At 44.6% G+C, this 57,671-nt stretch carries 52 protein-coding genes (1 of these 52 only partly in view); 38 read left to right on the forward strand and 14 right to left on the reverse strand.

The genetic code is table 11. From position 1 onward, the window contains the following. Positions 1-917, reverse strand: a 917-nt coding sequence (locus tag QUA77_RS08515; RefSeq protein ID WP_333449837.1) for a pre-peptidase C-terminal domain-containing protein, incomplete at its 3' end; no start/stop codon positions are given. 450 nt (positions 918-1,367) lie between these two features. On the opposite strand from QUA77_RS08515, the gene QUA77_RS08520 reads away from it, so the two are divergent. From QUA77_RS08520 to QUA77_RS08550, 8 genes are all read left to right on the forward strand, one after another. After that, complete coding sequence (locus tag QUA77_RS08520; RefSeq protein ID WP_333449838.1) at positions 1,368-1,619, forward strand: hypothetical protein; 252 nt, start codon at positions 1,368-1,370, stop codon at positions 1,617-1,619. A 993-nt stretch (positions 1,620-2,612) separates the two neighbouring features. Further along, a complete protein-coding gene (locus QUA77_RS29280) occupies positions 2,613-2,723 on the forward strand; it encodes a Tn3 family transposase (protein WP_445302066.1) in 111 nt (36 codons plus the stop codon). Positions 2,724-4,024: 1,301 nt separating this feature from the next. Next, positions 4,025-4,183 (forward strand): hypothetical protein, encoded by a 159-nt coding sequence (locus tag QUA77_RS08525; RefSeq protein WP_333449839.1) that lies wholly within the window; start codon positions 4,025-4,027, stop codon positions 4,181-4,183. 228 nt (positions 4,184-4,411) lie between these two features. Beyond that, on the forward strand, positions 4,412-4,813 hold the full coding sequence (locus QUA77_RS08530) for a plasmid mobilization protein (protein ID WP_333449840.1): 402 nt from the start codon (positions 4,412-4,414) through the stop codon (positions 4,811-4,813). A 65-nt stretch (positions 4,814-4,878) separates the two neighbouring features. Beyond that, a complete protein-coding gene (locus QUA77_RS08535) occupies positions 4,879-6,474 on the forward strand; it encodes a relaxase/mobilization nuclease domain-containing protein (protein ID WP_333449841.1) in 1,596 nt (531 codons plus the stop codon). 281 nt (positions 6,475-6,755) lie between these two features. Further along, the gene (locus QUA77_RS08540) at positions 6,756-7,106 is read left to right on the forward strand and encodes a hypothetical protein (protein ID WP_333449842.1); all 351 of its coding nucleotides are present in this window, start codon (positions 6,756-6,758) and stop codon (positions 7,104-7,106) included. 317 nt (positions 7,107-7,423) lie between these two features. Further along, positions 7,424-7,840: a XisH family protein gene (locus QUA77_RS08545; RefSeq protein WP_333109663.1), complete on the forward strand. Its 417-nt coding sequence runs from the start codon at positions 7,424-7,426 to the stop codon at positions 7,838-7,840. Further along, on the forward strand, positions 7,828-8,160 hold the full coding sequence (locus QUA77_RS08550) for a XisI protein (RefSeq protein ID WP_015179801.1): 333 nt from the start codon (positions 7,828-7,830) through the stop codon (positions 8,158-8,160). Before QUA77_RS08545 ends, QUA77_RS08550 begins: the two co-directional genes overlap by 13 nt. 149 nt (positions 8,161-8,309) lie before the next feature. Here QUA77_RS08550 and QUA77_RS08555 read toward each other — a convergent pair whose 3' ends face one another. From QUA77_RS08555 to QUA77_RS08565, 3 genes are all read right to left on the reverse strand, one after another. After that, positions 8,310-8,558, reverse strand: coding sequence for a hypothetical protein (locus tag QUA77_RS08555; protein WP_333449843.1), 249 nt, complete (start codon positions 8,556-8,558; stop codon positions 8,310-8,312). A 128-nt stretch (positions 8,559-8,686) separates the two neighbouring features. Beyond that, positions 8,687-9,013, reverse strand: a complete 327-nt coding sequence (locus QUA77_RS08560) for a hypothetical protein (RefSeq protein WP_333449844.1) — start codon at positions 9,011-9,013, stop codon at positions 8,687-8,689. A 74-nt stretch (positions 9,014-9,087) separates the two neighbouring features. Continuing rightward, entirely contained in the window at positions 9,088-10,161 is a 1,074-nt protein-coding gene (locus QUA77_RS08565) for a hypothetical protein (protein WP_333449845.1), read from the reverse strand. A 65-nt stretch (positions 10,162-10,226) separates the two neighbouring features. On the opposite strand from QUA77_RS08565, the gene QUA77_RS08570 reads away from it, so the two are divergent. Further along, on the forward strand, positions 10,227-10,400 hold the full coding sequence (locus tag QUA77_RS08570) for a hypothetical protein (RefSeq protein ID WP_333449846.1): 174 nt from the start codon (positions 10,227-10,229) through the stop codon (positions 10,398-10,400). A 2-nt stretch (positions 10,401-10,402) separates the two neighbouring features. Beyond that, positions 10,403-11,026, forward strand: coding sequence for a siphovirus Gp157 family protein (locus QUA77_RS08575; protein ID WP_333449847.1), 624 nt, complete (start codon positions 10,403-10,405; stop codon positions 11,024-11,026). Between the two features lie 246 nt (positions 11,027-11,272). On the opposite strand, the gene QUA77_RS08580 is transcribed toward QUA77_RS08575, so the two are convergent. After that, positions 11,273-11,512, reverse strand: a complete 240-nt coding sequence (locus tag QUA77_RS08580; RefSeq protein WP_333449848.1) for a hypothetical protein — start codon at positions 11,510-11,512, stop codon at positions 11,273-11,275. A 173-nt stretch (positions 11,513-11,685) separates the two neighbouring features. Here QUA77_RS08580 and QUA77_RS08585 point away from each other — a divergent pair, with 173 nt between their 5' ends. From QUA77_RS08585 to QUA77_RS08595, 3 genes are all read left to right on the forward strand, one after another. Beyond that, the gene (locus QUA77_RS08585; protein WP_333449849.1) at positions 11,686-15,291 is read left to right on the forward strand and encodes a hypothetical protein; all 3,606 of its coding nucleotides are present in this window, start codon (positions 11,686-11,688) and stop codon (positions 15,289-15,291) included. A gap of 421 nt (positions 15,292-15,712) precedes the next feature. Further along, a complete protein-coding gene (locus QUA77_RS08590) occupies positions 15,713-18,118 on the forward strand; it encodes a hypothetical protein (protein WP_333449850.1) in 2,406 nt (801 codons plus the stop codon). A 136-nt stretch (positions 18,119-18,254) separates the two neighbouring features. Next, positions 18,255-18,866, forward strand: a complete 612-nt coding sequence (locus QUA77_RS08595; RefSeq protein ID WP_333449851.1) for a hypothetical protein — start codon at positions 18,255-18,257, stop codon at positions 18,864-18,866. Positions 18,867-19,228: 362 nt separating this feature from the next. On the opposite strand, the gene QUA77_RS08600 is transcribed toward QUA77_RS08595, so the two are convergent. Beyond that, the gene (locus QUA77_RS08600; RefSeq protein WP_333449852.1) at positions 19,229-19,639 is read right to left on the reverse strand and encodes a four helix bundle protein; all 411 of its coding nucleotides are present in this window, start codon (positions 19,637-19,639) and stop codon (positions 19,229-19,231) included. A 178-nt stretch (positions 19,640-19,817) separates the two neighbouring features. On the opposite strand from QUA77_RS08600, the gene QUA77_RS08605 reads away from it, so the two are divergent. From QUA77_RS08605 to QUA77_RS08645, 9 genes are all read left to right on the forward strand, one after another. Then, positions 19,818-23,021, forward strand: coding sequence for a hypothetical protein (locus QUA77_RS08605; RefSeq protein ID WP_333449853.1), 3,204 nt, complete (start codon positions 19,818-19,820; stop codon positions 23,019-23,021). A gap of 14 nt (positions 23,022-23,035) precedes the next feature. Then, on the forward strand, positions 23,036-24,022 hold the full coding sequence (locus QUA77_RS08610) for a hypothetical protein (protein ID WP_333449854.1): 987 nt from the start codon (positions 23,036-23,038) through the stop codon (positions 24,020-24,022). A gap of 282 nt (positions 24,023-24,304) precedes the next feature. Beyond that, a complete protein-coding gene (locus QUA77_RS08615) occupies positions 24,305-25,390 on the forward strand; it encodes a hypothetical protein (RefSeq protein WP_333449855.1) in 1,086 nt (361 codons plus the stop codon). A gap of 130 nt (positions 25,391-25,520) precedes the next feature. After that, positions 25,521-26,231 (forward strand): hypothetical protein, encoded by a 711-nt coding sequence (locus QUA77_RS08620; RefSeq protein WP_333449856.1) that lies wholly within the window; start codon positions 25,521-25,523, stop codon positions 26,229-26,231. 169 nt (positions 26,232-26,400) lie between these two features. Continuing rightward, the gene (locus QUA77_RS08625; protein WP_333449857.1) at positions 26,401-28,428 is read left to right on the forward strand and encodes a hypothetical protein; all 2,028 of its coding nucleotides are present in this window, start codon (positions 26,401-26,403) and stop codon (positions 28,426-28,428) included. 232 nt (positions 28,429-28,660) lie between these two features. Next, complete coding sequence (locus tag QUA77_RS08630; RefSeq protein ID WP_333449858.1) at positions 28,661-29,464, forward strand: hypothetical protein; 804 nt, start codon at positions 28,661-28,663, stop codon at positions 29,462-29,464. Positions 29,465-29,902: 438 nt separating this feature from the next. Further along, positions 29,903-32,290 (forward strand): ATP-binding protein, encoded by a 2,388-nt coding sequence (locus tag QUA77_RS08635; RefSeq protein WP_333449859.1) that lies wholly within the window; start codon positions 29,903-29,905, stop codon positions 32,288-32,290. 535 nt (positions 32,291-32,825) lie between these two features. Next, entirely contained in the window at positions 32,826-33,656 is an 831-nt protein-coding gene (locus QUA77_RS08640) for a ParA family protein (protein WP_333449860.1), read from the forward strand. 120 nt (positions 33,657-33,776) lie between these two features. Beyond that, complete coding sequence (locus QUA77_RS08645) at positions 33,777-34,922, forward strand: ParB/RepB/Spo0J family partition protein (RefSeq protein WP_333180750.1); 1,146 nt, start codon at positions 33,777-33,779, stop codon at positions 34,920-34,922. A gap of 233 nt (positions 34,923-35,155) precedes the next feature. Here the strand turns inward: QUA77_RS08645 and QUA77_RS08650 are convergent, their stop codons facing one another. Further along, positions 35,156-35,338, reverse strand: coding sequence for a hypothetical protein (locus QUA77_RS08650; protein WP_333033763.1), 183 nt, complete (start codon positions 35,336-35,338; stop codon positions 35,156-35,158). Between the two features lie 20 nt (positions 35,339-35,358). Between QUA77_RS08650 and QUA77_RS08655 the strand changes: the two genes are divergently transcribed. After that, positions 35,359-37,116, forward strand: a complete 1,758-nt coding sequence (locus QUA77_RS08655; RefSeq protein WP_333380049.1) for a helix-turn-helix domain-containing protein — start codon at positions 35,359-35,361, stop codon at positions 37,114-37,116. Between the two features lie 421 nt (positions 37,117-37,537). Beyond that, a complete protein-coding gene (locus tag QUA77_RS08660) occupies positions 37,538-37,813 on the forward strand; it encodes a hypothetical protein (RefSeq protein WP_333449861.1) in 276 nt (91 codons plus the stop codon). 129 nt (positions 37,814-37,942) lie between these two features. On the opposite strand, the gene QUA77_RS08665 is transcribed toward QUA77_RS08660, so the two are convergent. Then, positions 37,943-38,233, reverse strand: coding sequence for a hypothetical protein (locus tag QUA77_RS08665; RefSeq protein ID WP_333449862.1), 291 nt, complete (start codon positions 38,231-38,233; stop codon positions 37,943-37,945). A gap of 18 nt (positions 38,234-38,251) precedes the next feature. On the opposite strand from QUA77_RS08665, the gene QUA77_RS08670 reads away from it, so the two are divergent. Beyond that, positions 38,252-39,958, forward strand: a complete 1,707-nt coding sequence (locus tag QUA77_RS08670; RefSeq protein WP_333449863.1) for a hypothetical protein — start codon at positions 38,252-38,254, stop codon at positions 39,956-39,958. 116 nt (positions 39,959-40,074) lie between these two features. After that, positions 40,075-41,430, forward strand: a complete 1,356-nt coding sequence (gene dnaB / locus QUA77_RS08675) for a replicative DNA helicase (RefSeq protein WP_333449864.1) — start codon at positions 40,075-40,077, stop codon at positions 41,428-41,430. A 35-nt stretch (positions 41,431-41,465) separates the two neighbouring features. Here the strand turns inward: dnaB and QUA77_RS08680 are convergent, their stop codons facing one another. Further along, a complete protein-coding gene (locus QUA77_RS08680; RefSeq protein ID WP_333449865.1) occupies positions 41,466-42,041 on the reverse strand; it encodes a site-specific integrase in 576 nt (191 codons plus the stop codon). 43 nt (positions 42,042-42,084) lie between these two features. Next, positions 42,085-42,267 carry a hypothetical protein gene (locus tag QUA77_RS08685; protein ID WP_015179663.1) on the reverse strand — a complete coding sequence of 61 codons (183 nt, stop codon included), beginning with the start codon at positions 42,265-42,267 and terminating at the stop codon, positions 42,085-42,087. A 425-nt stretch (positions 42,268-42,692) separates the two neighbouring features. Between QUA77_RS08685 and QUA77_RS08690 the strand changes: the two genes are divergently transcribed. The 6 genes from QUA77_RS08690 to QUA77_RS08715 all read left to right on the forward strand — a co-directional run bounded on the left by QUA77_RS08690 (position 42,693) and on the right by QUA77_RS08715 (position 45,576). Continuing rightward, positions 42,693-43,040 (forward strand): hypothetical protein, encoded by a 348-nt coding sequence (locus tag QUA77_RS08690; RefSeq protein WP_333180745.1) that lies wholly within the window; start codon positions 42,693-42,695, stop codon positions 43,038-43,040. Beyond that, a complete protein-coding gene (locus tag QUA77_RS08695) occupies positions 43,012-43,326 on the forward strand; it encodes a helix-turn-helix domain-containing protein (RefSeq protein ID WP_333180744.1) in 315 nt (104 codons plus the stop codon). Before QUA77_RS08690 ends, QUA77_RS08695 begins: the two co-directional genes overlap by 29 nt. Before the next feature lie 143 nt (positions 43,327-43,469). Then, positions 43,470-43,664, forward strand: coding sequence for a hypothetical protein (locus QUA77_RS08700; protein WP_041623899.1), 195 nt, complete (start codon positions 43,470-43,472; stop codon positions 43,662-43,664). 344 nt (positions 43,665-44,008) lie between these two features. Further along, positions 44,009-44,146, forward strand: coding sequence for a hypothetical protein (locus QUA77_RS08705; RefSeq protein ID WP_333449866.1), 138 nt, complete (start codon positions 44,009-44,011; stop codon positions 44,144-44,146). A 66-nt stretch (positions 44,147-44,212) separates the two neighbouring features. Then, a complete protein-coding gene (locus tag QUA77_RS08710; protein WP_333449867.1) occupies positions 44,213-45,454 on the forward strand; it encodes a hypothetical protein in 1,242 nt (413 codons plus the stop codon). Then, positions 45,451-45,576: a hypothetical protein gene (locus tag QUA77_RS08715; RefSeq protein ID WP_333449868.1), complete on the forward strand. Its 126-nt coding sequence runs from the start codon at positions 45,451-45,453 to the stop codon at positions 45,574-45,576. Before QUA77_RS08710 ends, QUA77_RS08715 begins: the two co-directional genes overlap by 4 nt. A gap of 499 nt (positions 45,577-46,075) precedes the next feature. Here the strand turns inward: QUA77_RS08715 and QUA77_RS08720 are convergent, their stop codons facing one another. From QUA77_RS08720 to QUA77_RS08730, 3 genes are all read right to left on the reverse strand, one after another. Continuing rightward, positions 46,076-46,405 carry a XisI protein gene (locus QUA77_RS08720; RefSeq protein ID WP_333180868.1) on the reverse strand — a complete coding sequence of 110 codons (330 nt, stop codon included), beginning with the start codon at positions 46,403-46,405 and terminating at the stop codon, positions 46,076-46,078. Continuing rightward, on the reverse strand, positions 46,393-46,809 hold the full coding sequence (locus QUA77_RS08725) for a XisH family protein (RefSeq protein ID WP_333449869.1): 417 nt from the start codon (positions 46,807-46,809) through the stop codon (positions 46,393-46,395). Before QUA77_RS08725 ends, QUA77_RS08720 begins: the two co-directional genes overlap by 13 nt. 71 nt (positions 46,810-46,880) lie before the next feature. Next, the gene (locus tag QUA77_RS08730; RefSeq protein ID WP_333449870.1) at positions 46,881-47,066 is read right to left on the reverse strand and encodes a hypothetical protein; all 186 of its coding nucleotides are present in this window, start codon (positions 47,064-47,066) and stop codon (positions 46,881-46,883) included. 408 nt (positions 47,067-47,474) lie between these two features. On the opposite strand from QUA77_RS08730, the gene QUA77_RS08735 reads away from it, so the two are divergent. From QUA77_RS08735 to holA, 5 genes are all read left to right on the forward strand, one after another. Further along, positions 47,475-47,705: a hypothetical protein gene (locus tag QUA77_RS08735; RefSeq protein WP_333449871.1), complete on the forward strand. Its 231-nt coding sequence runs from the start codon at positions 47,475-47,477 to the stop codon at positions 47,703-47,705. A gap of 99 nt (positions 47,706-47,804) precedes the next feature. After that, positions 47,805-49,232 carry a DEAD/DEAH box helicase gene (locus QUA77_RS08740; protein WP_333449872.1) on the forward strand — a complete coding sequence of 476 codons (1,428 nt, stop codon included), beginning with the start codon at positions 47,805-47,807 and terminating at the stop codon, positions 49,230-49,232. A 652-nt stretch (positions 49,233-49,884) separates the two neighbouring features. Further along, positions 49,885-51,387, forward strand: a complete 1,503-nt coding sequence (gene dnaN / locus QUA77_RS08745) for a DNA polymerase III subunit beta (protein ID WP_333449873.1) — start codon at positions 49,885-49,887, stop codon at positions 51,385-51,387. 748 nt (positions 51,388-52,135) lie between these two features. Further along, positions 52,136-53,569, forward strand: a complete 1,434-nt coding sequence (dnaX, locus tag QUA77_RS08750) for a DNA polymerase III subunit gamma/tau (protein ID WP_333449874.1) — start codon at positions 52,136-52,138, stop codon at positions 53,567-53,569. After that, entirely contained in the window at positions 53,566-54,522 is a 957-nt protein-coding gene (gene holA / locus QUA77_RS08755; protein ID WP_333449875.1) for a DNA polymerase III subunit delta, read from the forward strand. The genes dnaX and holA overlap by 4 nt, the downstream gene beginning before the upstream one ends. Before the next feature lie 423 nt (positions 54,523-54,945). On the opposite strand, the gene QUA77_RS08760 is transcribed toward holA, so the two are convergent. Continuing rightward, on the reverse strand, positions 54,946-55,548 hold the full coding sequence (locus QUA77_RS08760; protein ID WP_333180887.1) for a hypothetical protein: 603 nt from the start codon (positions 55,546-55,548) through the stop codon (positions 54,946-54,948). 555 nt (positions 55,549-56,103) lie between these two features. On the opposite strand from QUA77_RS08760, the gene QUA77_RS08765 reads away from it, so the two are divergent. Beyond that, positions 56,104-57,671: the 5' portion of a DEAD/DEAH box helicase gene (locus QUA77_RS08765; protein ID WP_333449876.1), read on the forward strand. 1,069 nt of this gene lie beyond the right edge of the window; the window shows 1,568 of its 2,637 coding nt (coding positions 1-1,568); its start codon is at positions 56,104-56,106; its stop codon lies beyond the right edge, outside the window.

Genomic DNA, 57,671 nt, shown 5'->3' on the forward strand with positions numbered 1-57,671 from the left:
GGTTTGTCTGGTTCGTCGGTAGTGGTTGATGTTACTTGAACCGCAGATTCAGTCGCTGCTACAGGTTTTTCCGGTTCCGATGTGAGAGTTGTTTCGGAGCCTGTAACAACTGGTTTGCCGGTAGTTGTTGATGTTGTTTCTGCGGCGGATTCAGTCGCTGCTACAGGTTTTTCCGGTTCAGATGTGAGAGCTGTTGCGGAGTCTGTAGCAACTGGTTTGTCTAGTTCAGCGCTAGGGGTTGATGTTGCTTCAACCGCAGATTCAGTCGCTGCTACAGGTTTTTCCGGTTCAGATGTGAGAGTTGTTTCGGAGTCTGTAGTGACTGGTTTGTCGGTAGTTGTTGATGTTGTTTCTACGGCGGATTCAGTCGCTGCTACAGGTTTTTCCGGTTCAGATGTGAGAGTTGTTTGGGGGCCTGTAACAACTGGTTTGTCGGTAGTTGTTGATGTTGTTTCTGCGGTCACAGTCTTGTCATCAACAGGAGTCCCTGTAATTACATCTTTGCTTGCAGTCGGTTTTTCCGAAGTTGCGGCGCTGTTTGAAGGAAGTGGAGAATCTGATGTTGCACCGATGAGGGTGTCTGCGTCGGATGATTTTTGAGTGCTAGTTGGTGCTAAATTCAGCGTGTATTTGATGTCGCCGCTGATTGGCAAAACTTTGAGTGTATAGTCTCCGGCTACTAGGCTGTCAGCGCTAATTATTTCTGCACTGGTTCCCGGGTTGGTTGAACTGTAAAGTGTTGCGCCGCTAGAGTTTAACAGAAATACGTCGGCATTCCCGTTCAAACTGTCGATCGCGAATTTGAAACTGCCCGGACTGTTGATGTTAAATTTGTAAAGGTCAAAGATATTTGTAGTATCAACACTACCTGTGTAGCTTGTGCTGTCAGTCAATGCCCCGATGTTAAGTTCAGTCATGTTACCCCGGAAAATAGTTGGTTGAATACGCCCTCAACTATCTATTGGGAACACCGTGAGGTTTTTATGCAAGTTGCGGTAAATCGTTACATAAGTTTATATTTGAGGGAGCGAACACCCAAAACTTGAAAGCTACCTTACATTACGTCGCTCACTGAGAAATAATACCTGATTATTTGGCTCTTCCGTGCTTAGTGTGCTAAATTTTTAGTTTTCTGGTCTCCTACATCATAGCTGGCTGGGATTTCAAGCCAATGGCCCCCAGTTGAGCAAGTTGCTCAAAAGCGCAAGCAGAGGTAAATAATCTTAAAACCTTACCTAGCAAAGCTTTGAGGATAAATTTAAGTTAACGCCAGCACACTCAGTATGAAACTTATGCGTAAAACTGCATCCGTATGACCTACCAGCCTTTTTAGTATTTTGTCACTGGACTATTTTATAAAAAAATGGATGGCTGTTTTTCCAAAAGAACAGATTTTAATCCTCAAAAGTGAAGAATTTTATAGCAACCGATCAGCCACAATGAAGCAAGTTCATCGTTTTTTGAACTTGCCAGACTATCAACTGACTGAGTATCGTAATTACAATCCAGGTTCGTATTTTCTCATCTCTGATAAATTACGTCAACAATTAGTGGAACTCTTCCACCCGTATAATCAGGAACTAGAGGAATATTTAGGTATGGAGTTTAACTGGGAGTGATTATATTTGGAGCAATAGTTGGCTCAATATCTCCTGCGATCGCCATCGCTCTTATGGGGTAGCGATCGTCGGCAACACCTACGGGATGCTCTTGTCTTTACCCCTGCCCCATAAATTAATATTGAGGTCTCAGACTTAATTGCAGCCAGCCTCCGATTGACCGTCGCCTTCTTCTAGCAAACCTTGCGGTGCATCCAGCTATCGCCGTCACTCCCTAAAAAACCAAGGACTCTCGTGGTCGGGGGGTAAATTTTTACCCGACTGTCAAACTCTGCTAGACAATAACATTTTACCCGATTAATTGTCAGAGTTAGCCACACAACAACATTTTACCCGACTGTCAAGCTTTGTGTGACAACAACATTTTGCCTTATTATCAAGGTCTCGTTTTCAGCCTCAACGGAGCGCAAAAACCAGACACCCCAGCCTCAACTTGATTGCTGGCATAACGGCTGCTATCCTACAAAAGCGCAAAGAGAAATTTTAGCTGCCTGCCACTTTCCTCCCACTTCGGAAACTTGATTTTTAATTCAATTTAGATCCCGCAACTTGACTATTAAATCAATTCAGATTTTGTTAAGAACGCTAAAAAATAGCTAATTTTTGCGTCAGCTAAAGTCAGGCATTTGCTGTACAAAATTAGGTGTTTACTGTACAAAAGAGCGTGAGAATACAGGTATTGGCAGGGACTGCACCATACCTGTTTTTATCCGAAAATATCCGGCTTGCCGCCTGCAATTTCATGTCAATTTACTGCTTTTTTGTGTCGAGCGTACATTTGCTTGTTGAGGCAGGTTATGGCTGTTCTCTGTCAGTAGCAAGCAATGTTTTTGCGATCGCAAACCCTGACTAATTCGTGTAGACAAAAAATAATGCACCCCCATGAATATTGAGCATACTGCTTACCCACAGTTCAAACCTTATTGATATGGAATAAGGAACGACTCGCGAGTGGCTACTGAAGCCCAAATGACTCAATAAGAGCGGTAAGGTATGGGACAGGCACGGCGAACTATTTTTTTGTGGGAATATATTAACGATCGCTCTTTACGCCAAGAGATTACTGCCTGTACTAATAAGGTGGAGAATTATAACCGCCATTGATAGCTAGGAGTCGAGCGACTACGGTAAACCGAGCGACTGCGTTAAATCGAGCGACTACTGTAAACCGAGTCAGGGGGTAAATTTTTATCCCAGTTTCAAGCTTTATCAGACAATAACAGTTTAGCCGATTGCAAAGCGCGGGCCCGACAACAACATTTCACCCGGCTGCCAAGGCTGACATAACGGCTGCTGTGTTGCCAATTTTCTCGCACTTGCTCAACTTGACTTAATTCAACTTAGATACTGTAACTTGACTATTAAATCAATTCACTTTTTGTTAAAAACGCTAAAAAATAGCTAATTGTTGTGGAGCGCTAAAGTCAGGCATTTGCAGTATAAAGTCAGGGGTTTGCAGTATAAAATCAGTGAGATTACAGGTATTTGCAGGGGCTGCACTTTACCTGTATTTACCTGCAAATATACGGCACTTGCCTGAATTTGTCGGTCAAATTGGTGCTTTTTTGTGCAGGGATTGCCCTTGCCTGTTGGGACTGGTTATGGCGGTTCTCAATCGGTAGCAAGCAATGGTTTTGCGATCGCAAACGGCGACTTTATATTTCAGATATAAAAATAATCCACCCCATGAATAGAGATTACTGCCTGTACTAATCAGGTGGAGAACTATAACGAGCATTGATAGTTGGGAGTCGATCGACTGCTATAAACCAAGCACGCAGTTCCCTCACGACTGCTGTAAACCAAGCGGTCGTTTCCTCACGGCTACTGTAAACCGAGTGTGTAGGAGGTCACGCAGCTTCGAGCACAAGATTGAATTAAAGCCGAGGGAGCGAATAATTCGCACTCCTTCATCCGACCTTCGTAATTATTCGGTTATTGGGCCTCTCACGAATTAGAATAACTTGCGGTCGAATAAAAGAAACAACTTTTCTTTATTTCAAACATCGGACGATCGAGGAAATGTTAATTACGAATGAAGAAGCGCTCGAAGGGCGGAGTATGCCTTGACTTTTACAGTTGCCAACACGATAGCTATCGACTGTAAATAGCGCTCGCTCGCAACACAGGCAAGGGCCGTATAAAGTCAGGCAAGTGCAGTATAAAATCAGTAAGATTACAGGCATTTGCAGGAACTGCACTCTACCTGTATTTACCCGAAAATATCCTGCAAATGCCTGCATTTTCCTGTCCCTTTACTGCTTTTTTGTGCAAGGACTGCCTTTGCTTGTTGAGGTTGGTTATGGCTGTTCTCTGTCAGTAGCAAGCAATGTTTTTGCGATCGCAAACCATGACTAATCTGTGCTGACGAAAAATAATGCACCCTCGTGAATGGGGAATCCTAGGTGTCAAGGGGCTTAATTTTTACCCGCACTTCGACTGTGCCGATTACTCACATTGCTCCTGCTGTTGTGGCGGCTTTTGTGGCAGCACAGGCATCAATTGCCACAACTTTCCCATCGCACTTGGGTAGCAATCGATCGCATTGCTCGCTCTCTTGTTAGCCAGCTATCACCGTCAGAGGTTTAATCGTCCTTCCACTGCGATCGCCTCTCAAGCTATATTTTATACAAACAAATTAAATAAACTGAGTTGGGTAGGGGTCAGTCTCTACTTTAATAAACCCTCTAATAGCCCTCTCCAATTGGAGGGGATAAAATCACCTGACTAGCGGTTTTTAATTACAGTTGTTAACTTGTATCTTGGGCAAAGGTTTTTACTGATTAAAAACTATGAAAACTTTATCGGAAGTCAAACCTAGAGAGCTGCTATCCAACCATATTCACATTCGCCTCACTGACTCAGACTACAATCAAATTAAAACCAGAGCAGAGCAAGTAAATTTAAGCATGAGCGACTTCATGCGCCGTGCAGCTTTGAGGAGAACCATGCCGCGCCCTCTAGCTGCATTTGACTTAAAAGCCTATCAAGTTTTATGCAAGATTGATGCCCAACTTAGAATTGCAGGAAACAACCTCAATCAGATTGCTCAAGCTTGCAATAGTGCTGTGGCATTGGGAGAACCAGTTCTTGTCAATACAGGACTCTTAGAAAGAGTACAGCAACTCATTCGAGAGAACGGGAAGGCAATTAAAACAATAGTTGCAAACCTCGCCAAATCTACAGTACGCTAACTATTAACAAGGCTCGGCTTTACCGCCTGAGCAATCGATTCTGTGCAACTGACGGCTTTTCGGTTATGATTGGCAAACAAATCAAAGGTACAGGCTTTCGCGGCTGTCTAAACTACGTGCTGGGCAAAAAAGACGCCGCTCTAATTGGCGGTACTATGTGCGGACAAACTCCTGAAGAACTCGCTGCTGAATTTGCGATCGCCCGACAACTAAGACCTAACCTGAAAGTAGCAGTTTTTCACGCCACTTTATCTGTCGCAAGCACCGAAAAACTAGAAGATTCTGAAGAAAATGACCAACGCTGGCTGGCGATCGCAGCCAACTACATGAAAGCGATGGAATTTGACAACAACCAATATGCAGTTGTCAAGCACAGCGATACAGAACACGACCACATCCACATCGTCGCCAGTCGCATTTGCCTAGATGGAGGTGTTGTTGACGATAGCTGGGATTATTACAAAAGCCAAGAAACTATTCGCCAGCTTGAACGGAACTACAGCCTGGAAACTGTTACACCCAGTTGGGAAACAGACAAGCGAGCTCAGACTACAGGAGAACACAGGCAATTAAAAAGCAAGGGGAACAAGAGTGTCAGGGTGCAATTACAAGACCTAATTGATGAAGTTTCCCAAAACCACCCAAGTATGCCAGAATTCGTTGAGCGGTTGCAGCAACAAGGCGTAGAGGTGCAAGTCGGATTGACTCGAACTGGCTTCAGTAAAGGCATTTCTTACAATTTAGATGAGGTAGCTTTAAGCGGCACTCAGTTGGGTAAAGCCTACACTTTTTCTGGATTGCAGAAGCATCGAGGCGTTAGCTATGACAAAGGGCGAGATAACGCCCTAATTGAGGCTTTAATGCAGCCACAAAACTTAGCTATCGCCCCCAGTGAGGCAGAGGAAAATGAGCTAGAGTCGTCACAATCCGAGTTAGTAGCAAGGGCGCCTGCAACAGCAAATGAGTTAGAGTTGTCACAATCCGAGCTAGCAGCAACCGCGCCTACAACTCCTGCAACAGCAAATAAATTAGAGTTACAACTGTCAATCCTGCCTGAGCCTAATGAAATTCAGTGGCAAAAAGTCCGATCGCATCTAGCTGTCGAGTACAGTTTACCTTTAGAATTGCTTAATTTATTGCACTCTCATTCTTGGTTGTATGCCGGCTCAGAAAAGGCTGTCTTTACAGGACGGACGCTTGACGGGGAAGCCCGGTTCGCTTTTGTTCTCGATGAAAGAGGCAACTTTACTACAACGCATCCCCTGTCATCTGAAGCTGCTTTCTGGGTAGCGACTACTGGAGAAATTGAGCGAGCTGTGATTGCCTGTAACCCAATCGAAGCCCTTTCAATTTTGCTGATTGAACAGGAAAATAGCCAGGATAACTCTGCAACAGCACCAGCCACAATTTACCTAGGAATTGAACGAGCTTCACAACTGCCTAGACAATTCTTACAAGAACTCGATAGCGTTATTATAGCGATCGCAGAAGATTATAGGCTCGCTCGAAATGCAAGCGAGCTGCTACCGAATGCAGAACTTGTTAATCCACAGTCAAGTTGGAATGATATCTGGATACAATTAATTGAGCAAGAACAGCAAACTCACAAACAAAATAACCAACAGTATAAACAGCGCATCCAAGATATTGAACTGGATTAGTTATGGTTCCCTAAAAAAGTGAGTAGTGTTTAATAAAAACGCTACTTAACAAATTTCCAGCTTACAACCTAAATTACTGATAGTGCTGCCACTAAGTATTACAAATTTCTGAATAGATTTATCAACTATTTTTTCTTAATCTGCTAAGTAAATTGAGACGGCGCTTGCTCATTGTTTTTTGTAAGCCGACCTTGATAAAAATAAATTATTTATACGTTTTTTTAATCCTACAAAAAAAATGAGCGCTGGCGCGCCAAAAATTAAAGTATCGGAGATAAAAAATGGAATTATCGCAAACCAACACCTACTACTTGAATAATTTAACCTTCGTCCACCAAACAGAAAACCAACTGTACATTATGGGAAGGCAAACAACACTGGTCTTAAATTTTCAACAAACAGGCTATCAAACGCTCGACAAAATAATCCACGTTCTGCGACTTTTGAGAGACAAAAAAGTCCAAGACCGAAAGTCAATTATCGAGCAAGAGCTGCTGGCCTTAAACTTTCAATTCCCTCTCGAAAGCAGCAACCGTAGCAACAACGACACCAACAATGGTAGCAGCAATGGTAGCAGCAATGGTAGCAGCAACGGCAGCCCCAAAAACTGCGAGCTAAAAATCGACTGGTAATTAAATGATGCCGGAGAGATAAGTTTGTTTCTCCGGCAGCCAATAGCAAACATTTTTCGCCACATCCAAAAAAGGCTTCCTCTCATAGCAGCATAGGTGTATCTCCTGCACTAAGAGCAAGCCGATATGTTCGAGTCGTCGGGCGCAACACTATGTCGGCTGCACAATCATATTTGGACGAAAGGCTTCTTCTGATCTAAAAAAGGCCGAGGGGCAAAGTTTTGTGGCGCTGCCCGAGAACATCGCTTTCAAATGAATAGCGTATATACTTGAAATAAAACTCTCGAAGATATTAAACACAACGAGTCAGTACAGCTATGTCTGCTAAAGATGTCTTTCACGAAGTCGTTAAAATCGCTCTCCAGAAAGATGGATGGCAGATTACTCACGATCCATACACTTTACAAGCAGGAACTCTCGAACTTTACATCGACTTGGGTGCCGAAAGGGTGGTTGCGGCCGAAAAAGACGGACAAAAAATTGCCGTTGAAATCAAAAGCTTTATTGGCCCATCCAAAATCTCCCAGTTTTACACAGCATTAGGACAATTCATTAGTTATCGAGCAGCTTTGCAACAACAAGAAACTGACCGCCTTTTATACCTAGCAGTACCCAGCAATGTCTACGAGAGTTTTTTTACAATGGGGTTTATTCAGTCTTTAATTCAACAAAACCAAATTCATTTAATTGTTTACGATATAGAGCAGGAGGCGATCGCACAATGGCAAATGTAGACCTTTATAGGCAGCACATCCAAAATCTGCTCTCCCAACACGCTAGTCTTGTTTGGGATGAGCGCATTCAGGCTCAAACTATCTTTGATACCGAGCGCGATCATTATCAATTAGTATATGTGGGCTGGCGCAATCAGCGGCGAATTTATGGCCCGGTTTTGCACCTGGATATTATGGACAATAAAATTTGGATTCAGCAGGATGGGACTGAGGTGGGTATTGCTAACGAACTCGTAGAATTAGGAGTTCCTAAACAAGACATTATACTTGGTTTTGACCCCCCTAATATGCGTCAATTAAGTGACTTTGCTATTGGATAAATTACGTTTAATGGTTAAAAAATTTAGCTGTTTTTAAGGTCACTTTTTTTAATACTTAACCGCTTTCGTCAGCGTGCATAATTTTTGCAACTGGTGTTAGATTTCGTACTTGAACTTAACACCCAGTTGCTTGTGCGTAATTCCTCTATCTATTGCTTTCGCCAATGCGCCTCAACTCCTCCTCCTCGAGATTCCAAACGCCCAGCATCCCTCTTCCGTCGCAATAGACGGCGAATCGAATCAATTCTCACTGTCGGACACCGTTCCTGCAATTCCCTAATAGAGAATTCTTGAGGCAAATTGTTAATCGCATCCAATAAATTCGCCGTTTTAGTTCCTTTTGCAGAAGTAACATATCCCACCCGCTGCTCAAACTCCCGATAAGCTGATAGCAGCATGACTCCCAAGAAATACTCCCACGCCTGGTAATAGAAGGAATGTGGGTATAACTATAGCGATCGCAAATGATTTGTAAACTGCACTCGGACATGGTGCCGACACTACCAGCATTCTGACTTGGTTGGATTTACGAATGAAATGCGATCGCTATAGTGTGAATTGTAGTTACCACGTCCCGATAACCCGCAATTTCTTGTTCTGAACGGTCGCGCGGCGTTGTTTTTTCTGTTACTAATTTTTTAATGCGTTCTAGCGGCACTGTAATACCTTCAATGCAGTTAGAAGATTCGGTACTCTGAATAACCGCAGCTTGGCGCAAAGTGCCTAAAACTTGTGGGGCTTGTTGCTTGAATAACTCCTGCTTTCCCTTGTATTCTCCAACTAAGCGAATTGTTTGTAGAAGTCTTTGGTTGAGCTGTTGACTTTCAATGAACCCCTCTTCAAATGATAGCATATCTATTTTATCTCCTTTGTATTAATTATAAACATTTATCGCAGTCAATAACTCGGATATTGCGTGCGCTCGCATCAAAACTTTGAAACCCGATTGCAAGCAGAACCGACGCCAAATCCAGATAAATAAGTAAGGCGATAGTTGCTTTTAGCCATAGCCCTTGCCTCTCTAGTTGTCCAAGGTTTGACGCTCAGCAAATCGGGTTCAGTTTCCAGTTGCTTTAAATAAGAGCGATCGCCCGTTACAAAGGCAATCGCAATCGCCAGAAACTTGCAACAGCTCAAAGGAGCCTGAACCACCTGCTTTTCAGTAAACCTAACCACAATCCAATTCCACTCTAAGAATAATTGATTGCGGCGCATATCGCTGTCAGCATCGCAGCAGTGAGTCGGCTTCTTAGATTTGCCAGCATAAGGTTCATCAATCTCGACATCAATTCCTATCCCAGATGGAGTGTGAATTACAGTAAAATCTGCTGAATAGCTCCTCTGAGATAACGGAATTTTAAACTCTGCTGCTTGGACAACTTCCTCGAAATATTGCTGTAAGTATTGCAAAAAGCGTTGTTCACTCACTCCTTGCCGAGCTTGAGATGTGCCATTAGGACTAACGCGAAGTGACATCAAATCCTTGAGCAATCGATTTCTGGAATCTAACTCAAGTTTTGCGCTTTTTAAAGCTGTCTGCAACCCTTCTTTTTCCACCTTAAAACTAGAAAATTCTTGCTGTTTATTCAATGATAAATTTTGATGGGATAATATATTTTGTTGGTTGTACTCAAGAATTTGCTGTTTATACCTGGATAGCAGTTTTTGACGGCAACCAAACACATAACTATAAGCAGCCGCAATTAAACATGAATAAGCAGCTACTACCAACAGCATTTCCCACCACAGCCAACCCCAAGAAATAGCTAACAGCGGAAGTACGATCGCACCATAGAGCCAAAACACCCAAATTAACCACAGCAACTTGACAGGTAACACCACAGGTGGTTGAGGCGGAGTCAGCAAAACAACAGGTTGCTCGAATTGTTGAGTTTCTTGAAGTTGGGATGAGGTGGCACAACTAGAAGTTGCCTCTGGCAAAGGATATTGATGGCAGAATTGCATTACCACTTTTGGGTAAAAAACTATAGGATAATTCATAACTTTAAATACGCCTTTTTTTAAGAGCGCGGTCGCGCTATTTTTAAGAAAGTTTTTTGAATTGTATGCCAAAAATCACCCAGTCAAACTCACAAAATTTAACTCATTCTCAACCAGTTAGCAAGATTCAAAAGGACAAACAAATCTCTCTTAAATCCGACGCGGCAACAATGGCTGCGCTTACTCAACTCGAAGAACGCCGCGATTATTATCACACCTGCATCAACGGAGGATACTAAGCATGAATTTAGCCACAGCAACGCTTGCTCAAAGTTCAATAACTGCGGCTCAACTTTGGCATCAACTAGAGTCAGCAGAAAGCTCAGAAGAAATTGACCAACTGCTGCAATCCCTTTGGCAAACCCAAGAAACCCAGGAACTCGCTGTTGATGCCCATGCCGACTTAGCCGACCAAATTGATGCCGAAATTGCAGGAATTACAGCCAGGATGCAGTATTTGATAGAACTGCATTCAAAAGCTCTCAACAAACTCCAGGGGTGGAGAGAGCGCTTAGACAAAACCGTGCTCTACTTCAACGAGTGCGGCGTGTTAACTTCCGAAATTATTGGCAAACACCGCCGCATTACTGTTAAGGAAAATCCGCCTACCTGTGAAGTTTTGATTGACCCATCTCAACTACCAGAACCCTATCGTCGAGTCGAAACCAAAACCGTAATTTCTGCCGACAAAAAGGCGATTTCAGACGCTTGGAAACAAGGAATGCCTGTAGATGGCACTAGGGTTTTCCGCAAGCGTAAAGTTGTCTACAGCTTGCTTCCTGGTAACAATTTGCACTCTCTTCAAGCCAACCAGACGCTTGAGAGTCGTTCTTCGGATAAAACGCAGTCCAAAAAACGGCGTTAGCCATCTTTTCAGGTGTCAGGAATGCCTTGATTTGACACCTGAATTCTAGCCTTTGTCAGGTAAATGAGGCATATACCAAGGCTTGAAAATCCTGACCTTCAGATAATCTTGTGTACCTCATATTTGTGATAAAAGCTATAGTAGACACCTCCGACTTAGACTTCCCTGAATTAGACATTTCCGAATTAGAATGTGAAACGCTTGTTTTGTTTGTAAGAGCGAAAACTTAATTTCGGTCGATATCTATTACAAATCAATCCAGTATTGAGGGTTTTCAACTTCTTCTTCGGTGACATTGAATAAGTTTGACGCTCTACCTTTAATAACCCCGTTAGCATCTAGGTTCAAACCTCCCAATTGCTGGCTGTTTTCACCTTCTGCAAAAGCAACGCGAGCAAGTGCATCGCTATCGCTATCAGAGAAATAATTCCGTTGGCTTTCCATAGCCGTAGTTGTGCGAACTACTTTCACTTTTTTTCTCCACATTGGGATTGTCATTTTGATTGTAACACGCTACTTCTTTCTTCTAAACCCTCCAATTGGAGGGGGTAAATATCACTCAGTAGCAGGAATTTGTGAAGGAACAACCTTGTCAAAATCTGGACTATTGCTGTGCGTAAGTCCTAACAATGTAAAAACTCGAATTCAGGAGCTAATCAATGAGTAGAAGAAAACTTACCCCAGAATATCGCTCCACAGAATGGGTAGCTGGGGAAGGACTAAAAATCCCAGTCTTTGATATGTCCTTGACTGACGGTAGAGCAAAGGGGCGGTACCAAGCTGAATCAGAAGTGCTGCGTAACTCCCTGCTTGAACTGCTTTTTGAACCTGAAGAATTAGCATCCCTAACCATCGTTAAACCAGACCCAAATGATAGCAGCTTCGACCCTCTCAAAAACATCGACTTCGGAGATGGTATTACCAGAAGAGTTGCTTTCAGCTCCGGCAAAAATGTGTACTTTGCAGACATTGAACTCTCAACCAAACTGTTGAGCGTATTCAAAACCCAACCCGACCACGCCTGTCGCTACGGCTCACTGCTAGTTAGCAGTTGCAACCAAGGAGCCAAATTGTTAGATAGCTCCCTTGACGGCGAAACCTTGCGAGTCAAAATTGTTGATTCTCAAAGCGATGACAAGAGTGAAAAAGCGAAAGCTCATAAGTGGCAAACCGGAGACTGTCACGGCAAAATTTCACCGGCACTAGCCCAACAATTGGGAGGTAATGACAACCGACCTTTTCAATTCAGATTTGCCTGGATGCAGGAATGGGAACAAGAAGACTGCCACACTCCAGAAATTAGCTTTCTTGCCAAAGGAACGCTGTTGCCTGATGCTAATTTAACCTCCGAGTTGGGTTATGATATCATCATGGATCGCTCCTCTATCAAAGGAGTTGCTAAAGAGCAATTAGCTGAACTTATCCCCTGTGGCGACTACGAATTTCCCAAAGCTATACTAGGAAATCGAGGCAACGCCAAAGTAACTGAATACGAAAATTCCTGGCAATTTTCGATTTGGTATTCCGAAGCAGCTATTGGGGCTGACATAGCCACACCGACCAAAATAGAAGCCCAAAAGCTAGCTGACTTGCAAAATAATCGGCTGCAACTTGCCAAATACTTAGTGGAGCAGCACGACAAAAAAGCTGCTTTTCAATCTAGCCTTCACGAAGACAGCAGCGGATTAGAAGACGAAACAGATGAAAAAGCCCAACGCAATGAATCCCGGCTAATTTCAATTTTGAGGAACGACAAACTCGGCCAACTCCTCGACTTTCCCAAAGTCGTCGATTTCATGCAAGAACAACTGGCTAAAAAGTGGAAAGATTTAGCAATTAAGGGAGCACTTCATCACGGTTCAGCAATGGCTCAACCTTGTGAAAACCTCAACCCAGGTACAATTGTTGCCCCTCACTTGCGACACGGCACAGAAGTTATCGTTACCCGATACCCAATTGTCAGTAAAGATAACATCCGCCGCTACACAGTAGACAACAAAAGTCAGCCTGAATTAACGCAGTACAAAGGGTGCGTTTTCATTCGCTCCGACCAAGCCATGCAGCATCACCAATGCGATTTTGACGGCGATCAATTAGTGATTACGCCTGCTTCCCGGATGCCGAATATCGCCTCTGAAACCAGGCACGCTAATCAAGAGAATGAGTACGATGCTGTTGAGAAGCGAGAGAAAGTTGACTACAATAAAGCTACCGATAGTGATGGCGATCGCAAGTATACCAAATTGCGGCAAATTGCCGTAGCGATCGCCCAAAATAAAATTGGCTGGGTGGCTACCTTAATCGGGAGAGTGCAATCGTCAGCAGCAGAACCGGGACAGCCAGAAAGTTTATTCAATCAACAGAAGCGGCAGCTTCTTGGAAAGCTATTTGATGCCCTGCAAATTGAAGTGGACAGTCCCAAAAGTGCTACTCGCACCGAAGACCACCACCCTACTTTGTTGTCCAAGGCTAAGCAGTGGTCAGAACAGCACCCAAGCTATTTATTTGATTACAAAGACGACCCCAGGCTTTACAAAACTGTGCCATTACCTATAGGAGACGGCACCGCTATCAATTGCATTGCTAAGGAGGCTGTTAACCCAGAGTGGGAACCGACTCGTCTAAAAAGCCGCCACCGCGACGAATTTCGCTACCTGTTCGAGTCTCCTTCGGACTTAGATGAGCGAGAAAAATGGGAGAAACATTATGTCAAGTGGGCGCAAGATATTAAGGAACGCTATCGAGAAAGGATGGGCGAAATTCACTTGGAGTGCAGCGACGATTCTAAGGCAATTAAAGAAGCAGTCAGCAAGTTATACGAGAGCTTAAGAGCCGATGTGACTGAAGCTTTTCCCAACGCTGAAGAAAGGTTTTCTGCTGCTAGTGCAATGTGGCACGTCGAAACCGCAAATCCCAACTTAGAAGTTCCTCGCAAAGCTTGTAAGGAACTTTCTCGCCAACTGTTGATTGAATTTAACCTTGAACCTGAGTACGAGCGACTGCACGAAGCAATGCCAAAAGACACTTACATTCTGAGCGTCCCTTTCGAGGAATTTGAACGGGACGGTAGCAATAAGACTGTCAGGGATAAGAAGCGACAGCCAGTTGGCAAAGACTTAGCTGGACATTGGAAAGAATTGTTAGACAGCAAAGGCATTAAATATGAAGCAACTTTGCATCCGAGCCTGCCAATGGTCAATTTTGCCTTAATTGAACCAAGCGAAAAACTGGTGGGAATTCTTGAGAATAAGTTTTGCGAAAATGCCAACGACATCGACAGTTTGGACTTAACCTACCGTGATGGTCTGGGCCGCACCAAAGATGTCAGTTCCCGCATTGTAGCTCCTGCTGATTATACTTGGCTTGAGTCCCAAAACCAAACACCTAAAGCAGCATTGGTTCTCAATTTGTTTACGGATGAAATTTGCCAGCAATTGCAAACCTTTCAGTTTGACAGAGCTGAACTGATTGGGCAAAAGTACAATGACTTGAAAGATGTTGACTTTAGCAGTCCTAAATGGAGGCACAAAACATTGACTTTTGAGGTGGGTTCTGTTAGCGGTAGCGGTTCGAGGCGCGACGGTAGCCCTATTGTCCTCCTTGACGGACAAGAATTAGCCATGTTCTCTGCTAATTCACCTAAATTGCCGATCGGCACTACCTTTGAGGCCACTATTGAACCATCGCCTAAAGGTAGTGCTCTAATCTTAAAGATCGACCCTAGTTCCGTGCGACTCATTGAATCAGTGGAGGAACTTGCAGAAGTCGCGCCAACTTCTTCTCAAGGGCGAGCGTCATCCGTATCCCCAACTCCTTGTCAAGGGCGAGCGCCATTCGTATCCCCAACCCCTCGTCAAGGGCGAGCGCAATCTGTATCCCCAACCCCTCGTCAAGGGCGATCGCTTGTATCGCCCACCCCTACCCAAAACAAACCGCCATCTCAACCCCAAGACATTGCTGCCAGCCCCGCCCACCTCTCACAATTGCTGAAAGATGCGATTTCTGAAGCATATAACCAAACTGGAGCAACTAAAATCCCTGTGGGAAACTGGACAGCTTTTATTAGCAATAATCGCAATAATCTTAGGTGTTTAGTCCGAGATGAAGCTGATAATCCGGTATTAGCTGCTGACTTGAAAACAGGTCAAATCATTAAAAAGCTTTCTGAAAACAGCAGCGCTCACTTTCTCAAATACCTCTTAAAAATCGATGCTGAATTAGCAGCCACATCCTCAAACAATAGAGTTGCCGACGCACAACTTTAACGTAATTTAGAAAGTCATATTAGGTTCGCTAACTATACCATAATTGCCATTCTATTACTTTGCTGTGGGGAATTTACAAATAGCCGCTCATGCGAATCATAGAAAAAGCGCAAACCTTTTCAATACCTGTTGTCTAAATATGTCTTGCTTGTGGGAGGTCAAAGTCGAATTACGCAAGAAAAGAGACCTTCGATTTTGACCTCCCTTGAGGACATTTGTACAACACACATTGAAGCCTGCGGTTTTATACGTATTTTGACGGACATGATATGACACTTCTTTTGCTTCCGCTTAATGAATGCCTTCCCCCTCCGATTGGAGGGGGTCACTTTAACTCCCCAAAACCGCACTTTAGAGTGAAGTCACTAGCCACACTACTCGAATTTCATGGGAAATATCCACTCACCCCGCTACAAAGATTATGGCTACAAAAACAGCATCCCGAAGCCGAAGCCAGGGAAACTACATCACCCCTAACACAGCCGAGGGCAAGAAAATCCTCAACTACCTAAGAAATCGCTGCGAGAAAGCTTTAGATTACTGCCTGGAAAACGGACTCACCAGCGTAGAAGATTTTGCCGATGCAATTGAAGAACTAACGGAAGCAGACGGCAAACCTGGCATTAGCGTGGAGGTCAAGCACAACGGACTCGTCCTCAGTTTGAGCGATCGACCTGAGTACGGCTCTACCACAGGAAAATACATGATGGAACACTTGGGAGAGCCGGACGACAACCGATTTACTAAAACAGGAATTGAAACATTACTCGATTCGCCTCGAACTAAAACAAGGTCTAAAAAAGACAATTTACTAGATGAATTGGATGATGAGCAACCCTCCCCCAAGTCTAAATCTAAAGCTGAAACTAAGTCTAAAAAAGACGATTTACTAGATGAATTAGAGGATGAGCAACCCTCGCGCCGATCGAATTTTCAAACGGCAAATCAGTCTCAAAAAGACAATTTGCTAGATGATTTGGAAGATGATAAACCATCGCAAAAATCGAAGTCTAAAGCCAATATCAAATCAAAAAAAAATGAAATAGAAAATTCGGAGGACGACGAGCCATCACCCAACTCTCAAACCAAAAGAAGACCCCGAAAAGATGACGTAGAGGAGTTAGAGTCGGAAGAACCACTGGTTAAATCTAAAGCCTTAAGCCGCTCTCCGACAGATGAGCTAAGTGAGTTAGATGAGTTTGAATTCAAAGAACCTCAACCTAAAGCTAAGCCTCAAACTAAAAGCCACCTTCAAAACTCTGAGCGAGAAGATTTGGAAGACGAAGAATTATCAGCTAAATCCCAAGCCAAAAGAAAACTTCAGACAGATGAAGCGGTAGAAGTTGCTGAATCCTTAGCACGCACACCTTCAAAAACCCGAACGAGCCAACAGCAACCTCAAAGCAAAAAATCAAACGACCAGAACATCGATAGTATCCTCGATGCTGCTGTACAAGTTAGTGGTAGAACAGCCATTTCTGGAAGTGAGGTAGAAGGTACCACTGTCAGCGGCCTGAGCGGTCAAGTTGCGGTTCTCGCTACTCTGATGGGGAAAAAAGCAGCTTCTCAAATTATAGAAGCTGCTCTTGGGGCCCGAAAAGAGCGCCAAGTTGCCGGTATTGTCAAAAGGCTCAAAGCTCAAAGCCAGCGAGCTGACTCGCTCTCGCAGCGGGTTACCAACTTGGCTGAAGCGGATTCAATTGCAGATGCAACGGTTGAATCCGAAGCTTTACCAATAGCTGAACCGAAGCCAGAACCGGAACAAAACATCTTACCTGAACCGGATGCCGAATTTGTCTCAACACCCGGTATGCTCTTAGCTAAAGCTGTTAGCAAAGTCCATGGAAAAGTTGATAAAATTTCTGGTCGTGTGAGAGACAACAATTCTGAAAAAACTGCTTCTATTAAGATTGACACAGAGGCGAGTTTTGAAGAACAGCTCGTACAAATAAATGAAGCACTCAACCGACTCGAAAAGCGACTCGATACCCTAGAAGAGCGAATAGAAGCTTTAGAGAACAAACTTTCTCTTCAAAGCGATACAGGCGTTCAAGCTGCGGATGCAAAAGTAGAATCGCCCGACAGCTCGACTCAAGCGCTCAGCGACCAATTCGTACAAAACGGAACAGAAATAGATGAAAAAATTTCATTAGAATCAACAATCCCAGCTAGCAGCAGCGCTAGCGCTACTGCTAAAAAAATCACTGTAACAGCCCAAAATCTTACTCAGGATTCCCAACTTGCAGCAACACTAGCAAAAATTTACAGCCTAGCTGAAGAAGAAGCAAATGCGGAAGGCATTGCATTAGAAGATGGGGTTGATTTGGGAGAAGCCAAACTTTATGTCACGAATATAGACTCCTCTACCGCTATCCGCTTAAAAACTAAGGAAGGCGAGGAAATGTTCTCAGCAGTACAGGATAAAACTGGGGAATGGAAAGTGACAAACGACTTCCTGAAACCTGAAGAAAAAGAAGAACTCGACCGCTTAAAGATTTTTCAACAGGCTCTCAACCAAGAACGCTTAGCTGAAATGGTAAAGAGAAGCAATCAAGATGAAGTGAGCTTTACCGATTCCCAAGGCTCGCGCCTCGACTTTGAAGTCGAATTCAGCGATAAATCCAAGTCGAAGGGTACTGTCAAAGGCTTTAACTCTCACAGTGAGATAGTTTTTGAGGCCAGCCTCCAAAAAGGTAATGTTGAGGTACTTTTGTGCGACATTCCACCAGAAGTAGTAGAAAATCTCCTATCCCAACAGCAACTTGCTCAAAACCAGAACTCCAACAAGCAGGAAGCTAAAAAAACTGAGGTAGAGATGGAAATTTGAAATAAGTTATTTCACTTGCACCCTCCAAATGGAGGGGGTCAGGGTCACTATATAAAATCACCGTATTTGGTGATTTTCCGGGCATTAGATGCAACTTAAATTGGCATTAAAGCACTAATTTTATCGAGAGAGTGACATGGCTACTTACTTAGACCAAACAAGAAGTGAACGAAATCGCAACTCATTATTACGCTGGTTAAAACAACAGAAAATTAAACGGGGCGACATTCCATTCCTCGGCATTTGCCTAGCCTCACTCATCTACTTCAGCATTCACGACCCGCTCTTAATTGCGACTTTAGGCTGCTCCAGCATTGTGTTTTTGAGTTTATGGCACATCACTAGAGCTATTCCCATTGTAGAGCGATACATTGGCTGCAAAATTCGCTTTTGGCACATTGCCACTGCCATTATCACCTCTACTGCACTTTGCTCCGTACTCGATTCCCCAGCTAACGCCCTCTTTCTCTCCGGCTTAGAAGAATTTATGCAAGAACTCGCAGAAGGAGCCTCTTCAGCAGGAGGCGAAGCTATTGATGCCGAAGTCATCGAACTGATTTTCAACTTAATTCGCGGAGCCTTTCTTTTGTTAGTAGCAGCCGCTTCTCTTTTCGCCTACAACCAAGCACAACAAGGTAATGACTGGAGACCAATTGTTACCCAAGTTGCCTTAGCCTTTGCCATTGTAATTGCCGTTGACGTAGTAACTTTTCTGTTCGTTGGCAATGGCGGAGGTGGAGGAGCTTAGGGAAGAAGGGGAAGGGAGAGTGGGAGAAGGGGAGAGTGGGGGAGTGGGAGAGGGGGAGAGTGGGAGAAGGGGAGATTAGAGGTGTGCAGTAAACAGCAAGCTATTTGAATTTTCAAGTCGATTGCAGTTGTTACATAATCCCTCATTTCTATTCAATTGGCTGAGTATTTCTATTCAATTGGCTGAGTATATGTTAGATGTTGAAGCCCTCTAGTTTGTATCGGGTTGTTGCGAGTTTTCAAACTTCTCCCCTTGTTCCGCTCTCCTCTTCTCCCACTCTCCCCCTCTCCCCCTCTTCCACTCTCCCCCACTCTCCCCCTCTCCCCCTCTCCCCCCCCTCCCCCACTCTCCCTCTCTTTCGTTCACCGACTCTTAGTATGGTTTTTTGACACTGGAAGGAGCCACATAGAAGGGTTATTAATCATGTTGACCAGTGTACCCAGTATTTGATTGTAATGTTGATACAGCTCTCTACCAACCTGAACATCCAAGTAATTGCATCTAACAGCGAATTCAATCCAGGTTTGAGTTTCAGCAGCTTCAGCTTCAGAATCACTTAATTTGGATACAAAAGCTCCTTCATAACGCCGTTTACGCCATGCCTCAGACAAATTGGCACAAACAGAACGCGAAGACCGACGAATTTGATCGGTCAATGAATATCGTTCCTCAACAGGAAACTTTTTAGAGAGTTCAAAAATCTGCATAGCCACATCTAATGCAAGTTGATACACTTCTAAATCTCGGTGGGATTGAATTGGTTTTCTGTTCATTTCAAACTCTAATTTCTTAACTCCACTTTCTATTATCCCCTCTCCCAATCACCCCCTCTCCCTCTCCCCCACTCTCCCCTCTCCCCCTCTCCCCCACTCTCCCTTCTCCCCCAATCACCCCCTCTCCCCCTCTCCCACTCTCCCACTCTCCCCCTCCTCTTTCCCTTCCCCTATTACCATGATCAAAGACCCAGATAAAGACTTTATTTCCGTCAACAAAATTCTCGGCAAACAAGCCAGCATCGGCATCATTCCAGCGGAACAGCTAATTCCCTGGATGCTAATCACTGTAATTTCCTACATCCTCACCAACGGCTTATTCAGCTTAGGAATGCCTTGGTTTTTCATCACTACTTTCTGGCTAATTGTAAGCTGGTGGCTCCTGACAGGTAACAAACCTCACCTTTTTGTAGACAGGTTTAGACCTCCGCCGGGGAACGAGTGGTACAACGGCAATCTTTTATACCTTTCTCCCGTTCCCCAACACCGACCAAACCCGATTCGCCACCGAATCAGCGATTCACAAGTCCGAGTCAAACTTAAACCCAAAGTTGCTCCCACTCAACAAGGAGGTAACAGCCGACTTATGCCCTTCCAAAACTACCAAAACCTCCTGTGTTTAGTCACTATCAAAAAGGATGGTCGAGAAGTTTCTGGTTACTTACTGAATGAAGGCAGTCAATACCAAATTGTATTCGGATTCGAGACGGCTGGCTTTCACAACATTCTGTACCGTCAGGAAGTAAACAACGCAGCTACTGCCTTAGAAGAAGGACTAAAAGACATTCCCCCAGGCGAAAAAATGACCTTTCATACCGGCTGCTACAGCAGCGATTGCCTTCGCCAGCAACAGTTAACTGAATTGGCTGACAACTGTCACCTCAAACCCATTTCTGTACTCGTTCGTAACGAACAGAAACGCATTCAAGAACTCAACTTAGCAGGCACCCGACAACTGTGGAACCAAACTATTTTCTGCACTTGGACATTCAACGCTCAATCTGGCTCCAAATCCAAGGACCCTCTGAGTAAATTCATCAATGGAATTATCAACACAGCCAATAGCATTGCTGCACAATTTACAGGCAACCAGCGCATCTACTCTGAACGCTTTTACAAACAACTGCTGCTCGATGCTTTCGAGCAAGGCTATATCCGGTGGGAACTCTTGCTAAACACCAAAATCGGACTGGAAATTCAACCCATGAATGCCCAAGCATTGTGGAGATGGTTGTGGCAAAAATTCAACTGCTCACCCGTACCCCCTATTCCCCAACTTCTCACCTTAAAAGAAACCGCGTCCGACTACAAACTAACCGAAACCCTCAACAGTCACAAACACGCCTGCACCATTTTAATTGAAGGTATGAGCGGCCGTTCGAGCTGCCCGGAACACAGAAAAGCTAGCTCACGCATTTTGCTTCCCGGCAGAAACGCAGAATGCGGCGTGCTAACAATGGAAGAGGGTCCCGGTGGCTGGCTCAATACCAGAGAGCAACTGCAATGGCTCTGGAAAATTATGAGCAACAGCCACGTCCGCGATACTGAAGCCGTTGTCGAAATTAGCGCCGCTCCCAACTTTATTATTCAAGACAACTTAGCAAGGCAAGCTAAACAATCTAAAAGTGCCAAAAAACGCGCTTTAGAAAAAGGTCAAGGTCGCGATGTAGGAGCAGAAGTCAAACAGGAAGAATCTTTTGAAGCCCAGAAAAAAATGTACAAAGGTGCAAGAGCAATTCACGCTGCTGTCACCTTCTTAGTCTACCGACCAACGCCGGAGCAACTAACACACGCTTGCCAAATGCTCTCCCACAGCTTCGGCTCTGCCAAGGTATTAAGAGAGCGCAACATTGCTTGGCAACTGTGGCTAGAAACTTTGCCAATTACTGTAAGCTGGCTGCTGCACAGCAGTTCGCTAATTAACGAACGCCGCCTCACCTTAGACACCGAAACTGTCCCCGGTATTTTGCCCTTAACTGCTGTAAGAGACATCGACTCAAAGGGAGTTGAATTCATCACCAAAGGTGGCAAACCCGTGTACGTTGACCTCATGCACAACCAAACCAGCCGCGCCGTTATAACAGGCGAGTCTGGTTCCGGTAAAAGTGTTTTGGGATGGCGATTTGCAGTCGATGCAATAGCCGCTAATATCCCAGTAGTCGGTATGGACATCTCAGCAGGAAGCGGCAGCACCTTTGAGACAGCAGTGAAACTGTTAGGCGACGACGGTGCGTACTACGACATCACCTCTGGCAGCTCGAATCTACTCGAAATACCCGATTTGAGGCGTTTTGACAGAGAAGAGCGATCGCGCCGACTAGACCAATGGAAAGAGTTTATCAGAAAAGCGCTGACTATTATCAGCATAGGCAAAGTCCGCGACCCAAAATTAGCGCAGCGAGTCGATGCCATTTTGCTGCTAACTCTGAAAAAATTTCTGGAAGACCCAGACATTATCGAGCGCTACAATACGGCATTTGAAAAAGGCTGGAAATCGACCGCGTGGCAAGAAATGCCAACCCTCACAAACCTCCTGAAATTCTGCACAAAAGAGCAACTAAACCTACAAAACTTTACCGACTTCGACCGCATTGCCATCAACCAAATTATCACTCAATGCAACGCATTACTAGCCTCACCTTTAGGGAAAGCAATTGGCAGACCGAGTACATTTTCACCCGAACCCGCTGTTAAGTTTTTTGCCCTTAGCGGTCTGGGCAACGAACAAGACCAGTATTTAATGGCCATTAACGCCCACGCTGCTTGCATCCGCAACGCACTTTCTCACCCTAAAAGCCTATTTATCGGAGACGAACTTTCGATTTTGTTTAAAAAAGATGGATTTGCTGAAGTAGTAGGCGAACTCTGTGCAGTGGGTAGAAAAAATGGCATTTCAGTGCTCTTGCTAGCCCAAGATATCGACAGTATTTGCGATTGTAGTGCGGGAACTATGATTATGCAAAACATGGTGTATCGAATTACCGGAAGATTGACATCAAACGGAGCCACTTCTTGGATAAAAAATTTGGGATATCCGGCTGAAATTATTAGCCAAAATGCCACAGAAGCTTTCCTTCCCCGAGCTGCCGACCTTTATTCCAATTGGCTAATTGAAAAAGGAGGTCGTTTCTGGCAAAGCCGATACTATCCAGGCGAAATGATATTAGCAAGTGTGGCTAACAATCAAGCTGAATTGATGGCCCGCGCCCGAGTGATGGCTCAATATCCCAATACGTTAAAAGGGCAATTGCTAGCACTCAAACAATTTGCCTCTGAATACGTACAAGCTGTTAAAGAAGGACGTTCATTAACCAATATTGGCAAGAATGCAGTCACTGATATCAATGGACACAAATTCCCTCAAGACCTTATTGCTAGCTAGACGGAGAAAAACCGATGAAATCACCGAAATTGCTTGTTAAACTTGCCCTCGGCATTCCTGCAATTTGGCTGAGCTTAATACTAAATTCTGTTGAAGCAAAAGCTCAAACCTCTGACAGCAATCCGACTGCAACACAGCTTCCCAGCTTAAACAATCCTAACAGCAGCACTTTCAACCGCTCCAACTTCACAGTTCCCAATCAACAAATAGAAAGCCAAATCCAACAATCAGCTAATAACTTCTTGAGCAACCCGCAAGAAATACGAGGTATAGAAAACACAATTAGCGGCATAACAGGCGAAATTTCAGATACCGTCTCCACCATCTCCGACAGCATCTCAGGCATCTGGGACAATTTGTTAAACAAAGTCGAAAAATTTAGCATTGAAATAGAATCAACCCTCTCTTCATTCCTGGGAGAACTGAAAGTTCCAGACCTAAAAGAAGCAGTTAAAAGCATAATGGACGGCAACACCTCCGAAAGCGAAGGGACAAAACTATCCGCTGTTTTAGAGAAGAGACCGCAAGATTCTTACAGCCTCAAAGAGAATACCGCAGAACTCGCAGAAAGAGAAAGTGCTGTAAGTGTTGCCAATAAAGCCACTCTCAGTAAAGAAGCTCAACAAAGGCAAGCTCAGATGAAAGAAGTTGTCCAACAAAACGTAGAGCTAACTAATCGCGAGAGCCAGAATTCAATGGAATTGGGTGCTGATTCAGAAGGTCAAGATGTCACCCAGAACATTATGAGAAATATATCTCAACAAAGTGCGATCGCAGCTAAGCAAGCAGCCTTATCAGCAGAAAATCAAAGTGCCTTAGTCATGCAGGGCCAGCAAGCTCAAATCGATCGCAGTTTTGCCAACATTCTCAACGCTCAACAAGCTGAAGAACTCAACGAAATTAACACAGCCCAGAGACGGCAAGATGCTGCGGCTGCTACAGCTTCTTCTACTCAAGCCGGACTGTTTCAAATGCCGGGAGGCATCACCCTGGGTGAATAAGGGGAGTGGGGAGTAGGGAGTGGGGAGTGGGGGAGGGGGTGAGGGGGGGAATGGGGTGAGAGGGTGAGGGGATAAGGGTTTCCTGTTTCCGCTTGTCCCACTTGTTCTCTCCCACTCTCCCAATCTCCCCCTCTCCCAATCTCCCCCTCTCCCAATCTCCCCCTCTCCCAATCTCCCCCTCTCCCAATCTCCCCCTCTCCCTCTTTCTCCCCCTCTCCCTCTTTCTCCCCCTCTCCCACTCTCCCCCTCTCCCACTCTCCCCTTCCCCCTCCCCTTCCAAAGATGCTGACACAACTAATCGCCCAAACTAGCACAGCAGGACAAGCCCTGGACACTCTCTCTGATGCCATAGAAGTCTCTCAAAAAACCGTCGAATCGTGGAATTTAGTTTGGTTTAACACCTTCAACACTCAAGAATCCTCTCTCTGGATTGCCTTAGTCAAACTAGGACTAATTCTGGCGGGAATATCTGTTACTTACCTCGCTGTCACCAGTGGCAAAGAAATCATCGAAAAACAGTCTTGGTCAGAGCTAGTAGCCATGTTTATCTGGCCACTCGTAATTGTAGTATTTCTCAGCAACAACGGTAAAGTCTTAGCTGAAAGTGTCAAATTCATCAAAGCTGTAGGCAGCACTCAAGTTCAAGAAATTATGAAGATTCAAGTCGGAGAAATGACCTTCAGAACTGCCCTGAGCGACGTTAACCTCACCAGTGCTGGCAAAGAAGAAATTGAAAAACTCTACAGCGAATGTCAGGGCAAAGTTGGATCAGCTTTAGTGGAATGTTGGAACAGCAAAAAACAGCCAGCTCAACAAATCCTTCAGGCAGCCGAACAGCAAAATGGAGGACCTCTCAAAAGCTTGCAGAGATTTGTCGAAAACTTAGGCAATGTTGCCAATCTTCAGGATATAGGAAATGGCGATTTTGCAGGACAAGTTTTTAGGTCTACTGTCTTGCCCATCATTCGCTTAATTCTTAGATCGGTACAGTGGGCATTTGTCAATATTTTAGAAGCAGCATTGTTGCTAACAGCTTTATTTGGACCTCTGGCAATGGGCTTGTCGCTGCTGCCGCTGCAAGGAAAACCTATCTGGGCTTGGTTAATAGGGTTTATGTCGTTATTTGGAGTGCAATTGGGGTACAACATCGTCGTTGGATTAGTCGCTGTAGTGATTGTCAAATCCGATGCAGAGTTAGTTACAGATATCGCCTTTTTATTCTTTTTAGCTGTGTTTTCTCCCATTCTTGCCGTGTTAATTGCCAAGGGTGGAGGAACTGCTTTGTACAGTGCGATCGCCAATAGCACCAAACAGCTTACAGATATTGCCAGTAACGCGATCGGCGTTATTGCTGGAAAACTGATCTAGGGGAAGGAAATTCCGATAGCTTTTTCTTCACCGAACCGAGTTGTTACTCACTACTCAAACCCAGTTTTCCAATCCATTTCCTCCCTATCTCCCTATTCTCTATCCCCCATCTCCCCATCCCTTCAATAATATGAAATTTCCACAATCACAACCCTTACTCCCTGAATCTAAAAACACCTTAGCCTTGTGCTTTGTCCTGCTAACAAGCTTTGTTTTCCTCCTGACAATTGCTGTTTTAGTAAATACAGTCAGTTTGAGAGCCTTATCTCAAAGAAAAGTTACCTTTGTCCAGTTAAAAGACGGAACCGCAGCACGAATTGCAGAACAAGATGAACTGTACAGAGAGCCGAAAATTATCCAAAATTTTGTATCCAGTTGGGTAAATTTAACCTGGGCTTGGTCAGGCAAAATTCCTGGCACAAATGACCCCGACCCCGGCATTAAAGTTAAAAAAGGCAGTGCCAAAGTTCCTACAACTGCTTGGATGGGCTCCTTGATGATGGAATCAGAGTTTGGTAAAGCTTCCCTGGTCGAACTTGCCCAACTCGTTCCCAACACCATCTATTCAGGAAAAACCCGCTCTGGAGTCTATATCTCTCACATGGGGGAACCGAGAGAAATAAAAAGAGGAGTTTGGGAAATAGATGTAATTGCTACTCGCGTCGTGCTGGAACAAGGCATTGGAGAAAGCCGAGAACAGTTTAATCGAACCTTCACCGTCAAAGGGGTAGAAATTCCCAAATCGCCTCTCAAAGAAAACGCTAATGAATTAGAGAAGACTATTCACTCTTTGAGAGCAGCCGGATTAGAAATTTCCCGAATTGTCGAATTCAAACCATAGAAGAGGAAAGAGACATGGAAAGGGGACGAACCGGCAACTGGGTAAATTTAAAAACCTACCGTAACAACTAAATAATTTAAACATTTAGTATGTTCCATCCCTTTGTTTGAAATCTTCTCTCTTTGCTTTTTTATGGACAGTTAAACACAACACATTCAACTCTAAAGCCATGACTAACAAAAGAAATGGATTAACCGAAAATCCAATTAATACCACTCCTGATAATAGTACCACTAGAGCCAATATGAATCATACAACTGCATCAAGTGAATATACCCCCAATAATGATGACGATAACATCAATTCCCCTATTTCCCCTTCTCCAAACCCTTCCCCTTCTGACGATGATATTGATGAAAACTTCATTGCTAACTTTGACCCCAATGCACCCCTAACACTTGAAACTCAATATCAACTCGCTCAAGATGAGGAAAGACCACTACCGCCACCTGTTTCCGAAAGAGGCGTTCCTAGAGCAGTGACAATGCTGCTGTTGACTGGTGGAATACTATTGCTAGGACTGCTGATTTGGCAATTTATCAAGCCTAAATCACCTCGCGAACCTATCGCACAATCAACACCAAAAGAAAGCTCTTCTGGCACCATTAAAGATGAAAAACCGGAGTTGCTGGCTAAATTAGCTTACCAAGACCAACAAAAACTGTTAGCCGAAAAACCGCAAAAAACCGCAAAACCCAAAACAGAACCGTCGCCCAAACCGTCAAGAGCTCCGCGAACTCCGCGAACTCCGCGTCTAGTCGCTACCCGGAGCGCTGCACCGCCACCTACTCCTCTACGCGAACCCGTACCCGCACCCAGAACAGTAGTGCGGACGGTAACAGTACCCGCACCCATACCTCAAAGAGTACCCTCAAGGACACCCGCACCGGCCCCCATACTCAAACCGTTAGTACCCCCACCTTTAATTCCAACTCCAACATCCGAAAAAATCGATCCGTTTGAGCGGTGGAACCAACTCGCCCAACTCGGACAAGTCAGGGGGAATTTTGACCCTAACCGAATAGCGAATGCCGCTTTTGCAACACCGAGCACTCCAGCGACAACAAGTGCTACCGCCGCCGCTCTGACAAAGCCAACTCCAACAACTGAATTCCTAACAGTCAATATCGGCAACCAAAAGTCGCAACCCTCATACGTTTCTTTCGAGCAAATCCCAGAAAAACTATATAGCCACCCAAATAACGCCAGCGGGGAAAGGCTACACCCGGAGTTTCCTTATGGAGGGGACAGCCTCGAAACCACCGACAACTCCCAAAACCCCACTAACCAATTAACTCCGGCTCCCCTTTCCCCCCAAACAAGTTCCGATTCTGCCGATAACCCAATCGAGACGGAGGCTCGACTGAACGCGCGTCCAACGTCCTTGCCCGCCGATACAGAATTTCAAACCCTTTCCCCAGAAGCTGCTCCAGAGGCTTCTGCCTTAACAAATTCCCCAACCGCAGAACAAGTAAACTCCCCTGGGGCAATGGGCATTCTCAACCGCACGCCCCAAACGGACTCAACCTCCCAAACATCTCAGGTTCCCCTTGGAACCACAGCCAACGGCGTAGTTTCGGTTCCCCTGTTGTGGGATGAAGGCTCAGGCAAACAACTTTACGACAAATTTGCCGTCACTCTCACAGCCGACTTCACGGCAACTGACGGCTCTATTGCTTTTCCAGCAGGCACGGTTGTCATTGCCAAAGCCAGCACCGTCAGCAAGACCAATCGCATGGTACAAGCTACTGCTGTGGCGCTCGTCTACTCTGATAGAAACGGTCAGATTAAACAGCAGGCCATTCCAGAAGGCGCAATTTTGATTGCAGGAGAGGGCGGGCGGCCACTGATTGCTTCAGGCTACTTTGACCCAGGTTCCGATATTGCCGGACAGGATATCCTCACCGCAGTGCTGTCGGGAGTTGGACGAGTCGGTCAAGTGTTCGCAGAGCCTAAAGTCAGGAGTTCTAGCAGTATCAACGGCCGGTTTGGGAGCAGTACAACCACAGTTGAAAGTCGCGACCCCCAAATTTGGTCAGCCGTCCTCGATGGCTTCTTCAGTCCCTTGGCAAAACGGATGGAAAGCCGCTCAGATAGAGCAACTGAAGAACTTTTAAAACGCCCCAATGTAGCTGTGGTTAACAAGGGAACCCCGGTTTCTATTACTGTTAACAGCTTTCTCAACATCCACCGATAACCGAGCCGTGGTGAGCGGGCGAGAGTAGCGTCCCTCCTCCTGACGGGTGTAGGTTTTTTGGTAAAAGCCTTATCCGATAAGAGTTTGAAATTTTCGTACCCAAGCCTAAAACCGTTGCACTGTCGCTTGTTTGCAAGGTTTTGCCGAAACCTACACCTGTCAGCGTCCCCCTTCTCCCCCTCTTCCTTGTTTCTACCGCCAACAGCTTTTTTACCATCCACAGATAACAATTATGAATACTATAATGGTCTTTCCAAAAATCAAAATTTTCAGTTCGTCAATCCTTGCGGCAGTGTTGGCTGCTGCGAGCTACCCGAACTATGCTTTTTCTCAATCAACAGCAACAGGCTATCAAACTGTAGGCCGAGATATTGCCGTCAATAGTGCGATCGATATTTTAGTCTATCCCGGTCGCGCGAGTGCGATCGACTTCAGCTCAACCGACGAAGCTCTCGCCTACGTTTTAATTGCCGACCCCTCAAAAATAGTTTTCAGCACCGATGCACAGTTGGCAAGCGGCCTTGCCAAAACTGTTTTCTTGCGTCCCATTCAACCGCTCAATTTTCCGGGAGCTACCACAGCTACCATCACTAACCTTTCAATCAAAACTGTAGATTCAAAAGGGAAACAGCGACTTTACAACTTTAACATCGTTCCTACCAACAAAGAACCAGAACACTTAGGAATTCGCATCGCTCCCCTCACCCCAAGAATGTCGCCGACAGAAAACGTTGATAGAGGTCGCGCCCCCTCCGCATCAGATGTTGAAAAAGGATTGCTAATTGCCATTCAAAAAGGCTATACAGCAGCCAACGACCCGGTAGTCTACAGCGTGCGACAATTTTTAGCGTTAGTAAAAAATCAGAATTTATCGGCGGCCGATGCTGCTGCACGAGCCGGAGTAGACTTGTCTGTGATTGTCGAGCTGAGCCTCATTGCACAAGAAGAATTGAACTACCCTGGAACAAGATTTCAACAGCGACAACCGCCAACAGCCCGAACTACTCGGCTTCTTAAAAGTCGCTCTGCTTTTTGATTGGAGCCGGAGCTGCGGGAATAGGTAACAGGAATGGGGAGTGGGGGAGAGTGGGAGAGTGGGAGAAGTTTGAAAACTTGCAACAACCCGATAAAAACTAGAGGGCTTCAACATCTAACATATACTCACCCAATTGAATAGAAATGAGGGATTATGTAACTGCAATCTACCTGAAAATTCAAACAGCTTGCTGTTTACTGCACACCTCTAATCTCCCACTCTCTCACTCTCTCCCTCTCCCTCTCTCCCTCTCTCCCCCTCTCCCTCTCTCCCTCTCTCCCCACTCCCTTTTTTCAACCAATGTTCCGCCCAAAAAGCTCTGTTCAAAAAAAGTCTGCCCTCCCGCTGCGCGTTGTGCTTACAGTCCCCAACGCTCTCCTAATTTCAACCTTACTAGCTCTAACGGGATGGCTTTCTTTTCAAACAGGGCGGCAGACAATGAATGACTTAGTTGCACAGCTATTGGGAGAAGTAACGAGCCGCATCTCTGGCCGCCTTGACAACTACTTAAAAGAAGGGGTTGCGGTTGGGGAAGGAGAAGGGACTTATAAGAAAATGCAAACTGGTTCGCTAAACCAACTTCTCCCAAGTCAAACAGCCGGAGTCACAATCAAACCAAATGGGGAAAGAAATGGGTCAGACTCTGCAAAAACAATATTCCGTCAACAAAAAACAAATTCTGCTTTTTCTACCCCAACCTCAAAATTCAACTTGCACGATTTCCACATCAGCCCTAACTGTCAAGCCTTTATCTTAGACCGTTCGGGACATTTAGTTGCTTGGAACGAGGTAACTGAACCAAAACCGTCTATTTCTGTTGACGGACTGCAGCGAGAAAGCGCCCAAGCTCTGCAACAGAAAGTAATCCAGCTTTCAACAGAGTATTTGCTTAAACATTATGGTAGCCTCGCTGCTATTAACAGCAGCCAAAATCTTAACTTTACTGCCAGCAACTCACTATACTGGCTGCAAGTCAGACCTTTTGAAAACTCGAAAGGCTTAAATTGGCTGATTGTGGCAGTTGTACCCGAAACCGACTTCACGAGCAAAGTTCAGAGCAACACCCGCAACACTATTTTGCTCGTGCTGCTGGCTTTGGTTCTTTCTATCTGCCTTTTGCTGTCCATTTCCCTAAGAATAGAACAACGGCTGCGGCGGTTAATTTCAGCAACAGAGGCGATAGCCGGCGGCGATTTCGACTCAACAGTTTCGGGTAGCGGCGTTGCGGAACTCGAAGCCCTAGCCTGTGCTTTTGAGCGCATGAATTCCCAGTTAAAAGCATCTCGCCAGCGGTTAGAAGAATATTCGGGCGATTTAAAGCGGCAAGTTGCACAGACAACAAAGGAACTAAAACAAGCTCTCATTGCAGCCGAAAGTGCCAATCGCGCTAAAAGTACCTTTCTGGCGAATATGAGCCACGAATTGAGAACGCCTCTGAATGCGATTATCGGCTTTGCCCATCTCCTTGTAAACTCTAAAAAAACTGCACCGGAACAGCAGTCGAGTTTAGATATTATCAATCGCAGCGGCGAGCATTTGTTGAAATTAATCAACGATATTTTGTCGCTGTCTAAGATTGAAGCTGGTCAAATTACCCTCGAATCAAATGCTTTTGACCTGTACAGTTTGCTCTCGGACATAGAACGGATGTTCCAACTCAAAACTCAGTCTAAAGGAGTGCAGCTTGTTTTTGAACTCCGGAAAGATGTACCGCAATACGTCCGAACTGATGAAAGCAAGCTGCGCCAAGTTTTGATTAATCTGTTGGGCAATGCTGTTAAATTTACTGAGACGGGTAGGGTGAAGCTGACTGTAAAATGCCTTCAGTCTATGGCCAAAAAACCGCTATCCAAGTTCTTTCTTCTGTTTTCTGTGAAGGATACAGGCCCTGGTATTGCCCCTGAAGAGATTAGCCGTTTGTTCAAGCCGTTCGTGCAAACTGAAACTGGTAGGAAATCGCAAACGGGAACGGGCTTGGGATTGCCAATCAGTAGCTCTTTCGTCAAGCTGATGGGTGGCGAGATTAAGGTCAAAAGTTCTGTGGGGAAAGGAACGGTTTTTAGTTTTCACATTAAAGTCAGTCATGCAACACAGAGCGAAATTTATGACAGACTGCCGCAAAAACGAGTGAAAGGGTTGGCATCCAACCAACAAATATATCGCATTCTGGTAGCGGACGATGAGTCGGCAAATCGGTTGCTGCTAACTCAGATATTGAAGTCGGCTGGCTTTCTTGTGTGGTTCGCGGATAACGGAATTGAGACTGTTAAATTGTGGCGAAAGTACAAGCCGCATTTAATTTGGATGGATTTGAGGATGCCTGTCCTAGACGGCTTTCAAGCTGCTCAAAAAATTAGAGCACGGCCGAACGGTTCTAACACTAAAATTATTGCTTTGAGCGCTAATGCTTTTGTTAAAACCCAGGAACTCGCCATGTCGAACGGCTTCGATGACTTTGTTGCCAAACCGTTCCGAGAGGCAGTAATTTTTGAGAAGATGGCGCTTCATTTGGGTGTTCGCTATATCTATGAAAAGGAGTCGCCGAGGAAGTCCGAGCAGGATGAGCCTGCCCAGCAACTGACTCCTGAGTCGCTGTCTGTCTTGCCGAGGGAGTCGATTGAGAAGCTTTATAAAGCAGCCGCTTGTGGAGACGAGCAAGCGGTAAGGCTGTTGATTGAGCGAATTCCCCTGTCGCAGAAGCCTCTTGCTGTGGCTCTGACTAAATTAGTTGACAATATGAGCTTAGATATTATCAGCGATTTGAGTCAGAATTGCATTTCGGCCGATTGTACTATCGCAAAATCCCAAGACTGCGATCAAAGTTAACTCGGTTTTTAGATTCGTACCTCATATATCAATATATGAAATTCAAACCTTAGTCTATCGCCAAATCCCAAGACTATTCTCAAAGTTAACTCGGTTTTGAGAATCGTACCTCATATATCGATATGTACGTCCCCCGAGTGCATGTCGGTAGATTAGGCGAGCTCACCATCCCAAGATTGCGATCAAAGTTAACTCTGTGTTTACAACCGTACCTCAGATATCGATATATGACGTTCGGCAGATTGTACGATCACCAAATCCCAAGACTGCGCTCGAAGTTAACTCGGTTTTTAGAGTTCGTACCTCAGATATTGATATATGACGTTCGGTGTTTCAGTAAGAGCGATCGAACTTAAATTCTTTTCAACAGTCTTCGCCCCTACTAAACTTGACGAGATTCTGCTCGACCGACTAAATATTAACTTGCTGTTTCAACGTGGGGCCCAACGGTGGTTTACCGTAATGCTCTCATATATCGATATCTGATGCCGACTCTCGATATATCATACTTAAATCATCTACTTAATTCAAAAGTATGCAAATTCGACTAGCAATCATCAGCAATGCTGGCGGCACTGGCAAAACCACACTTTCAGTTCACCTCGCCTACGAACTCGGGTTGAGGGGTTTGAAAGTAGCCATTATGGATCTCGACCCCCAAGGCTCCCTGACCCTTTTTTGCGGTCTAAATCCGCCAGAGCCAGAACACACACTGTCCGCCATAATGCGAGAAAGCTTCAATGGCTCTTGGCCTCTTACTCCTACCTGGAGTTCCCACACCAATAATGTAACCGTTTGTCAAGGCGGAATGACGCTGACACAAACAGCAGACGAGTTAGTTCTGCACAAGCGTGGCGCTTATCTTCTAGGCGATTGCCTGAGCGACTATCCAATGGATCACGACCTAATTATCTTCGACTGCCCCGCTACCCTCGGCCCCTTGCCCTTGATGGCACTAACTGCTTGCACTCATATAATAGTGCCCGTACAGCTCGAACCAAAATCAATTCAAGGAGCAGCTCACCTGCTGGAGTGGTACTACCACCATTGCAAACAATTACGCCTCAAGCCGCAACCAGAAATCTTAGGGTTTGTACCCAACCAATACGATACGAAACGAGCCGTCCACCGACAACTTTTAGAGTCCTTGCCAGCCCAGCTAGAGCAGATGAATATCCGCGTTTTTCCACCTATTCGGGACAGTGCAGAATTTGTCAATGCCAGCGGTCAAGGGTTGCCATTACACCTTTATCGCCCGCTTCACCCAGCTTTAGGGGACTTCAAAGAAATTGTTAAGCACCTAGCTACTTTAATGGGAAATGAAGTTGCCCCGGCTGTTGCCAAAAAAGGAAAAAAAAAGAAATAGTATTTGATTCACAGTCACAACTTGCGCCGGCGAAAACGAATCCTTCGTTTATTGCTTTCGCCATGAACTCACTTTCTCCAATCCAAATCTAAAATCTAAAATCTAAAATCTAAAATCGCCATGGCCGCCCGTAAAGCTCCCGACTTGGGAAATTATTTTTCATCCGCCAAGCAGTCAATGCACCTCTCTGAAGCTGAATCCGAGATTCAGGAACTCAAAGCAGAAATTGAAGAACTGCGAAAATCGGGTTCAACGGAATTGGAATCTCAATTGACTGCACTGCGAGAACAACTAGAATCCGCCAGCGGTATCCTCTCCATTTCACTAGACCAAATTCAGCCTAATCCTGAACAACCCAGACAGACATTTTTGCCGGAAAGTATCGAGTCCATGTCCCGCTCCCTCGCTAGTGACGGACAACTGCAACCCATTATCTTGATTCAACGGGGAGAACTCGTGATATTCGATGGAGAGCGGCGCTGGCGCAGCGCTAAAAATCTGGGCTGGGAAACTTTACAAGCTGTGATCGTTCCAGAACCCGCGGCTTTGCACCGCAAAGCACTGCTGACTTCCCTGCACCGTGAAGACCTCAATCCCCTCGATAAAGCAGAAGCTATTGTGCGGGAGTTGTCTGAAAATACGGGTTTGGAAGCTGCAACTATCCCCCGCATTCTCTCGACAGTGGTGCGACGCTTGAACGCGCAAAAACGGATGAACTTGGTTTCCGAGTTGGTGACGGTGGCACCTGACGAGCAGCAACAGGGTTGGGCCGCTTTGGGTTTGGATGAACAAGAGTTGGCCGTTTTGCGGACACTGTTGGATTTGCAGCTCAATCCCGCTTCTATCGATGCCAACATTTTCCCGATGCTGTCTTTGGCTGATGACCTTAAGACTGCTATCAGGCAATTAGGACTTAAAGGGGTTCATGCAATGGCTCTTTCTAAACTCTCTGCTAAAAATTTAGTCTTGCCAGAGGAAGAAGCGCAGCCGATTAGAGTTCAAGCAACCGATCGAGTTATTGCCGAGAAATTGTCGGTGACTCAAACTCGTAAATTGGTGCAAGAAATTATCAATTCTAATCTGGATGATTTCCCAGGGGCAGCCCGCCAATTCAAGCAGGTTAAGTTGGCAGCCGGGAATTTGAAAAAGCTCTCACCTCAAGTGTTGGAGCAAGCTGAAGTTGACCAACTTGTGGAGTTGCAGGAGGTTTTGCGCCAAAAGCTGGCGGAAATTGAGGCGGTTTTGAAACAAAATGGTGGGGAATAATACCAATTTCATAAATTTCTGCTACAGAGGCAGTTCTAACTCCTCCCCTCGAATGGGGGAGTTGAGGGGGTAGATATTTAGCGATATTTTATGAATTTGGTATAACAACAAAGTTTCGATGGGGCTGTCTGCTGAAATCGATCGACTGTTTCTACCCATCGTTTTTATCGATCGCCTTCGATCTGATTAGCTGCCAGACAATCTATAATAAACGAATTGCATTGTGGAGGTAGTTATCCATGAGGCAATGCAAGCTTGTGAGTCAGTTTTTGAATTTTTTGATAAGTTGTTCTGTCTGACGGTAATTTCGATCGCAAAACAGCTTTTTGTTGGTTGTAGCAAGCACCGATCGCCTTGAGGAGTTTACCATTAATAGTCGGCGGGTTAAATCTTGCTTGATTCGATATATGTGGCAACCTGAAAACACATTGTCCTTATGAGAGACCGCGATCGCATCCAACAATACGCTCTCAAACTAGGTAGAGAAGGTAAACTCCTATCTTCAATATTAGTGAATATTGCTACCCGATTGCATCATGTTTTGAAAACAATTATATCTCAAAACAGTGGAATAAAACACTTACCGTATCGCGATTTAAAAATCACCCCACAATTATTAGGAACTATTGAAAAAACATTCGAGAAATACTTTATATCTGATTTTCTGGAAAAGAATGCAGAGTGGATACTGAATCAATTAGATATCTGCGAGCGAGGAGAAAACCTATCGGATATTCTGCCTGGAACGATCGCTTTTCACCCTGACGCATCCTTACCCAAATCCGAATCCCGGACAGAATCTCAGATAATTAGTGCGTGTGGATATCATGCTGCCGATGAATTACTACAACAAATAAATATACAAAATCTATCAGCAGCTCAGTTGGCAAAAATCTTAGAACTTGCACCCCTTCCAATTCCAGTAACCGAACCCCCATTATTCAAGAATAAATCTGTAGAAGCTGTTCCAACAGCAGCTCTGATGGCTTCCAGTCTCCGCGCGCAGATCCGACCTGATTTGTGGTATGAAGCTGCCAGCAGTATTGCTGTTTTTCAACATGAAGCAAAGGGTAACTCAAACAATTATATCGAGCATTACATTTCCAGCCCAGGTGACATTACCCTGCTGCCTTGGAACGAAGCCCAGCAAATCATTGATAAGTTTGGGTTTACCAGCGCAAAATTGCACATTATTTTTGCAGCTCACACCATGAAACAAGAGACTCCTTGGCACAGCAGCTTTACACTAAAAGCCAGCGATATTGTTAAGGAAATGGGATGGGATAAAAATCACAAAAAAACTAAAATAGAAAAACTGCTAGAGATTGCTAATACAGCATTTGCCCTTGATTGTTTGTTGGTCAAAGCTGTTTGGATTGAGGGAATGAACAAGAAAGGGCAAATTATAGCTAGTGCTCCTGTAGGGAGAATGTGGAATGTCTACATCAAACCCCAAGGTCAGTTAAATTTTGAAGGTAAGATAGACAACCCCCATGAAATCTACATCACAGTCCAACCCGGATTGTGGACTCAGGATTTTTTGAACCGAGCTGGAGCCAAGTCGAGAGAAGCGTTATATCAGTTTGGCTATCTTTCCCAGCAAGTGCTGAGAATCGATCCGTACCATAACGAATTTGCCTTAAGACTAGCAATTCATGTCACCATAGAAAGCCGATTTCACGCCAGTGGTGAATACCGAGTTTTAACGCTACTAAAAGCGATTTTACCATCTCCACAAATTGACTCAGCTCGCAGCGATAATCGCAAAGCCTACAAATTAAAGCAGAGCTGGGATAGTGCCTTAAAACTATTAATGAATCTGGAGTGGCAAATAGAATTTGACCCGGAAACTTATCCAGATAAACTTCAGCCTGAGAACAAAGAAAGAAACCCAAAAGGCTACCTGGAATGCTGGCTGGCGGCCAAAATTACCATCCTTCAGCCAGAACCCATCCCACTTTTAATCTCAAAGAAGACCCAACCCAAACAATTAAAGCGCGCTTCGGCAAAACCACTCTCGATAGCAGGTGCTTCCGTGCGAAAAGCCCGTGAAGGTAAGGGGTGGACTCAGAGAAAATTAGCTGGTTGGTTGGGGGTTTCACAGTCGCTGATTGCTCAGATAGAGCGTGGTCAGCGGACTGTCAGCCCGGAAATAGAGACTAAATTGCTCGCTCTATTGGATATCGCTGAGTGAAGTCGATCGCATTTGAGATTGGAGATTTTAGATCGATGGGGGTTTGAAACTTGTCGGCTGTTGAATTCAGTTTTGGGGCGCGGTACTCGTACCAAACTGACTCGTCGCCTCACTGGTCGCTGCTTCGGAAAACTTATACCATTTCTCCAAAATAATGCAACAGTAGTTTGTACCGCTCGAATCTAATTGTATTGGGTACTCGACCCGCATTGTAGCAGCATTTTAGAGAAATTGTATTACCCAAAGCTGCTCATAGATTGGGTTAGTGTTTTTTATCCTACGATCGTGACTTCAAGCAGATAAAAAACTTTGACCTTGGGCTGTGTCGATTTTAGCCACGTTGGAGAATTTTGATGTTACCCAGCAAAAGCCTTACTAATCAACAGCAAGCAAAAATTCTCTACGCCCGAGCAATAAAAAATTGGTTATTCAAGTTGTTATTCAATTTGAGCGATCGCAGCGACAGAGCCTGGGGCTGGCTGCGTATGGCGGGTGTCATGACTTTCTTAACGTAACCTCAGTCCAGACTTTACCGGGCTGTATCTTTACTGATTTGAGCTGGTTGTCCAGTTTTGTCCAGTATCTCGCGGATAGCTATGCAGGCAAACGCATTCAAATACTCCTATTTTCAGAATTAGCGAGATCCAGCGATCCTAAAGGGCTAGTTGCCGTAATCAAGCCGACAGCAGCCGTGTAATCACAAAAAAAAATTTAAAAATCAAGCTCAAACCCAGACAATGTAAGGGTTTAAGCTTGATTACAAAAACATCCACATCCCAGGACAATCTTATCCACATCCCAGGATAATCTCATCCACATCCCGGGATTATGATTTTTTGAAACTCTTGCTGTATCTGAGTTTCAGCTTTTGATTACAACTCTTATAAGTCTGATAAGACTGATCCGCCACCACATCCCGCGACGATCGACCTGGCAGGATGGAAAAAATAATCGCACGGGCTCGACGATCGATCGCCAATGCAGCGCGATGGAGCGCATCTCGCCTTCCTGCTGCAAGCACGAGCGGATACCCCGCGACCAAATCCGACCAAATCCATAACAACCCCTCTCGCACGCTTCTAGTAGCTACCACAGCCGCTAAAAGTGACACGCTCATTTTTACCGCGAACAAAAAATGGTTGCAGATACAACTACCTGGCACAAACCACCACTCACCAGATATGCCTCAATTTACGAAGCCCTGGCCGACGTACTCGAAGGCGCTACCCCCAGCGCCATCAAACTCGCCCTCTACCTGTACAGAACCTGCATCGGCGGCAAACCAGAGGAAATCGACATCTATGACATCCCCTTGGGCGAAAAACGAGCCACAAGAGTCCGCAATGGCAAGCCCTACAGCCCCAACACCAGGCGGACAGCCCTCAGACAGCTCGAAAAACTCGGTTTGGTCAAAATCCTGAAAAACTACGGACGCGGCATTTTTCGCATAGCAGTGCAGCACCTGGGCGACGTTCGCCCCTTCACTCATACCCACTCAAAATTCCAAAAACTGAGCAACTCATCAAAAAATCAACGTCAACAGTCAAAAATTGAGCAAATAGAGGGTTCAAACCCTGATGGCGCCGTACTCTTTACAGAGGATAAGAAAGGACAGCAAAGCACTGAAAATGTTGCTGCTGTTTTTTTAAGTTTTTTTGAAGAAAGAGAAAATTTAGCCAAGACAAATGTAAAACCAAAAAATGTAGAACCAAAACCTGCTACTCAAATCCAGACCAAAGACAGTCAGTCAAATAAAAATTCACAACAAAGACTAAAAATTCTAACTGAGGATAAATATTCCGCCCCAACCGCTGAATATCTGAATACTAATTCAGATAAAATTCAAGCGATCGATGATGCGACAATACCTTGCAGTTCAGAACAAACAGGTTTAACCTCTGAACCCCCGCAAAAACTACCCACAAAACTCGACAGCCTCGACCATCAAAGAATCTCTGGCGCCGAACCAACAATAACCAACAAAGCTGTCCGGTTAAATCTCGAAACATCTTCGTTCGTTAATCCTCAAGTCGCTAAAATTGTCGAAACAGTTGTAATTGCCAATTCCAAAGCAACTGAAATTGCCGAAGTGGTTGCAATTGCCAATTATGAAGCGATTGCAATTGCCAACCCTGATGTAACTGAAATTGCCGAAGCGGTTGCGATTGCTAACTCCGAAGCAACTGAAATTGTCAAAGTGGTTGCAATTGCCAATTCCGAAGCGGTTGCAATTTCCAATCCTGATGTAACTAAAATTATCGAAGCGGTTGCAATTGTCAATTCCGAAACGACTAAAATTGCCGAAGTAGTTGCGATTGCTAACTCTGAAGCGGTTGCAATTACAAACCCCGATGCGACTCAGATTGTCGAGATAGTTATGCAAGCCACAGGAGGGATGAATCCCGAATTGAGAGTTTGCGTCCTCCAGTACAACTTAGAAGAAATTCAAGCAGCCATAAACCTGCTGCAAATCAGAAGCCAAACAAAGCAAATATCTAACCCTTCAGGATGGATTGTTGACTGTTTGCGCGGTCGTTGGTGGGGAAAAACTAATGGTTTTCCAAACTCGAACCCAACAAATGTTGTTTCGTCTCCAGCTTCAGCAGGCTCTTCTCCAACTCCAAAAAATTCTCCTTCTGCACAGACAACAAGAATAACTGAGGATTATATTGACCCTCAGTATATGCCATTAACAACTCATCGAAAGTTATCCGAACAGTTCCAAGAACTAGGCGAAGAAGCTTTCGCAGCGCTAGGTATTCAGCAGCAAATTTACTTGCAGTGGATACAGCGATTTCCTCAGCAAGCAAAACAAATTGTGAACAAATTGTCTACTACTTAGCTATTTAGCTTAGCTGTGAAAACAGTGATCGTCCAACCCATTTAGACAGCTTTTCATCTTTTAGACAACTTTTCGCACAGTTGAATTAGCAACAAGCTCAAAGGAGAATACCAGACATGGCAGTCAGTTTAGTTGACAAAATTATTCCGAGCAATATTGATGCAGAGGAAGCAATTTTAGGCGGAATTCTGATCGACCCAATCGCGATTAACCGAGTCGCAAATATTCTGCGTCCCGAAGCGTTAGCAATTACAGTCCACCAACACATTTATCGGGCCGCTTTAGCGCTGCACTCTAAGGAGCAGCCCACAGATTTGATGAACGTCACCACCTTCCTCGACGACCACAACCTGCTGGAAGTAGTAGGGGGTCAAACCAAACTGGTAATGCTGGTAGACCGAACTGTTTCAGCCGTCAACATCGACCAATATGCCTTGCTAGTCGTAGACAAGTTTGTCCGGCGCGAACTCATCAAAGTTGGTAATGACCTCGTGCAGCTTGGCTACGAGACTTCCACCGAATTGGATGCGATACTAAATAAAGCCGAGGAAAAGATTTTTGCCCTCAATAAGTACAAAGAAGAGCGGCAAAAAGCTATTCGGCCTCTCTCGGAATACTGCGGGGAGCTTTGGCGATATCTAGATGAAATTGAGGAAGAGCGCTTGGAGACTGCTAACTACTTTCCTGGAATCAGCACAGGGTTTTACGACCTCGACGACCTATTGGGAGGCGGATTTTACCGAGGTGAATTGATTGTTATAGGAGGTCGTCCGGGCAGTGGCAAAACAGCTTTGGCTTGTGCCCTTGGCTACAACATTGCTTGCCTTCCCACGAACGGTCGAGTTTTGATGTTTTCGATGGAAATGCCAGGTCGGGACTTGGCAGCGCGACTAATGGCACTTGAGAGTGGGGTGTCGGTGAAAGATATCAGGAAAGTTAACCTAGCTGGTAAGTACGAAGTGCTAGCTTCGGCTTTGGGGAAAGTTAGCGATGCTGATTTTTGGATAGACGAAAGTTTGGAACCGTCTCCCTTGGAGATTCGTTCCAGAGTTAGGGAGTTTGTTTGTGAGCGCGGCCCATTGGGTTTGGTAATTGTTGATTACTTGCAATTGATGGTGAATTCGGCGGATGAAAATGTTGTCAATAAAATTAGCGAAATTACGCGGCAGATGAAGATTTTGGCTCGCGAGGTTGACGCGCCGGTTGTGCTGCTTTCTCAGCTCAATCGGGGGGTAGAGACTCGCACGAACAAGCGTCCGAGTTTATCGGATTTGCGTGGTTCAGGTGGAATTGAACAGGATGCGGATGTTGTGCTTGGAGTTTACAGGGACGATTATTACAATCCTGATTCTCCTGATGGGGGAACGGCTGAAATTATTGGATTGAAAGGACGGAATAGCGGAACGGGAACGGTTAAGTTGCTGTTTGATGCTGAATGCTGTCGGTTTCGGAATATCTATAAACTCCGGTAATATTAAAGGACAGGAAAATATTGAGCTCTGTCGCCTTACTTCAAGAGCCCGATAGCCTTGACAAGCTGTTCCGGCTGTACCTCCAAATAGCGCTGGAGACTCGACAAATTTTTGTGTCCCGAAATCTCCATAATCACCCGCAGCGGCACCCCCGCATTGCTCAAATTAGTCAGCGCCGTCCGCCGCATCGAATGTGTTGAAGCCCCCTTAATTCTTACCCGCTTGCAAGCTTCTTTAAAAATCACATCCGATGCGGCGCGAGTCAAAGGCTTCGTATTGTCTCGCCCCGGAAACAAAAAACCCGCATCTGGATTGTAAGCCTTTAAATACTTAGCCAGCATAGGATGGAGCGGCAGCGTTCGCGTTGCTGATTTCCCCTTTGTCGTCGCTTTCCGCAACGTGACTGACCCCCCAACAATGTCGTGAGTTGTTAAAGCTAACGCCTCTGAAATGCGGCAGGCACAGTAAAAAGTTACAGCAAACAAAAGCCTGTCCCTTGCTGTAATAAAACCCCGGTCAAACAGTCGGTCAATTTCTGCGGGCGTCAAAATCTTAGCGCGCCCATTCCCAAGAACCTTCACGGCGCATCCTTGACGGGTAAATTCCTTCATTATTGGACGAAAGGGGCATTACGTCAAGTAGGCTAACTGGCTTCTATTCTTTGATGGCCAACCAAATCCGACTTAATCGCTTTCTGGGCAATCGGAGGCGCTTGTTGCAACTCACTTCCCGCTTATTGCTATTCAACTGACTCGAATTCTCGGGAAAGTTGATAATCGGCAATGTGGCGATCGCGTCGATGAGGTCTCTGAAGGTAACAGGTTCAAGGGCTGTCATAACACCGCGCCACCCAGAAAATTATTAGTAACTAATCTAATTATACTATTGTTTGATTCTACCTGCAACCTTTTTTGCTGGCTGGTTATATTCTGAAGAACAAGTCATCAATATTCTCCAATAGTCCTTCTACTTCCCGGTGTGGTTCGATTTGGAGACGTTTGTCGATCCTCGCACCTCGCTGACGAAAGCAACTACACCTTTACTATACCAGTCTGCTGCAACCGGACTTGACATCAACGCGATTGGGCGGTATCTCAAAAAACTGATAGCCTAGCCAGAGTTTGGCATTGAGAATAGTTCGTCAAATATAGATTCCAATTGATTGATTTAAGGAAATATCGCGCTGCAATTTCTTTATCAAGAAATTGGCCTAAAAACCTATCAAAACAAATCTGTTGCAGTCGATGCACAGTTAAGAACTCATGTCAATCTCAAAAGGAAAGCGAGATTTGATTTCGGGCCTGCCACTAAAACAGTTGAAGGATCTACCACCTTCAACTGAGTTGCCTGCAAATTTTGCCCAAATTCATCCCCCGCGCTTTGAGTGTGGCGAGATGGTGCGCTGGGCCGATGTTGGCGAAGAAGCCGATGGGGGAACAGTTATCGGCAAATTTTACAACTACGAACAGCGCCGTTGCTGTTGGATGTGGTGCTACGTAATTTGGCTGGCTCCTGATTCCAAGAGTGCAGCTTGGTGTCAATTTGATACGGCGTGGGAGGAAGATTTAGAGAGGTGTGAGGATGAAAAAGCCGCATACTTTGACAGATAGAGAACGCAATTTGATTGCAGTTTACAGCCAATGCCAATTGGGCATGACGCCGAAACAGTTTTATGTCAAGTGGGGGGTAAGTTACGAGCAAATTGCCTCCATTTGTTCCCGCTCTGATTCAACAGTGCAGGGTTGGTTTAAGCGGGGAAAAAATCGAAGATTTCCTACTGCTGTAGATTTGCGCCATTTAGCAGTAATGGATTTTCTCCTGGAACACTTTGAGGAGATTCCCGACATACTGGCGAACTTGCTGTGTCCGCATTCCGAAGATAAGAAGGTGCGTTAGAAAAGAATTTGAGCGGTTGAAAGCACAAACCTAATTAATTGTCAAGGTCAGCGTGACCTGTCTTGAAGAATATTCTCTCAACTAGCGTAATGGCAAGCAAGGAAAAAAGAACGCAACCTGTTACTGTCGCTGGTGAGGTTAAAATGACTTATTTTGAGAGATTGCATCCGTGGTGCATCATTAAGCTGCTTCCTAATTGTCAGCGTATTGTTGTGGCGCGATTTCGCAGGAGGAGGGATGCAGACGATCATTTTCGGGTTTTGCAACGGTTTGTCAAAGAATTCACATTTGTGATTGTTTTTGACATTCCACCAAAGCCTACTTTGCCTAAAGAATAACGACGCAGCTCTGTTTGAAATCGAATTAATCGAGATACCTGCGTTAGATTAATATCAGGAATTACCCACAGACTCTATCCGTAGGTGCACTTGGCGCACGTTACCGCTATGAGTAGTGTGTTAAGCCAATTTTTGCGTAAGTCCTGAATATATCGGCTTTCCCGCAAATTCTCTCAGTTATAGAAGCAACTGATAACTGGGAGAATTTTTTATCAATTAGGTGCTGTTAACTCGATAGATTGTCAAAGGCAGGCTTGTTAAAGTGTACTAAGTGTAGAGCTTTTTATTCTAGTCTTGATTGACGCTCCAGAGCCATCGCATTTTGTACCGAGCGCTCTAATTATATGAGTAAAAATACTCAAATTAATAGTTGTGCGATCGTAGATGTGGCTGATACCAGTATAGCTGGCAATCGCTACTTAGCCTCTCCTCTAACAACAGCTAAGTCATTTCCTGCAATTGGAGCAATAACTATTGGTTGAGGAAACCTCAAAATTAAAAGCTACCCCTAACGGGAGAAGTTAAGGAATAACCAACTTCTTGCTGTTATGAACGCTAACAAGTCTATTATAAACCCCCACAAAACCTTTCTTGAATCAGCCAGCCAGCACTCCTCTCAAATCCAAGAAGTAGTTGCAGTAATTTTCCCTTTCCTCATTCCCGCACCTGCCGAAGAACATCCCTTCAAGTTAAACGATATCGTTAAAACTGGCAACCAATACGGTACTGTTACTTCTCTCAACAAAAATGAAAAACCTGTGACAATTACTTGGGACGCAATTTCCGGCGAAGATTCATTTTCTTGGACTTATAACCTCGACGAAATCCGCGCCCTCAAAATCTCTCTCGTTCCTAAGTTTATCCCCCAAAAAACTGCTGGAGAACTTCCAACTTGCACAACTATCGTACTCGCTAATTCCGAACAGATACAATTTAGTAATGCAACTCCTTTCAAAGTAGAATCGCTGAGCGAACACGACATTCTCATCTCTACTCTCGACCAATTTTATCTCTTTCCCATCAACTTGTTTCCCGGCTACCTGACAAGTTGTACTATAGATATTCCTGCACCCCAGCAATTAAAAGACGCCCGCTGTTTGTCTGTCAATGAACTCAGAATCAGAGCTAAGACGCATTTAGCTCTTGAAGTGCCCGATAATTTCTTAGAATTCGCTATGCCGCTCCAAAAACAGCAGTTGAAAGAAAAACTAGCTCGACAATTGAGCGAAGAAAATTACGAACTTCTCGACTTTAACATAGCTTGGGAAGAAGCCTGGAAGCAGCAGTTAGAAAACCTAACAAAAAAACAAGGCTTCTACGGATTTAGAGAGGGATATTGCATTTTACAGCACCGAGAAGGAGTTCAACGAATGGGGACAGTTATTACCTTGAACGTTGAAAATCCACGTCCATTTCAAATCCAGTGGAACAGCGGAGAACTCCAAAGTTACAGCTTGACAGAACTCAAAGGTTTGAGCATAGCCCGCATCGAACCCCTTGTTAAATTATCGCCCAATATGGCTTATCAAATTAGCGAAGATGGCTCCTACTTTAGAGCTTGGATTGGGTTCCGTACTAAAGCGTTAGCTAAGGCTTGGCTAATACCTGTCAAAAAGCTAGTCGGCAACCTTAGCAACTTAATTGATTGCCAAATTCCAGATATTCCACATACAGGATCTAAATACGAATATGCTGTAGAATGTCCCCGGCATAAAACATTAAAGAAGCGTTTAGAAGCTCTCGCAAAAGTTGCTGAACTTGATTTAGAAAGGATGCCCTTTAGAAGATGAGTGGGAAGTTGCGATCGCTCCAAACGTTTAAGGTACACAGGGCTACTGTACGCAGATGGTTACAACAAATCGAACTCTCTTGGGTAGCCGATCGCTCTCGATGGGCGATCGAACTCTCTTAGGTAGCCATCTAACTTGAGGAATGGGCGATCGCGCGTTAAAGCTCTCTTGCTTAGCAAAAATGTTGAACGAACCAAAAAATAATTAGATACACGAAAAAAATTGAAGAGTTGCAAGAGTGTATATTTCAGATATATGTCAAAATAGCGCTTGACGGTTTCAGTGTTAGGATAATTTTATGATAATATTTTATTCAAATCCCATCGAGGTACTGTAGTGAGTAAGTTGGTAGTGTTGAGTTTTGATAGAAAGCGCTCACCTTATTTGAGTGCTTTCTACAAAATTGACCCTATATCAATGGCTACCTTGAAATAGTTAGAAAAGTTGTGTGAAGGTATATCTACCATTAAAGCTGAATCATCTTGTAAATGAATTTATACATCCAGTTTTCGTTCAGTAAACAACTGAGTTGCTCGTAAATGTGGCGGAGTCAAAAAAAGAACAATTTATTCCTCAATCTTTCACTTAAACAGATAATTAAAACAGACAAATTGAGTCAATTTACCCCACTGCAAATTCAGTAAATTGACGCACGTAAGGAGCTTTAAAAGCTAAAACAATATCTTCTTTAGGAACTCCAGCAGCTACCAACTCATTCGCTACTCCTGCTTCCGTTCTATCCCTCTGAATCCAGATTTTTCCATTTTTTATATCAACGTGAATTACACAGCCGTAAACCCGTTTTTGCTCGTCCCAGCCCAAATGAAGCACTTGATAATGCTCCCGTTCAGTGTCAAAAAGTAATTGTACTTCTGTCTCAGTATCTAGGTCATTCCCGGAGTGTTGAGACAGAATTGTTTGAACTAATTCTCCGTAATTTATTCTTTCCATAAAACTATCTCCTCTTTAATAGCTTCAAAAATGAGTAACTTGAGTTCATGTTCAGCGATTAATTCTTGAATAAATCGATTGCTGAAAAAATCATTGTACACATCTTGGTTTATTGCCAAATACAAAATCCTATTTGGTTGTTTTTTTCGGAGGGCGGAACGATAGCTGAGAAATTGACCTAAAGCTATATAAAAGCTAGCTAAATCTGATGCCCCAACAAAAGACTTAATCTCTACCGCAATCTTGAAACCATCTTTCTCGGCTGCGAGAACTTTCTCCCCTGCTAAGTCGATAAAAAAATCCAGTTCCTCTACTTTGATAAAGAGAGGATCGTGAGTAATTATCCATCCCTCCTTTTCTAAGGCTGAACGAACAGCATTATGAAAGATATCTTTAGCTGACATATATAGTAGAGTAGCAAACTCAAGAATTTTATTTAATTCTGCTAGCTGCTCTTAATTGAGAGAGGGCCGCGTCATTCCGTCATCATATCATCACAGCGAATCCCGATCGCCCTCCAAAACTTTCCCGCTATCCGCCTCACCCTCGATAAAGCAATAGCAGGTAAAAAACAGTCGCCGGCAAGTTCGATGTCCACGATGCCCACGTGTTTAGCGATGGCCGCATCTGCTTCAACTATTGAAGGAGGAGGCTTGCTCACCTTAGAGCAAGAAGAAGCTAAACATCAGTGTTTTTAGTTATAGGGCCAGGAAATGGCGTTAAGCTTGCTCACCTTAGAGCAAGAAGAAGCTAAACATCCCTTTGGGCAACAGGCTTCAGCAGTTACCTGCATACCGGGCTGTTCCCCTTCTCGATCGACAACCTCTCGAACAACACCCTCTAAAAACGAGATCCCCCCACTTAGTCACACTTAAACAGTTCGCGATCATCGCACTCCGACTTCTTGAAACCGGGTTTTTTTTACCAAATCTGCGTTGCTCCAATGAAGTATTTTCGTAAAAAATCAGGTCTCTGGGCCCCATGCGTAAGTCCTGGCTCACAATTTACCTGCGGGCAAGGCATACAAAACCTTGCCCCTACCTCCCAAAAATTAATTCAATTGAAAACCATGATGCTGTACATTTCCGAATCTGTTTTGCACTTCATTCAGACGGAGAGCGCCAACCATCCGCCCGAACGCTCTGGAGCCATTTTAGGGCCTGTAGGTCAGCCAATTATCACCCGCTTTCACTTCGATTTAGACGAAGAAGCCCAGACCAGCAGTGCTAGCTACCTTCCGTCTCCGCAGCTAACAAGCGCGGGTGCTGCAGCTAGAAATGATAGAAAGACTAAAGTTTAAAGACGTAATATGCTGTAACTCCGACTAATTAGGTGATAAATAAATGAAAAAGCTAACGCTTATTAGGAGAACGATAAAATTAGCATCTGGCACTAACTAATGATTCAAGCCTTACTAGAACAACCCCAGAAACTTACACAATTTGCCTTCACGCTCAAACCGCAACAGCAGCAAGCCCTTGACAAATTGAGAACCTTTCTAACCACTACCGAGTCATTCTTCTTGCTGTGCGGCTACGCAGGAACTGGAAAATCCACAATAGTCTTTCAAATTATCCAAGAACTCTTGAGTCAAAGCAAACGCATTGCCCTCACAGCACCTACTAACAAAGCAGTCGGCATTCTCAGAAAAATGGCAGCGTCTCAAGGCATTTTCGGAGTAGATTTTATGACAATACACCAACTTTTAGGATTGGGCATGGTCAGAAAAGAACAAGAAAAAGCCTTGTCACAGACAAGTTCCAGCAGCCTTCACCTCTACGATATCATCTTCCTCGACGAATGTTCGATGGTTGGAAGCGAATTGTGGAAATGGATAGAACGCAATTTTGAACGTACATTCTTCAATCACCGCAAGCTAATTTTAATGGGCGACCCCGCTCAACTCAATCCTGTAGGAGAAAAAAAGTCGCCTGCTTTTAGCATTACCAATAAAGCTGTACTGACCCAAGTTGTCAGGCAAGCAGGGGAAAGCCCTGTGCTCGATTTCATAACAGAATGCCGCTTTTTTGTCAATAGTAAAACCGACATATTTTTGCCGCATTCCAAATACAAAAAAGGAGACAAGTCAAACGGTGCATTCAAAGTCAAATCAGAAACGCTGCTACAATATGCTGTCAAAACGATCGATCGAGAATTTAGTCAAAATCCCGATTCCTTCAGAATTCTGTGCTGGACTAACAAACGAGTCAAATACTACAATCAGCTTATCCGAGAGCAAGTCTACGGTCAAGCTGCATCCAGATTTGTACCGGGAGAAAGGCTAATTACCAAAAAACCCGTCATGGCACCTGACGGCAAAACCGTAATTTTGCCGACTTCAACGGAATTTACCGTCAAGGAAGCTGAGATTAACCAGCACTGCGGCTATCGAGTTTGGCTGCTAAAAATTGTGACTGATGACGGTTTATTTCGGCAAATCTTTGTCCTGCACGAGTCTGAAAATAAACGCTACCAAGCTGAACTTAAAGAAAAGCTCAAGAGTGCCAAACGCAATGGATTTCTTTGGAGGAAATACTACTGGTTCAAAGATGACTTGTTTGCTGAAATTGACAATTGCTTTGCTTTGACAATTCACAATTCGCAAGGCAGCACTTTTGATGAAGTTGGCATTGACGGAAGCGACCTTTTCAGCAGATTGTTAATCGGTCAAGATTTGAGCAGTCAACAGAAACTTAAAGAGTACCATCGACTTTATTATGTCGGTGCAAGTCGCTGCCGATATCGGATATTATTTGTGGCCCCCAATGACTCGTACTCAAACAATAAAATTTTCAAGTACAATGTAAACTTCTCAACCAAGAGGTAAAGTCTTCAACCAAGAGGTAAAGTCCTCAACTAACAGGTAAAATCCTCAACTAACAAACACATACCTGTGTAGAAAACAGTCAGTAACGATCGACTTTCAGAAAGCTTCTCCATCGGGACTTACGCTGCATGAATCAATCTTTATACTATTTGTAGTAGTAACGTGTGCCATCAGCACCCTACAAGTACAGGAATTACGCAACTGGCACAATTAGTAAGGTACGTTACTATCCCCAACCCTCGATACTCGCCTTATAACGAAAGTCTGACGCACCCTATAAATCGATTGGAGTATGCCAGTTGCGTAATTCCTAAAGTAGAGTCTGTGCGTAAGTCCTATTTATAAAATAAGGCGAACAAGGAAACGAAAGGGCAAGGGGAAAGAGAAGATAAAGATGGAGAAAAAAACTTTAGTTGTGGGTTGATAGCAACGCTCAAAAAATCAATAATTGTATCGCTCCCCCCCGAGTTAGATACAAAATGTCTACCCTTCAATCCTATGTTTTTAAGCGTGGGCTCCTTCCCCTTATCCTTTTCCTTCTCTTTCTCCTTCTCTTTCTCCTTCTCCTTCCCCTTCCCACTTCTCTTTCTCAACAACCTGAATAAGTGCTGCTACCGCAGCGGCCAATCGCACCCTTGACACCAGACTAATTATGGCGAAATCTCAACTGACAAGAACACCCCATAAAGAGGAAGTATTGGAGAGAGCAGTTAAGAAAAAACCCTCGACTGCACCAGCACATAATTCTGCAAAGACTGTGAAGAAATCAGTCAAAGCAACAACTGAAACTTCCTCAGTTTGCGAACCCTCAACAATTTCTCCAGAAGAAGTAGAAGCCTCGCAAAATTGCACAAATTTTGCAGCACTTCCAGCCGTCGATGCTCCTTCTCTAGAAACTGTGTCAAATGAGGCAATATTGCCTTCTTCTTATCCTCTCCCATCAGCTATTGAAATTGCCTGCGATTCAAGAGAATTCAACGATTATGTACAGGCTCTGAAAAGCATCATTCCCAGCAATAGCAGCCATCCCATTTTGTCCAATATTTTGATTGAAGCTGATGCTGAAACTCAACATTTGCACCTGACTGCTTACAATTTAGAATTTGGAATGCAAGTGAGCTTTGGTGCGAATGTCAATCAATCTGGAAAGCTTACCCTCCCCGCACCCATACTTGCTGACATTCTGGGAAAATTTCCTAACGGCAGCCTTACCTTAAAGAGTTCTTCTGAAATTATTAAAGGAAGCGACGTTCCATCAGTCAGTGCCACTCTGAGTGCGTTAAGAAGCAAGCACGCCATTCGCGGGCTAGCAGCGGACGAATTTCCGGCTATCCCCCGCGTTCCACAGAAACTTGTAACGCTTCCTGCTAGCGTGTTAATTTCTGTCCTCAAAGCTAGCTTATTTGCTGTCAGTTGTGAGGAAAACAAACGCATTTTAACCGGAGGTAATTTTCAAATCAGTCACGACGCAGACAGAGGACTCGATAAACTGAGAGTTTGGACGACAGACGGGCATCGGGTAGCAATGGTTTTAGGATTGAACGAAAGCAGCAATTCCCACCTTTTGAGCAGTCAAATAATTAATTTTACTGTCCCTGCTAAGGTACTCCGGTTATTAAAGCGTTCTTTGAATTCTGCTGACAAAGTTACGATTTACTATGAAGGTTTGCCAGAGCAACCTAGTAATTTTGTCGCATTCGAGTGGAATAATTGGCGGTTGACAACGAAGTTGCTAGAAGGGCAATATCCGGTTTGCGACCAAATTATCGCTCCCTATCGACATCAATTTAGCCATCAAGTGGTGGTTGAGAGGCTGAGCTTTTTAAAAGCCTTAGAGAGGTTAGCTTCTCACAGCGACAAGTCTCACCTAACAGCTATTTTAGAATTCGATTTAGATGCCCAACAAGTGCGAGCATCACTCAACAATACTCTCAGTTCAGGAACTGAAACAGTTGATGCTAAACTCTGGGGCTGTGAGTTTCGTCTAAAGTGCGACATCCGCTATTTGATTGATACAGCTAAAGCGATTGCCAGCTCTGATTTGCGGGTGTTAATGGCAACTTCTACCACTCCCCTACTGATTGCACCGTTTGGAACGCCAGCGTCAGGTACAGAGGCTTTAGAGTGCGAATATATTGTCGCTCCGCAAGAATAGTTGAAAGGTGGGAGTGGGATCTAAATTTGATGCCCTCTCCTGCCAAAATTCGGAGCCTATTCCTGTATAATTTAGGAGGGTTTAAGTGGTTCTTTGCCACACTAAACTGTCTACAAATGCCACATATATTTTACTACTTTTTTTGGTTATTAGCAACGTTTTTGCGGGTAAATCAGTGATTTTTAATGTTTCTCTTTATTGGTTAAAATAACATCGCAACCGCCGAAAATTTTGCATATTCAAAAGTCCCAACATCGCAAGTAAGCGGGGTGTAAATTGCCCCAGTTTTGCGCTCTGGAATCAGTTTCCACTTGCTCAAACTTTTTGCTTTCGATTTTTCCTTCATGGCGCAATACGGTTCAGTTAATTTTTTTTCCGAAGAGAGCGAATAGCGAAGCATAAGCCCTTCGGGCAGGCACGCGCCTTCGCAGTATCTATTTTTCACAGTGTTTTGTCTCCATGAGTGTCTTATCTGAACCGTATTGCTTCATGCCGTGCTTTTTTGCTGTATCTCAGCAGCAGATGGTTTAGCAATTTTTCCTTGCGGTAGTGTGTTCAGCGCGATCGCCAGCGCCAACAACTGAGCCAGGACTAACGCCAAAAATACTTGGTAACACTATTAGTAGCGGTAAAATACACAATTTTTACACTACAGATAGAGCTTATGCGTAAGTCCTATGAGTTTAACAACTTTAGGCACAGCTCCCCTATCGGGGAATAGTTACCAGAAGTATTCTAACCACTCAAAATGTACCAACCACTGCACCTCAAATACCGACCCAAAAACCTCCAAGAATTAGTGGGCCAAGACACCATCAAAACAACCTTGACCAATGCCATCACCTCCGACAAAATTGCTCAAGCTTACCTATTTACTGGCCCCAGAGGAACAGGCAAAACCTCAACCGCTCGCATTCTTGCTAAATCCCTCAATTGTTTGAATAGCAAAAAGCCAACCGCCACTCCTTGCGGGGAATGTTCAAGCTGCAAAACCATTGACTCCTGTTCAAGCTTAGACGTAACTGAAATCGATGCTGCCTCTCACAATGGCGTGGATGATGCCAGAGAATTAATACAACACAGCAACTTTGCGCCAGCGATGAGCCGTTACCGCATTTGGATTTTAGACGAGTGTCACCAACTCAGTATCAGCGCTCAAAATGCTCTCCTCAAATGCCTTGAAGAACCTCCGGCTCATGTGGTATTTATTCTGTGTACGACTGAAGCACATAAAGTCCTGCCGACAATTATCTCCCGCTGCCAAACTTTTAACTTCCGATCTCTGTCAGTTGATGCTATTGTGGGACAATTGGACAAAATTAGCGTCGCTGAATCTATTGCGATCGCAAATTCGGCAATGCGGGCGATCGCTCGCACCTGTGACGGAGGGTTAAGAGATGCCCTGCAACTACTCTCTCAGCTTTCACTGCTAAATTCAGAGATTACGGTTTCTTCAGTGGCAGAAGTCTCTGGCAGCATTAGCGAGGAAGACTCGATCGCCCTTCTCAAAGCCATTCATTCTGGCGATACCTTAAGCGTACTGCAATCTTCGAGAACCCTGATTGACAGCGGCAAAACCCCCAAACTGATTCTCAGCAACTTGCTAGCAGCAATGAGAGATTTGCTCATTGTCAAATCAACGCGCCACTGCCAGAATTTAATTACAGGGCCCGTTGGCTACTCACAACTGCGATCGCTCGCTCTTCATCTCGATTTTGAAACAATTGATGCGGCTTGTGCACAATTGCAAAAATCAGAATTTCAATTGAGAACCAGTACGAATGCTGCTACCTGGTTAGAAGTCTGCTTGCTGAACTTGATAGGTAAGAGCGAACCCGCTGCCCCCGAAATGCGATTGCCGGCCACTTCCCAATCTAATCGATTTGACAAACTTGATAAAAGCCCTCAAGATGTTAAGGCTACTGCTCCTGCTCCTGCTCCTGCTCCTGACTTAGAGGCAACTTGGGCGCAAGTAATAGCAGCAGCGAAACCAGGCAATCGCGATCTCTTGAACCGAGCTAAAATTGCAGAACTTTCTACTGATTCATGTGTGTTAGTAGTAGAAAGAAAATACACTACTAAGTTTAAAAGTCACCTTGAATCCGTGCAGCGTATCGTCACTAAAGCTCTAGGTCGTTCTGTTAATGTCACTGTCAAACAACAGGAGGATTTAGCAGCATGATCTATATCTTAATTGGGAATGATACTTACGCGATCGCCAGAGAAGTGGAAAAGTTCAAAACTCAAACTCACCCTCTCTGGCGAGATTTCAACATCCACCGCTTCGATGCTTCTTCCCTGGATGCTGCCCTCTCTGCTGCTGCTTCAGTTCCTTTTGGCGGAGGAAGCAAACTCATTGTCGTTGAAAATTGCGATTTTAAGCAATTTGGAGAAACTGGGCTAGAATTGCTGCAAATCTTGCCCCAGTTACCTACCACGACGCATTTAGTCTTCACTGCTGGTGCGATCGACAAGCGGCTTAAGGTGGTCAAGCATTTGTTGCAGTTTGGTCAACTTAAGGAGTTTACTCTCATTCCTCCTTGGCGTACTGATTTGATTGAAAGTGCGATCGCTGCTACTGCTAAACAGATGAATCTCTCAATTGCCAGAGATGCTGTCAGCTATCTAGCGGTAGCCATTGGCAACGATTCTGCTAGAAGAGTTAGTGAACTGGAAAAATTAGCCATTTATGCCGCGGGCGATCGCATTACGAAAGAGGCAGCAAAAGCCCTTGTTCCCGCTACCACAGCCAGTAGCTTTCAACTTGCCGAAGCCCTTTTAAGAGGTCAAGCAGTGGCGGCAATTAAGGTGCTTGACGAATTGCTCTCAAGGGCAGAGTTTCCTGTGGCAATTATTGCTACTCTTCAAACCCAGTTTAAAACTTGGCTGTGGGTAAAAGCTACTCTCAATTCCTGCCAACAACGTTCTGATAGCGAAATTGCTAGTATGTGCGGAATTAGTAACCCCAAACGGCTGTATTTCCTTAAGCAGGAGGTTAAGGAAGTATCTGCGAACTCCTTAAGTCGATCGCTCTCCATTTTGTTTGATTTAGAAATCGCTCTCAAAACAGGAGATAAGCCTGACTCGATGTTGCCTGCTTTGCTCAGAATCACTCAATTCACTCACCTTAAATAACAGGAAAGCGCTGCCGAGTTAATTCGGCAGTCTTTCATTAAAGGTAGCGTCAAAAACGCTGTTTTTTCATTACTTATCAGACTTATTTTCTAACATTTTTGCACTCAAAAAATGTACAATAAGTCCAGATTTGTTACAAAATTTTACGGGGACTAAAGTCTAAGAGAGTCGCTTGCATGGAGCGGACTAAATAAAGTTTCGCTCGCTTTCCGCTTACCATATTTTTTATGTAAGGTAATTTCGTCAATGCCAGTTACAACCGACTCAGCAGGTGGAGTTGTATTGTTTGCCCGGATGCTTGGTGCAAGTCGTAGCTGTATGTCGCTGCCGCTTTCCTCCCCATGTCTAAAGCCAGGGGCTTCTCGCTCGTTTTTCTGGTGAAAGTCAGTTAACTGAGCTACCCAAAAACCGTTTAATAGCAGCTCATCTTTCCTGCATCATCCAAACCAGAAAGCCCAAGATTTGCTCAACCGGAGGAAGCGGATAATCTGTAAGGTCAATGGACGCGCATTGCTCTTCTAGTTTAAGAAATCGCCAAACTGTACCGCTAGTCACCGTTCCATAAATCGTCGATATCGGCTGTTGCTTTTGTTGGTTAAAGCGTTGAGCTGCCACCATTTCTGCAAGACATTGCCCTAGAGCCGGTTTAAGGTCTTCTTTCTTGGCTTCCACCAATATAACTGCAGGAGCTTTGATAAATAGTTGCTCCGGGGAACGACTCAGGAGAAAGTCAACATAGCCTGTAAGTTCAGCCTCCGGTTCTACATTGAATTCTTCGCCCGAAAAAACGCTAATTTGTCCGTGAAGTTGGCGTTTTACTTCGAGTAGCACAGGATTGATGATACCCTCAGAACGAGCTTTCTCGCTACTCACCGCGATCGCCCAAGGAATTGTTTCTCTCAGAGTATCCTGAAGTAAAGCACTAGGAGTGACTGGGGAGATTTCTGGTAGGAATCGTGAGCCTTCAATGATTGTGAGATTAAAATCATCTACAGCTTTGCTGAGAGTAAATTTACTGTAAGGCATAGGTTTATTATTCTCAATCACATACTATAACATTTCTGGGTTAAATGAGGTACGTCTGGTAATTGGTAATTGGTAATTGGTAAACTGTCGCGTCTTTAAATTATCTACTTAAATCCTTGTAGAAAAAGCGTAAAAATTTCTCCCTCTCTCCCCTTCTCCCTCTCTCCCCCTCTCCCTCTCTTCTTTGCTACCTTCCAACCTTCAACTCGGAACTGCACTCTCTCCCCTTCTCCCTTTCTCCCTCTCTTCCCCTCTCCCTCTCTTCCCCTCAATCCCAACATACACTTTAGATGCTCCGCAGCTTAGGCAGTTGACACCTCACTTGCTTGAGAACCGCTATATACATGGCAAGTGTACTGTGTTAATGCTAGCGTCTCACGAGGCGGGGCGTGAGCGCAGTGAGCCAGAGGCCTACCGTTTCCCTAGTTCCTGAATTAAAACCCATAATTGCTACCCAAAGCAGTCCGACTCCCAGTTTTTTTTTCTATTTCCTCTCTCGTTCTTTTTCCTACCTATCGGTAGTAAGAGAGGAAAGATTCATTCTTAGAGTGACCAATGCCTCCCAATTATATCAACCTTCTTTCCCAACTAATAGCCCGACCTGATTTTCACCAAAATAACTTCCCAGAAGCAAGCCATTTGCAGCCAACTGCAACAGCCGATTTGTGTGATTTTTTAGGCGAAGAGGTTATTTATCAGACAATCGCGACTGCTACAACTCCTAAACTCTACAAAATTCCTCAAGACTTGCCGCCTTCAATAATTTCTGCTTTGCACCGCCAAGGCATTCAACAGCTTTATTCGCACCAAATTAAAACACTCAAAGCCGTGCGCCAGGGCAAAGATGTCATCCTCAGCACAGCAACAGCTTCTGGCAAATCTTTAAGTGCGTACTTGCCTATTTTAGAGGGCATTCTCCAACATCAATTTACTGCGCTCTCTATTTATGGCTTGAAAGCTTTAACAGCCGACCAAAGTCAAAAACTTGCCGATTTGCTCCAACTGATTCCTGAGCCTGCGCGCCCACGCCTTGCACTTCTAACTGGAGATACTCCTCCCCAAACCAGAGAACAATTATTGGCGGCAAATCCTAGCATAATCAGCGCAACACCAGAGTTAATTCACTATGCGCTGAAAGGCGTTCACTGGAGTCAGCCTTGGCAGCACTTTTTAAGTCGCCTCCGCTATATTGTCCTAGATGAAGCTCACACTTTTAACGGAGTTTACGGAGCTCGACACATAGCTAGCTTAATTCGCCGCTTAAAATTGGCAGTAGACGAGCGCGGAGGTTGTTCTCAAAAACTGCAATTCCTGATGTTGAGTGCTACTGTTGGCAATCCCGTTCAATTAGCGAAGTTACTATCTGGTAGAAGTCGAAAGCGAAATATCAATAAATCAGAGCGGTTAGTTTGGATTAACTCTAGCGGAGCTGCTGTCCCAGAACGGCAATTAATTGTTACTAAACCGACTCATGATGCTAATTCCGATGTTGCGCGCATCATTATGTTTTTGTTGCAGCAAGGGCAAAGCGGAATTTGCTTCGGTAACGGCAGACAAGCAATAAAGAACTTGTGGGCCACTTTTAAGCAAGAAGCTGTAACTCAAACTAACTCGGGAATTGAGTCGCAAGTAGCAATTTTCTACGGCAGTTTAACCAGCGAGCGCCGCATGGGAATTATTAACTCTTTGAAGTCAGGAACAGTTAAGTGTATCCTCAGCACTAGCGCTCTCGAAGCGGGAATTGATTTGCCTCAACTTGACTTTGCTATTATTAGGGGATGGCCGGGAAGCTTGCAAGCTTTCAGGCAGAGGGCTGGCCGGGCCGGTCGCACAAACTCCGGTTTAATTATCTTCATTCCCATTGCACAATCACCTTTGGATAACTATTTTGCCGCTCGCCCTGAATTGTTGCTGTCGGCAGAATCTGAATTAGTGAGCTTTAATGCCAATTATCCCATAGATATTGCTAAACATTTGATGTGCGCGGCTGTCGAAACAGGCATTCGGGCCAATAAGCTCAAGCACTACTTTGGCAAAAGCGCTCCTCAAATTGCAACGGCTTTAATTGAGCAAGGTGTTCTTCACAAAAGCCGGGATAAATTATGGGCAAAAGGCTTTCCGCA

Source organism: Microcoleus sp. K5-D4 (assembly GCF_036704575.1).
GTDB lineage: Bacteria > Cyanobacteriota > Cyanobacteriia > Cyanobacteriales > Microcoleaceae > Microcoleus.

Bases quoted from the DNA above. Each gene is read 5' to 3' on its own strand.
- QUA77_RS29280 (WP_445302066.1), top strand. From the start codon at position 2,613: ATGGGACAGGCACGGCGAACTATTTTTTTGTGGGAATATATTAACGAT.
- QUA77_RS08655 (WP_333380049.1), top strand. From the start codon at position 35,359: ATGAGAGACCGCGATCGCATCCAACAATACGCTCTCAAACTAGGTAGA.
- QUA77_RS08690 (WP_333180745.1), top strand. From the start codon at position 42,693: ATGTCAATCTCAAAAGGAAAGCGAGATTTGATTTCGGGCCTGCCACTA.
- holA (WP_333449875.1), top strand. From the start codon at position 53,566: ATGATCTATATCTTAATTGGGAATGATACTTACGCGATCGCCAGAGAA.
- QUA77_RS08640 (WP_333449860.1), top strand. From the start codon at position 32,826: ATGCAAATTCGACTAGCAATCATCAGCAATGCTGGCGGCACTGGCAAA.
- QUA77_RS08685 (WP_015179663.1), bottom strand. From the start codon at position 42,267: ATGACAGCCCTTGAACCTGTTACCTTCAGAGACCTCATCGACGCGATC.
- QUA77_RS08670 (WP_333449863.1), top strand. From the start codon at position 38,252: ATGGTTGCAGATACAACTACCTGGCACAAACCACCACTCACCAGATAT.
- QUA77_RS08575 (WP_333449847.1), top strand. From the start codon at position 10,403: ATGAATTTAGCCACAGCAACGCTTGCTCAAAGTTCAATAACTGCGGCT.
- QUA77_RS08700 (WP_041623899.1), top strand. From the start codon at position 43,470: ATGACTTATTTTGAGAGATTGCATCCGTGGTGCATCATTAAGCTGCTT.
- QUA77_RS08605 (WP_333449853.1), top strand. From the start codon at position 19,818: ATGATCAAAGACCCAGATAAAGACTTTATTTCCGTCAACAAAATTCTC.
- QUA77_RS08545 (WP_333109663.1), top strand. From the start codon at position 7,424: ATGTCTGCTAAAGATGTCTTTCACGAAGTCGTTAAAATCGCTCTCCAG.
- dnaN (WP_333449873.1), top strand. From the start codon at position 49,885: ATGGCGAAATCTCAACTGACAAGAACACCCCATAAAGAGGAAGTATTG.
- QUA77_RS08530 (WP_333449840.1), top strand. From the start codon at position 4,412: ATGAAAACTTTATCGGAAGTCAAACCTAGAGAGCTGCTATCCAACCAT.
- QUA77_RS08760 (WP_333180887.1), bottom strand. From the start codon at position 55,548: ATGCCTTACAGTAAATTTACTCTCAGCAAAGCTGTAGATGATTTTAAT.
- QUA77_RS08600 (WP_333449852.1), bottom strand. From the start codon at position 19,639: ATGAACAGAAAACCAATTCAATCCCACCGAGATTTAGAAGTGTATCAA.
- QUA77_RS08635 (WP_333449859.1), top strand. From the start codon at position 29,903: ATGAATGACTTAGTTGCACAGCTATTGGGAGAAGTAACGAGCCGCATC.
- QUA77_RS08590 (WP_333449850.1), top strand. From the start codon at position 15,713: ATGGCTACAAAAACAGCATCCCGAAGCCGAAGCCAGGGAAACTACATC.
- QUA77_RS08585 (WP_333449849.1), top strand. From the start codon at position 11,686: ATGAGTAGAAGAAAACTTACCCCAGAATATCGCTCCACAGAATGGGTA.
- QUA77_RS08695 (WP_333180744.1), top strand. From the start codon at position 43,012: ATGAAAAAGCCGCATACTTTGACAGATAGAGAACGCAATTTGATTGCA.
- QUA77_RS08625 (WP_333449857.1), top strand. From the start codon at position 26,401: ATGACTAACAAAAGAAATGGATTAACCGAAAATCCAATTAATACCACT.
- QUA77_RS08680 (WP_333449865.1), bottom strand. From the start codon at position 42,041: ATGAAGGAATTTACCCGTCAAGGATGCGCCGTGAAGGTTCTTGGGAAT.
- QUA77_RS08620 (WP_333449856.1), top strand. From the start codon at position 25,521: ATGAAATTTCCACAATCACAACCCTTACTCCCTGAATCTAAAAACACC.
- QUA77_RS08580 (WP_333449848.1), bottom strand. From the start codon at position 11,512: ATGTGGAGAAAAAAAGTGAAAGTAGTTCGCACAACTACGGCTATGGAA.
- QUA77_RS08725 (WP_333449869.1), bottom strand. From the start codon at position 46,809: ATGTCAGCTAAAGATATCTTTCATAATGCTGTTCGTTCAGCCTTAGAA.
- QUA77_RS08535 (WP_333449841.1), top strand. From the start codon at position 4,879: ATGATTGGCAAACAAATCAAAGGTACAGGCTTTCGCGGCTGTCTAAAC.
- QUA77_RS08720 (WP_333180868.1), bottom strand. From the start codon at position 46,405: ATGGAAAGAATAAATTACGGAGAATTAGTTCAAACAATTCTGTCTCAA.
- QUA77_RS08610 (WP_333449854.1), top strand. From the start codon at position 23,036: ATGAAATCACCGAAATTGCTTGTTAAACTTGCCCTCGGCATTCCTGCA.
- QUA77_RS08710 (WP_333449867.1), top strand. From the start codon at position 44,213: ATGAACGCTAACAAGTCTATTATAAACCCCCACAAAACCTTTCTTGAA.
- QUA77_RS08615 (WP_333449855.1), top strand. From the start codon at position 24,305: ATGCTGACACAACTAATCGCCCAAACTAGCACAGCAGGACAAGCCCTG.
- QUA77_RS08645 (WP_333180750.1), top strand. From the start codon at position 33,777: ATGGCCGCCCGTAAAGCTCCCGACTTGGGAAATTATTTTTCATCCGCC.
- QUA77_RS08520 (WP_333449838.1), top strand. From the start codon at position 1,368: ATGGCTGTTTTTCCAAAAGAACAGATTTTAATCCTCAAAAGTGAAGAA.
- QUA77_RS08630 (WP_333449858.1), top strand. From the start codon at position 28,661: ATGAATACTATAATGGTCTTTCCAAAAATCAAAATTTTCAGTTCGTCA.
- QUA77_RS08570 (WP_333449846.1), top strand. From the start codon at position 10,227: ATGCCAAAAATCACCCAGTCAAACTCACAAAATTTAACTCATTCTCAA.
- QUA77_RS08740 (WP_333449872.1), top strand. From the start codon at position 47,805: ATGATTCAAGCCTTACTAGAACAACCCCAGAAACTTACACAATTTGCC.
- QUA77_RS08705 (WP_333449866.1), top strand. From the start codon at position 44,009: ATGAGTAAAAATACTCAAATTAATAGTTGTGCGATCGTAGATGTGGCT.
- QUA77_RS08735 (WP_333449871.1), top strand. From the start codon at position 47,475: ATGATGCTGTACATTTCCGAATCTGTTTTGCACTTCATTCAGACGGAG.
- QUA77_RS08550 (WP_015179801.1), top strand. From the start codon at position 7,828: ATGGCAAATGTAGACCTTTATAGGCAGCACATCCAAAATCTGCTCTCC.
- dnaX (WP_333449874.1), top strand. From the start codon at position 52,136: ATGTACCAACCACTGCACCTCAAATACCGACCCAAAAACCTCCAAGAA.
- dnaB (WP_333449864.1), top strand. From the start codon at position 40,075: ATGGCAGTCAGTTTAGTTGACAAAATTATTCCGAGCAATATTGATGCA.
- QUA77_RS08665 (WP_333449862.1), bottom strand. From the start codon at position 38,233: ATGAGCGTGTCACTTTTAGCGGCTGTGGTAGCTACTAGAAGCGTGCGA.
- QUA77_RS08560 (WP_333449844.1), bottom strand. From the start codon at position 9,013: ATGCTATCATTTGAAGAGGGGTTCATTGAAAGTCAACAGCTCAACCAA.
- QUA77_RS08715 (WP_333449868.1), top strand. From the start codon at position 45,451: ATGAGTGGGAAGTTGCGATCGCTCCAAACGTTTAAGGTACACAGGGCT.
- QUA77_RS08555 (WP_333449843.1), bottom strand. From the start codon at position 8,558: ATGCTGCTATCAGCTTATCGGGAGTTTGAGCAGCGGGTGGGATATGTT.
- QUA77_RS08540 (WP_333449842.1), top strand. From the start codon at position 6,756: ATGGAATTATCGCAAACCAACACCTACTACTTGAATAATTTAACCTTC.
- QUA77_RS08595 (WP_333449851.1), top strand. From the start codon at position 18,255: ATGGCTACTTACTTAGACCAAACAAGAAGTGAACGAAATCGCAACTCA.
- QUA77_RS08565 (WP_333449845.1), bottom strand. From the start codon at position 10,161: ATGAATTATCCTATAGTTTTTTACCCAAAAGTGGTAATGCAATTCTGC.